Source organism: Lactobacillus sp. UMNPBX15 (assembly GCF_002553785.1).
GTDB classification, from domain to species: domain Bacteria; phylum Bacillota; class Bacilli; order Lactobacillales; family Lactobacillaceae; genus Lactobacillus; species Lactobacillus crispatus.
Window position 1 is genome coordinate 1 of record NZ_PCYV01000012.1, and the last position, 44974, is coordinate 44974.

The 44974-nt window shown below is 38.3% G+C and carries 40 protein-coding genes, 5 tRNA genes and 2 pseudogenes; 35 read left to right on the forward strand and 12 right to left on the reverse strand.

Annotated features, from left to right (window positions below; translation table 11 throughout):
• Positions 1 to 112 precede the first annotated feature (112 nt).
• From CP366_RS04400 to CP366_RS04420, 5 genes are all read right to left on the reverse strand, one after another.
• Positions 113 to 1684 (reverse strand): phage/plasmid primase, P4 family, encoded by a 1572-nt coding sequence (locus tag CP366_RS04400; protein ID WP_233197972.1) that lies wholly within the window; start codon positions 1682 to 1684, stop codon positions 113 to 115.
• Between the two features lie 85 nt (positions 1685 to 1769).
• Complete coding sequence (locus tag CP366_RS04405) at positions 1770 to 2078, reverse strand: DNA-binding protein (RefSeq protein WP_180707123.1); 309 nt, start codon at positions 2076 to 2078, stop codon at positions 1770 to 1772.
• A complete protein-coding gene (locus tag CP366_RS04410; protein ID WP_089147590.1) occupies positions 2068 to 2343 on the reverse strand; it encodes a hypothetical protein in 276 nt (91 codons plus the stop codon). The genes CP366_RS04405 and CP366_RS04410 overlap by 11 nt, the downstream gene beginning before the upstream one ends.
• Before the next feature lie 3 nt (positions 2344 to 2346).
• Complete coding sequence (locus tag CP366_RS04415; protein WP_089147591.1) at positions 2347 to 2565, reverse strand: hypothetical protein; 219 nt, start codon at positions 2563 to 2565, stop codon at positions 2347 to 2349.
• Complete coding sequence (locus tag CP366_RS04420) at positions 2558 to 2761, reverse strand: helix-turn-helix domain-containing protein (RefSeq protein WP_089147592.1); 204 nt, start codon at positions 2759 to 2761, stop codon at positions 2558 to 2560. The genes CP366_RS04415 and CP366_RS04420 overlap by 8 nt, the downstream gene beginning before the upstream one ends.
• A gap of 136 nt (positions 2762 to 2897) precedes the next feature.
• Between CP366_RS04420 and CP366_RS04425 the strand changes: the two genes are divergently transcribed.
• From CP366_RS04425 to CP366_RS04445, 5 genes are all read left to right on the forward strand, one after another.
• Entirely contained in the window at positions 2898 to 3449 is a 552-nt protein-coding gene (locus CP366_RS04425; RefSeq protein WP_089147593.1) for a helix-turn-helix transcriptional regulator, read from the forward strand.
• Positions 3450 to 3595: 146 nt separating this feature from the next.
• Positions 3596 to 4747 carry a tyrosine-type recombinase/integrase gene (locus tag CP366_RS04430; RefSeq protein WP_089147594.1) on the forward strand — a complete coding sequence of 384 codons (1152 nt, stop codon included), beginning with the start codon at positions 3596 to 3598 and terminating at the stop codon, positions 4745 to 4747.
• Positions 4748 to 5143: 396 nt separating this feature from the next.
• Positions 5144 to 6727 (forward strand): peptide ABC transporter substrate-binding protein, encoded by a 1584-nt coding sequence (locus CP366_RS04435; protein WP_089147604.1) that lies wholly within the window; start codon positions 5144 to 5146, stop codon positions 6725 to 6727.
• A 110-nt stretch (positions 6728 to 6837) separates the two neighbouring features.
• Positions 6838 to 7953 (forward strand): hypothetical protein, encoded by a 1116-nt coding sequence (locus CP366_RS04440; protein ID WP_089147595.1) that lies wholly within the window; start codon positions 6838 to 6840, stop codon positions 7951 to 7953.
• Between the two features lie 87 nt (positions 7954 to 8040).
• Positions 8041 to 8742 carry a GntR family transcriptional regulator gene (locus CP366_RS04445; protein ID WP_005720917.1) on the forward strand — a complete coding sequence of 234 codons (702 nt, stop codon included), beginning with the start codon at positions 8041 to 8043 and terminating at the stop codon, positions 8740 to 8742.
• Positions 8743 to 8789: 47 nt separating this feature from the next.
• On the opposite strand, the gene tagD is transcribed toward CP366_RS04445, so the two are convergent.
• On the reverse strand, positions 8790 to 9176 hold the full coding sequence (tagD, locus tag CP366_RS04450; RefSeq protein ID WP_005720918.1) for a glycerol-3-phosphate cytidylyltransferase: 387 nt from the start codon (positions 9174 to 9176) through the stop codon (positions 8790 to 8792).
• 126 nt (positions 9177 to 9302) lie between these two features.
• Between tagD and CP366_RS04455 the strand changes: the two genes are divergently transcribed.
• The 18 genes from CP366_RS04455 (at position 9303) to CP366_RS04540 (ending at position 30846) form a co-directional block, all read left to right on the forward strand.
• On the forward strand, positions 9303 to 10034 hold the full coding sequence (locus CP366_RS04455; RefSeq protein ID WP_013085950.1) for a WecB/TagA/CpsF family glycosyltransferase: 732 nt from the start codon (positions 9303 to 9305) through the stop codon (positions 10032 to 10034).
• A 10-nt stretch (positions 10035 to 10044) separates the two neighbouring features.
• Positions 10045 to 11136 (forward strand): glycosyltransferase family 4 protein, encoded by a 1092-nt coding sequence (locus CP366_RS04460; protein ID WP_013085951.1) that lies wholly within the window; start codon positions 10045 to 10047, stop codon positions 11134 to 11136.
• An 86-nt stretch (positions 11137 to 11222) separates the two neighbouring features.
• Positions 11223 to 12701, forward strand: a complete 1479-nt coding sequence (locus tag CP366_RS04465; protein WP_089147596.1) for a nicotinate phosphoribosyltransferase — start codon at positions 11223 to 11225, stop codon at positions 12699 to 12701.
• Positions 12698 to 13528 (forward strand): ammonia-dependent NAD(+) synthetase, encoded by an 831-nt coding sequence (nadE, locus tag CP366_RS04470; protein ID WP_005727201.1) that lies wholly within the window; start codon positions 12698 to 12700, stop codon positions 13526 to 13528. The genes CP366_RS04465 and nadE overlap by 4 nt, the downstream gene beginning before the upstream one ends.
• 186 nt (positions 13529 to 13714) lie before the next feature.
• A complete protein-coding gene (locus CP366_RS04475) occupies positions 13715 to 16384 on the forward strand; it encodes a calcium-translocating P-type ATPase, SERCA-type (RefSeq protein ID WP_089147597.1) in 2670 nt (889 codons plus the stop codon).
• 89 nt (positions 16385 to 16473) lie between these two features.
• Positions 16474 to 17628, forward strand: a complete 1155-nt coding sequence (locus tag CP366_RS04480; RefSeq protein ID WP_089147598.1) for a CDP-glycerol glycerophosphotransferase family protein — start codon at positions 16474 to 16476, stop codon at positions 17626 to 17628.
• Between the two features lies 1 nt (position 17629).
• Positions 17630 to 19060 (forward strand): oligosaccharide flippase family protein, encoded by a 1431-nt coding sequence (locus CP366_RS04485; protein WP_065989438.1) that lies wholly within the window; start codon positions 17630 to 17632, stop codon positions 19058 to 19060.
• A 2-nt stretch (positions 19061 to 19062) separates the two neighbouring features.
• Positions 19063 to 19761, forward strand: a complete 699-nt coding sequence (locus CP366_RS04490; RefSeq protein ID WP_057726159.1) for a glycosyltransferase family 32 protein — start codon at positions 19063 to 19065, stop codon at positions 19759 to 19761.
• Between the two features lie 59 nt (positions 19762 to 19820).
• Positions 19821 to 20279, forward strand: coding sequence for a SprT family protein (locus CP366_RS04495; protein WP_089147599.1), 459 nt, complete (start codon positions 19821 to 19823; stop codon positions 20277 to 20279).
• A 76-nt stretch (positions 20280 to 20355) separates the two neighbouring features.
• A tRNA-Leu gene (locus CP366_RS04500) sits at positions 20356 to 20440 on the forward strand.
• An 85-nt stretch (positions 20441 to 20525) separates the two neighbouring features.
• Positions 20526 to 21173 carry a glycoside hydrolase family 73 protein gene (locus CP366_RS04505; protein WP_005720931.1) on the forward strand — a complete coding sequence of 216 codons (648 nt, stop codon included), beginning with the start codon at positions 20526 to 20528 and terminating at the stop codon, positions 21171 to 21173.
• An 85-nt stretch (positions 21174 to 21258) separates the two neighbouring features.
• Positions 21259 to 23505: a DNA helicase PcrA gene (gene pcrA / locus CP366_RS04510; protein ID WP_089147600.1), complete on the forward strand. Its 2247-nt coding sequence runs from the start codon at positions 21259 to 21261 to the stop codon at positions 23503 to 23505.
• A gap of 34 nt (positions 23506 to 23539) precedes the next feature.
• Complete coding sequence (gene ligA, locus CP366_RS04515) at positions 23540 to 25546, forward strand: NAD-dependent DNA ligase LigA (RefSeq protein WP_057726166.1); 2007 nt, start codon at positions 23540 to 23542, stop codon at positions 25544 to 25546.
• 12 nt (positions 25547 to 25558) lie between these two features.
• On the forward strand, positions 25559 to 26707 hold the full coding sequence (locus tag CP366_RS04520) for a CamS family sex pheromone protein (RefSeq protein ID WP_081305082.1): 1149 nt from the start codon (positions 25559 to 25561) through the stop codon (positions 26705 to 26707).
• 11 nt (positions 26708 to 26718) lie between these two features.
• Positions 26719 to 27027, forward strand: a complete 309-nt coding sequence (gatC, locus tag CP366_RS04525; protein ID WP_005720935.1) for an Asp-tRNA(Asn)/Glu-tRNA(Gln) amidotransferase subunit GatC — start codon at positions 26719 to 26721, stop codon at positions 27025 to 27027.
• Entirely contained in the window at positions 27027 to 28466 is a 1440-nt protein-coding gene (gene gatA, locus CP366_RS04530; RefSeq protein ID WP_005720936.1) for an Asp-tRNA(Asn)/Glu-tRNA(Gln) amidotransferase subunit GatA, read from the forward strand. The genes gatC and gatA overlap by 1 nt, the downstream gene beginning before the upstream one ends.
• Positions 28467 to 28470: 4 nt before the next feature.
• The gene (gene gatB / locus CP366_RS04535) at positions 28471 to 29901 is read left to right on the forward strand and encodes an Asp-tRNA(Asn)/Glu-tRNA(Gln) amidotransferase subunit GatB (RefSeq protein ID WP_005720937.1); all 1431 of its coding nucleotides are present in this window, start codon (positions 28471 to 28473) and stop codon (positions 29899 to 29901) included.
• Between the two features lie 24 nt (positions 29902 to 29925).
• Complete coding sequence (locus tag CP366_RS04540; RefSeq protein WP_005724311.1) at positions 29926 to 30846, forward strand: diacylglycerol kinase family lipid kinase; 921 nt, start codon at positions 29926 to 29928, stop codon at positions 30844 to 30846.
• A 69-nt stretch (positions 30847 to 30915) separates the two neighbouring features.
• Here the strand turns inward: CP366_RS04540 and CP366_RS04545 are convergent, their stop codons facing one another.
• The gene (locus CP366_RS04545; protein ID WP_005725237.1) at positions 30916 to 31626 is read right to left on the reverse strand and encodes a Bax inhibitor-1/YccA family protein; all 711 of its coding nucleotides are present in this window, start codon (positions 31624 to 31626) and stop codon (positions 30916 to 30918) included.
• 162 nt (positions 31627 to 31788) lie between these two features.
• Between CP366_RS04545 and CP366_RS04550 the strand changes: the two genes are divergently transcribed.
• Positions 31789 to 32136, forward strand: a complete 348-nt coding sequence (locus tag CP366_RS04550) for a hypothetical protein (protein ID WP_005725239.1) — start codon at positions 31789 to 31791, stop codon at positions 32134 to 32136.
• Here CP366_RS04550 and CP366_RS04555 read toward each other — a convergent pair.
• Both CP366_RS04555 and nhaC read right to left on the reverse strand, forming a co-directional pair.
• Positions 32111 to 32770, reverse strand: a complete 660-nt coding sequence (locus tag CP366_RS04555) for a hypothetical protein (protein ID WP_089143565.1) — start codon at positions 32768 to 32770, stop codon at positions 32111 to 32113. The genes CP366_RS04550 and CP366_RS04555 overlap by 26 nt on opposite strands.
• Before the next feature lie 84 nt (positions 32771 to 32854).
• Positions 32855 to 34228 carry a Na+/H+ antiporter NhaC gene (gene nhaC, locus CP366_RS04560; RefSeq protein WP_005725243.1) on the reverse strand — a complete coding sequence of 458 codons (1374 nt, stop codon included), beginning with the start codon at positions 34226 to 34228 and terminating at the stop codon, positions 32855 to 32857.
• Between the two features lie 400 nt (positions 34229 to 34628).
• Here nhaC and CP366_RS04565 point away from each other — a divergent pair, with 400 nt between their 5' ends.
• The 8 genes from CP366_RS04565 (at position 34629) to CP366_RS04600 (ending at position 39553) form a co-directional block, all read left to right on the forward strand.
• Positions 34629 to 35663 carry a serine hydrolase gene (locus tag CP366_RS04565; protein WP_005725245.1) on the forward strand — a complete coding sequence of 345 codons (1035 nt, stop codon included), beginning with the start codon at positions 34629 to 34631 and terminating at the stop codon, positions 35661 to 35663.
• Between the two features lie 83 nt (positions 35664 to 35746).
• Positions 35747 to 37096 carry a 23S rRNA (uracil(1939)-C(5))-methyltransferase RlmD gene (gene rlmD / locus CP366_RS04570; RefSeq protein ID WP_005720948.1) on the forward strand — a complete coding sequence of 450 codons (1350 nt, stop codon included), beginning with the start codon at positions 35747 to 35749 and terminating at the stop codon, positions 37094 to 37096.
• 2 nt (positions 37097 to 37098) lie between these two features.
• Positions 37099 to 37599 carry a GNAT family N-acetyltransferase gene (locus CP366_RS04575; protein WP_005720949.1) on the forward strand — a complete coding sequence of 167 codons (501 nt, stop codon included), beginning with the start codon at positions 37099 to 37101 and terminating at the stop codon, positions 37597 to 37599.
• 90 nt (positions 37600 to 37689) lie between these two features.
• Positions 37690 to 37776 (forward strand) — tRNA-Ser (locus CP366_RS04580).
• Between the two features lie 7 nt (positions 37777 to 37783).
• Positions 37784 to 37857 (forward strand) — tRNA-Asp (locus CP366_RS04585).
• Between the two features lie 6 nt (positions 37858 to 37863).
• Positions 37864 to 37939 (forward strand) — tRNA-His (locus CP366_RS04590).
• A 4-nt stretch (positions 37940 to 37943) separates the two neighbouring features.
• A tRNA-Val gene (locus tag CP366_RS04595) sits at positions 37944 to 38016 on the forward strand.
• A 70-nt stretch (positions 38017 to 38086) separates the two neighbouring features.
• Positions 38087 to 39553 carry an MFS transporter gene (locus tag CP366_RS04600; protein ID WP_065989445.1) on the forward strand — a complete coding sequence of 489 codons (1467 nt, stop codon included), beginning with the start codon at positions 38087 to 38089 and terminating at the stop codon, positions 39551 to 39553.
• Between the two features lie 42 nt (positions 39554 to 39595).
• Here the strand turns inward: CP366_RS04600 and CP366_RS04605 are convergent, their stop codons facing one another.
• Complete coding sequence (locus CP366_RS04605; protein WP_005725250.1) at positions 39596 to 40108, reverse strand: TetR/AcrR family transcriptional regulator; 513 nt, start codon at positions 40106 to 40108, stop codon at positions 39596 to 39598.
• A gap of 105 nt (positions 40109 to 40213) precedes the next feature.
• Here CP366_RS04605 and CP366_RS04610 point away from each other — a divergent pair.
• Positions 40214 to 40423: pseudogene (locus CP366_RS04610) on the forward strand (oleate hydratase); the annotation flags it as partial.
• A 71-nt stretch (positions 40424 to 40494) separates the two neighbouring features.
• Here CP366_RS04610 and CP366_RS04615 read toward each other — a convergent pair.
• Positions 40495 to 41886 (reverse strand): transposase, encoded by a 1392-nt coding sequence (locus CP366_RS04615; protein ID WP_304441222.1) that lies wholly within the window; start codon positions 41884 to 41886, stop codon positions 40495 to 40497.
• A gap of 234 nt (positions 41887 to 42120) precedes the next feature.
• Between CP366_RS04615 and vat(E) the strand changes: the two genes are divergently transcribed.
• Complete coding sequence (vat(E), locus tag CP366_RS04625; RefSeq protein WP_089143697.1) at positions 42121 to 42765, forward strand: streptogramin A O-acetyltransferase Vat(E); 645 nt, start codon at positions 42121 to 42123, stop codon at positions 42763 to 42765.
• Positions 42766 to 42915: 150 nt separating this feature from the next.
• On the opposite strand, the gene CP366_RS04630 is transcribed toward vat(E), so the two are convergent.
• Positions 42916 to 44307, reverse strand: a complete 1392-nt coding sequence (locus tag CP366_RS04630) for a transposase (RefSeq protein ID WP_304441222.1) — start codon at positions 44305 to 44307, stop codon at positions 42916 to 42918.
• A 143-nt stretch (positions 44308 to 44450) separates the two neighbouring features.
• On the opposite strand from CP366_RS04630, the pseudogene CP366_RS04640 reads away from it, so the two are divergent.
• A pseudogene (locus CP366_RS04640) lies at positions 44451 to 44933 on the forward strand (oleate hydratase); the annotation flags it as partial.
• Positions 44934 to 44974: the final 41 nt, after the last annotated feature.

Consider the following 44974-nt stretch of genomic DNA (forward strand, 5'->3'; position numbering starts at 1 on the left):
ATACGAGAAAGGAACTCCTTTTTCTAATGTTTAAAGAAATAAATTTAAGGAATCATTCATCCTTACACAAACTATTTTACAGTCTCGGGCGACAAGTACCCGACAAGCGACATTATTTATAGAAAATAGGTTGTTTTTTCTTATTTTCTTTGTAATATTTAAGCCAATATTCAGGCAATAATTTAGCATCATCTTTTTTAAAATAGTTAAGTGGCGCTTTATTTTTTCGATCATAGTTAAAGCTTTGTTCTTCGAGAATTGGTTTAATTCTTCTAGTAAAGGAATTTTGTGTTATGTTTGTAGAATTATGATTAGCTTCAGCATAATTATTAAATAATTGATATAAGAATTTAACAGGAATTCTAGTGCTGGTAAAGCCATTAACCACATCTGCAGCAAATGAACGTACAATATCGCTTTCTAATTGAATATCGGTAACCATTTCTTTACTTTCTTTAGTGTCAATGATGGTACTGGTATCAATGGTTAAAGCCTTTTTTAATAGCCATTGTAATAATTCTTCATTGTAAATATATTCATCTTTAATTTTTCTGCCTGCTGGTGTGTCGGGGTATTGATGATTAAATTTAATCAATCTAAATCTTCTGTATAAACCACCTGTCGTATCTCGGAAACGAGGGAAGGCGTTCATACTTTGAACAACGGTCGTATTAAATTTTGCGCTAAATGGGGGCATTCCTTTTGGATTAATTAATACAAGCTCATTAGTAACTACACTTTTTAATGTGCTACCATCATCAATATATTTGAGTGGTGGGTTATCATCTCCAATAATTAAAGAAGCTCCGTAAGCTTGGGCTAGTAGAAAATCATTATCAAATTCAGCCAATTTTAAGGCTGTATAATTATCTTTACCAACTAAATTCATTAGTAATTGTTCAAAGGTACTTTTACCCGTTCTACCTTGTCCATTATCAATTAAACAGAATAAAACGTTACTATTAGCTTTATTTTGTACAATTGTAGCGATTAGTTGCCATAATAATTGCTCTTTGTGTTTGTCGTTATCTGCTAGTTCTTTAAACCAATTACTTAATGACCAATTATTAAAAGTAGGTTCTGCAATATTTTTTTCATTGTAATTAGTTGCTACTTTAGTAGTGAACACTAAATCTGGACTAAATTTAATTAATTTATTTGTTTCTTTGTTAAATACTCCGTTCCCTACAGGTATTAAATTTTTATCTTTGTTTAAAGTAAGTGGTTGGGCTTCTAAAGCTAACCACTTTTTTATTTCTTTTCTGTTTCTTTCTTGTGTAGTATTATCTATAGCTAAAATTAATTTATCGATAATTCGGTTACTGTTGGAATATAAACCAGTATCAGGATTATAAAAAACTAAAGGGGCTTTCTCTAAATCACTAGCTGTATCACCAATAACCGCAAACTTAACGACTTGTTTTAAATCATCTGCAATTATTCTAGGTGGAACTCGTTTAATAATTTCTTTTCCTTTTTTCTTTTCCGTATTATCTTTTCGCCAGTTTTCGCCCATATTTTTTAGTAAATTAGTGGCTTGCTTTAAAGGTAGTTCATAGATTGTACTAACTGATTCTAATTGCTCTTGTTGTTCTAGTTCTTTGCCTTGTTTGGCTAATTCTTTGCCAATGTTAAACATATTTTTCCCTTGAATTGATGATTTTTTATTTGTATGATTATTCATATAGATTAATTACCTCATTTCTATTTTTTAGGTTAAGTATTAAATACTTAAGATTAACCTACTTGCACGCTATAAATATTTCTTGTTAGTCCTTAACTACGCCCATGGTTACGGGCTTTTTATTTTGCCTTTGTGAGGGCATCTCATGGGACTTTAGCCAGTTAGTTATACTTTGCTTGCCATAGAGTTTGCGCCCGTCTATGACAGCGACAGGCATCCCTAAAGAAGCCCAATATGTAATAGTTGATTCAGCAACGCCAAAATATTTGGCAATTTCTTTACGGTTTAAATATGGTTTGCTGGTGGTAGTGGCTTGCTTAATTGCATCTTTAACCACGCCCATAACAAAAGTTTTAATCTCGGTTTCTTGTGATTCATCTAATTTAAATTCCATTTTTGATGTCCTCCATTGCACAGGTGGTTAGAATGTCCCACGTTTCAATAAATTTACGATAGTTAGCAAAACCTAATTTCCCTTTAGTCCAAACGTTAAATCCTTTGTCGTGTGGCAATTTAACGACTAGAGCAAACGCATCATTTAACACATGCTTTCTATCATCTAAATAAAAATTGCTTTCTGGTTTTAATTCGGTATCAGGTTCACAGCCTAGAACACCATAATCTAGTGACTTATCTTTATTAATCATTAATGCTTTCATTGGTTAACATTCCTCTGGTTCATAGTCATCAAAATCATATCTACCGCTCTTAAGGTCTTGAATGGTCTGGGTTAAATCTGACCGCCAAACCTCTATAAATCGTTCTTCAATTTGATTAGAGCCGTACTCTACAATAGTTCCATCAACAAACGCACAGTAAAGCGTATTATCGTGATACCAGCGTTCAACTACGCCAGTACCATAGGGGCTATAGTTATTCATTGTTTGCCACCTCCTTTGTGGGATGCACCGTAACCGTATGAGATTTCATAAATTCATCGATTGCGGTTTTACTAATTCGTTTTGAGTTGCCAGCGATAACCACAGGTAAACCTAATTTAATGTAGTAATTAAGTGTTTTATGTGATTTAACACCTAGATACTTCATAGCTTCTTTAAATGAAAAATATTCTGTCATTTTTATCAATCCTTTCTGAATACATTTGTATTTAAGAAACTAAAGAAATTATAAAATAATACCTTTGTATTGTAAATACTTTTGTATTATTTTGTAGCAATTAATGGTATTATATTTATGAAAAGAGGTGTTATAAGTGAACAGATTAAATAAAATGAGAATTCAGAATAAATTAACCTTTAAAGAGTTAAGCGAAAAACTAAAAGAAAAGGGTATAAAAATTTCTCCTGATTCTTTAGCAAAATATGAACGTGGAGACAGAGAACCCAAAATAGATAAGTGGCAAGCTCTAGCAAACTTCTTTGATGTATCTGTACCATATTTACAAGGTATTGATGATAAGCCTAATACAGGATATTCAAAAGAATACATCTATAAATGTTTAGATGATGCTTATAAAGAAAAATGGAAAGATCCAACAGGGCAAATAATGGGCAGTACTTTTGATAGAACTGTAGATACGTATTTGAAATTAAACAAAATAAAAAAGCCCTCTAAAATCAGCTTAGATTTTTGGAGGGATAATTTTAGTTTTATCTTTGATAATTTTAATATCAATCGACTGTTAACCACTAAAGATAAGTATAGTGATAACGATATTAAACTTATACTTGAAACGGTTATATTTCTAAACTTTCCACAAATGAAACAAATAATTGAAGACTGGAATAATTCTCACGCTGACTAATGCTGACATTGCAATTCTAAAGCCATGTTCATTCTGATTGACTGATAACTAACAATCTTGCATCCCTGCAGCCACACATCACACATGTTAAATACTTAAGATTAGCCCACTTGCACGCTTTTTAAACTAATCGAGGTAAGAACAACATGAATAATGATATTAAGGAATATACAACACCTAGTGGTAAGAAACGTTATATGTTTTCAATCTATGTTTGTAAGGATGATTCAACAGGGCAATCAATCCAAATTAGAAAACGGGGCTACAAGAGCTTACAAGATGCACAAAAAGCATATTTGAATTATCAGCAAGACATTTTGAATGGTGAATATAATCCGAATGTTAACGCTCATATTAAGTTAAATAAGCTTATTGATGATTGGTTACCAGTCTATGAACCAACGGTGAAAGAAAGCACCTACGCAACCACATTGCGGATTATTGATAATCACATTAAAAAAGAGCTTGGTAGTTACTACCTTGATAAATTGAATGTAAGGCTATGCGATAAAGCCGTTAAGAAATGGTTCAAGAACTCACCTAAAGTATTTAAGCGCTATGCAATGTACACATCTAAGATCCTTGATTATGCGATTAGCCTAGAACTGATTAAAACTAATCCAATGAAAAAAGTAATTTTACCCAAACCTAAAAAGGATAAGAAAGAATTTGACGCTTTTTACAGTAAGCAAGAATTAGAAGATTTTTTATTTTGGGCTAAAGATTACTCATTTAAAGCATATGCGGTGTTTAGGTTGCTTGCATATAGTGGCATGCGTATTGGTGAATTAATGGCTTTACGGTGGAGCGATGTAGATTTATCAAAAGACACAATCACCATCGAGCGGACTTATTCAAAGGGGCTAAACAATAGACGTTTCATTACTACACCTAAGACTGTTAACGGTTTTCGTACAATTCATGTAGAGCATCAAACATTAAAGGTGTTAACAGAATGGAGAAAACAACAAACAGGGAACTTGATTAGATTAGGTGAAAATGTCTTTAATGCTAACCAATTGGTTTTTAGCAATCTAAATAATGAACCGCTTGAAAGTTATACAGTGGAAAAATGGAATAAGGCTATATGTAATAAGCACCATTTGAGACATATTAAGCTACACGGCTTTAGACATACCCACGCTTCATTGTGTTTTGAGGCTGGTTTAGCTATTGGAGATGTTAAAAACCGTTTGGGACATGCTTCAATAAGAACAACCATGGACGTTTACACCCATGTTACTAAGACAAAAGAGAAAGAAAGTGCCGATAAATTTAGTAGATTCATGGAGATGTAGGAACAATATTGCTTTATTAGGAGCAATATTTTAATTTCAGGAACAATATTTTAATTTCAGGAACAATATTTTAATTTCAGGAACAATATTTTTCTAGTGTGTTGGCATGCTAGGAGCAATATTCGGAGCAACATTTTAAATAAGGTTAGCTAAACACTTGATATAATGCGCTTTTCGAGGGATGCAATACGATTACACCCAACCCGAAAAAAGAAACGTCCTATGTGACGTTTCTTTTTTTGCCATTTTTGTATACGTATTGATTATAGCTATTATACGGAAAAAGTATTTGAAATTTCTTCCGTATTAGATATACTTGTAAAATGTAAGTATTAAACAAAAAGTAAGTAAAGGGTGAGAAGATTGAGACGTAAAAAATGGATTTTTTCAGGAGTGATGACAGCAGCTGCCGCATTGGTGCTGGTAGCTTGCTCTAACAATGGCAGTAATGCTGCACCGACTAAGACAATGAATACCTCTGTCACAAATGAAATTTCAACTTTAGATTCGAGCAAGTATGGAGATACGACTAGTTCAGAAGTTTTGCAGAATTCCATGGAAGGTCTTTACCGTTTTAATAAGAAAAATCAGCCAGAATTAGCTGGTGCGACAAAAGTTGAACGTTCTAAAGACCAGAAGGTCTATACTTTTACCTTACGCAATAATGCTAAGTGGTCTAACGGTGATCCAGTTACTGCCCTGGATTATGTAACGGCTTGGCGCAGAACCGTTGACCCAAAAAATTCATCTTTAGATGCCGATTCTTATGCCATTATCAAAAACGGTGAGGCAATTTCTCAAGGTAAAGCACCGGTAAATTCATTGGGAATCAAAGCACTCGGCAAGTATAAGGTGCAAGTTACATTAGCTAATCCAATTCCATATTTGTCACAAATCTTAGAGGGTGCACAATTCTATCCTCAGAATTCTAAATTGGTTAAAAAGTTAGGCTCTAAGTATGGGACTAGCAGTAAGAATCTAGTTTACAATGGTCCATTTACTGTATCTGGTTGGACAGGTTCAAATTTGAAGTGGACTTACAAGAAAAATCCAACTTACTGGAACAAGAAAATTGTTGATTTGAATAAAGTTAACGTACAAGTGGTTCAAACTCCTTCAACTGGGGTTAACTTGTTCAGAAGTGGTGAACTTGATTACACGACATTGACTTCTGATTTTGTTAAGCAGTATCAAAATAATTCTAGCTATCATACCAAAGTTACGCCAACTAATGGTTATCTTTCTTTCAACTTGAAGCGTAAGAGTACAGGCAATGTTCATATTCGTCGGGCCATTAGCCGGGCAATTAATAAGCAACAGTTAGTCAAGACCGTTTTGCATCAAGGCAAGGTGTCAAATGGAATTGTTGCCGCAAACTTTATTACCGATCAGGCAACTGGCAACGATTACCGCAAGGATGCTGGCGACTTGGTTACCTATAATGCCAAGGAAGCTAAAAAGGAATGGCAACTTGGTTTGAAGCAATTGGGTAAGAAGAAGCTAACCTTAGAATTGCTTACTTCAGATATTGACGATGCTAAGCGCGTGGGTGAATTTATTCAAAGCAATTTGATGAAAAATTTACCTGGTCTAACTCTACGGGTACGGTCAATTCCTTTGAAGTCACGGCTATCTAACACAACTAATCACAATTACGACTTTGTTTACGGAACTTGGCAGCCAAGTTATGAAGATCCAATTGATTTCTTGACAGTTGGTGGTTTGTTTAATTTAGCGCCAGATTATCACAATGCTAACTTCTGGAAGCAAATTGACTTGGCTCGTTCAACTTATGCCACTGATCCGCAGAAGAGATTGAATGCCTTAGTTAACGCTGAAAAACAATTAATTCAAAAGGATGCCTTTGCGGCACCACTATTCCAACAAGGTACGTCATACTTATTGAATAAGAGAGTGAAAGGTTTTCAACTTTCTCCTTATGGTAATGTGGCTTATTACTGGAATGTTAAAATGAAATAGTATAAGAAGCTAGGAATCGAACCTAGCTTTTTTGATGAGCAAAAATACAACATAAATTGAAGAAAATTAGTACAATAGTAATCGGTTTTTACGAGATGAAAGGATAATGGATGGCTAGGATAATTAGAGTAGGGGGATCTAGCAGTTCAGTCAGTTGGCACGAGGCTTTAAAGGATTTGCGTGCCGATGATGTGTTGATGCTGGGCCCCGGATATTATTATTTGCCGCAGGGCATCACACTAACAGATATCACAATTAAGGGAACAGGCTCTTTGCCAGAAGACACGACTATTTATGGCTATATTAGTGTTTCAGAAGATAATCGTTATGTAACTTTAGAAAATTTATGCATTGATACAACTACCGAACATAATAGCCTATCTGTACCAGTAGGCGTTGATGGCTATTTAACTTTGCGTAATTGCTTTATTAAGGGCACGGGAACTGATACAGCAGCTATCGCGGTTAATGGTAAGATCACGTTGGAACTTTATTCAACCAAAATTGTTAACGGTTCAGTTTCCATGTATGACCATGCCAATTTCCGTTTGGAAATGAATGATTCAGAAATTGATTATTTCTCGGACAAATATTGTGCTTTGGCAATTGAAGGCGAAGGAACAGCAATTGTAAATAATTCAAAGATTCACGGCAGTATTAATACTTTTGCCAAAACGAATGCGGAGTTGGATCTTAATAATTCGGAAGTAGATTATGTATTACTGCATGGGCAAACTTGGATGAATATGCTTAATTCAAAAGTTAAGTCTGCTAGCGATTCCTGCCTTTATTTAAGTGATGACTGCTGGAGCAATATTATGAATTCTACTTTTTTGGGTGGGGTTTATATTGATAAAAAGACACGGACAATCATTCAAAATTCAACCATCAATCGAATGATAGTAGTTGATGAAGCAAAAGTTACAATGAACAATGCCGTAATTTTAGCTCATGCAGATTTTCAAGATCAGGCGAAATGTGATGCTACACGTGTTACCTTCACTGGGAATATGAACTATGAGTACTTTTTAGCTTTGAGCGGTGAAGCTAATATGAAGGGCCACAATATTGTGCTGAATCCTAATCAGGCTAACTTAGCTGTTAAAGATGAAGCAAAATTTAGTGCCAGTGTAGTTGCTAATGATAATGAACAAGTTGAAGTGGAATATAACAAGCGTCCAAATGTTTATATTCTTGGAGTGAAGTGGACCGCTAAGAAAAAATAGTCTGTAAAATTGAAGCAGTGTTATTAATGCAAGCTAGACCAATTTAGATTATAATAATAGCAGTACTAAACTTTGGGGGTGGCGACTATGGAAGAACCGATGTATATCAAGATTCACAATCAGATTAAGCGTGATATTGAGAATCACGTTTATCAAGTAGGGGATCGTATTCCAGCAGAACGTCAATTGGCAGTTAAGTTTGGCGTTTCGAGAATGACTTTACGCCAAGCGATTAAAACATTAGAAGATGAAGGAATTTTAGAACGGCGCTTGGGTAGCGGAACCTATGTAGCTAGTCAAAAGGTTCAAGAAAAAATGTCAGGAATTATGTCCTTTACTGAGATTACTAAGGCTAATGGTCAAGTTCCTTCAAGTAAGTTAATTTCTTATCAGATTGGCAATCCATCTTTATCTGAAAAAGAGCGTCTTGCGCTAAAAGATAATGAGAACGTTTTGCGGATGGAGCGGATTCGCTACGCTGATAAGACACCAATTTGTTATGAAGTCGTAACGGTGCCATACTACTTAGTAAAGAATTTTTCTAAAGAAGATGTTTCAACGCACTTATATAAAACCTTAGAAAAGCGCGGTGGTTTTGCCATTGGACGAGTGACGGAACATATTTCTGCATCAATTGCCAACGAGCAAGATGCGCGTCTTCTTAAAGCTAAAAAAGGTGAACCGTTAATTACTAGACGACAGGTAACTGAACTAGCAGATGGGCAACCATTCGAATACACCCGCGCACGTTACGTTGCAGAACGATTTGAATTCACTTTTTCTAAGTAAACAAAAACTCCAATCTCATTCAAATTGAATGGAATTGGAGTATTTTTTTATTTAAGATCTTCTTTAATTTTAGTAGTGGAAATTCCTGGCGTTCTTGGCAGGTAAACCACATCACAATAAGGCTTAAGGAAGTCGAATTTTCCTTTCCAATCATCGCCCATGACAAAAGTGTCGATATGGTATTTTTGTACATCGGTGATTTTTTGATCCCAATCCTTTTCGGGGATGACTTGGTCGACATAACGGATAGCTTCCAAAATGTATTTACGTTCAGGGTAGGTATTGTAGGCTTCCTTGTGTTTTTTGAATTCGTTAAATTCATCGGTAGATAAACCTACTATTAAATAGTCGCCCAATTCTTTAGCTCTTTTAAGCAGTCGCACGTGACCGTAGTGAAGTAGGTCAAAGGTGCCATAGGTAATAACTCTTTTCATTTTTTCTCCTTTATTAAAACAATCTTATCATGTTTGAATAAAATATAAAACTTGAACATGTTTCTCGTACTTGCGTGTCGGAATGGTAGAATAGAAACTAGATAAGAAAACGCATGAGGTGTGAAAATGAGCAAAGTTAATATTTTAGGTGTTGATTTTGATAATAAAACTTTTAACCAATTCCAAAATGAATTTATTAATCGACTAAATAATCACCTGTCGACCTTTATTGTGACCGCTAATCCGGAGATTGTGATGGCGGCAAACGAGAATCCTGAATTTATGAAAATTCTAAAAAATGATCCCGATTATATTACTGCTGACGGGATTGGCATTGTAAAAGCAGCTAAAATGCTTAAGCAGCCGTTACCTGAGCGGGTGACTGGATATGATTTGTTTACTTGGCTGATGGATGTTGCTAACGATCGTGGTAGCCGAGTTTACTTAATTGGAGCTAAGCCACAAGTAATTCATGCAGTACAAAGCAAAATTGCTAAGGAATACTCAAATATTAATCTAGTTGGTGCAGAAGACGGCTACTTTACTGAAGATTTGGAACTAGTGGCACGGCGCATTCAGAAGGCACAACCCGATATGGTTTTTGCAGCATTAGGTTTCCCTAAGCAAGAAAAACTACTATCAATCTTACGTAAGAACGAAACACCAGCTTTGATGATGGGTGTGGGTGGCAGTTTTGATGTCTTTTCAGGTATCGTTAAAAGAGCACCAGAAGCTTTTCAAAAGACGCATTTAGAGTGGTTTTATCGCTTGATTACTAATCCTAGCAGATTTAAGCGGATGTTAGTTTTGCCACAGTTTGTTGTGCGAGTTAAACAGTCAAAAAAGAAGGGAAAATAATTTTACTAAGATGAAGGTTTTGCATGTAAATGCTGGTTTAGAAAATGGCGGCGGTTTATCACATATTGTTAATTTGTTAACTGAAGCAAAAAATGAAGGCAAAGATTTTGAATTATTAACGCTGGCAGAAGGACCAGTAGCACAAGCAGCAAGAGCGGCTGGGATTACTACACATGTGCTAGGAGCTAATAGTCGTTATGACTTAGGCAGTTTAGGTAGACTGACTAAGTTTATCAATGAGGGGCACTATGATATTGTGCATACTCATGGTGCGCGTGCCAACTTATTTTTATCTTTGATTCACAAGCGAATTCGTGCAACTTGGTGTATTACTGTACATTCAGATCCTTATCTAGACTTTGAAGGTAGGGGAATCATTGGCAATATTTTTACTAAACTTAATTTACGTGCGTTGAGAAAAGCTGATTGTATTTTCGTAGTAACTCAGCGTTTTGCCAAGCTACTAATTAATCGCGCACATGTGAATAAAAACAAGGTACATGTCATCTATAATGGCATCTTTTTCCACAGTGATAGTGAAATTCCAGCTAAATATGAACATACCTATTTTAATATTATTAACGTTGCTCGTACGGAAAAGGTTAAAGGACAAGAATTGCTCTTAAAAGCTGTGAAAAAATTAGATGATCAGCATATTCGTCTGCATATCGCGGGTGATGGTAGTCAGCTTGAAGCATTGAAGGCCTTGACGCGGCAATTGGACATGGCACCACAAGTAACTTTTCACGGTTTTATGACTCAACACCAATTGAGCGGATTATATAAGCGAATTGATCTAGCCGTCCTAACTTCATATTCAGAGAGTTTTCCACTTGTGCTTTTAGAGGCAACAGACAATTTAATCCCTATTTTGTCCACAGATGTAGGTGATATTCATAAAATGATTCCAGGCCCCGAATATGGTTTCATTGCTAAAACGGGAGACATTGATTCAATTGCTAAAGAGATTAATCTGGCCGTTAATAAAACCCATGAAGAGTTACGCCAGATGGCTAATACAGAAAAGCGGTATGCGGAGGAGCATTTTTCTATTAAAAATCAATTGGACTCAATTGAAAAAGTGTATTTAACTTTGAGGTAAAAATAGTTTTGAGAATAGCCAATGGACTGTAATGGCTGTATAATGAAAAACGAAATTGTTAATTTTTAATGACAGAAAGAGAAGCAATGTTTTATCCAGAATTAGCCAAAGACGATTCGTTGGCTTTACACACTGATTTATACGAAATTAATATGATGTATACCTATTTCAAGAAAGGGATTGCTGATCGCAATGCCGTTTTTGAAAGTTTTTACCGCAGGGAACCATTCGGCAACGGTTATGCTGTTTATGCTGGTTTGGAACACATCATTAACTATTTAAAGAATTTAAAGTTTACCGAAAGTGACCTGCAATATTTGAAAGAAAATGAAGGTTACGATGATGACTTTATTGATTATTTACGCAATCTAAAATTAAAGCTCACTATTCGTTCAATGAAGGAAGGCGAGCTGGTTTTTGCTAACGAGCCAATTTTGCAAGTTGAAGGTCCACTTGCCCAGTGTCAGTTAGTTGAAACTGCTATTTTAAATATTATTAACTTCCAAACTTTATTGGCAACTAAAGCTGCTAGAATCAAGTTAGCTGTTAAATATGATGGTCTAATGGAGTTTGGCTCTCGTCGTGCGCAAGAAACCGATGCGGCCATTTGGGGTGCTCGAGCTGCTTATATTGGCGGCTTTGATTCAACTAGTAATGTTCGTGCTGGTAAATTGTTTGGTATTCCTATTTCAGGGACTCATGCTCATGCTTTAGTTGAAGCATTTGGCAGTGAATATGACGCATTTAAGGCATATGCGGAAACACATAAGAATTGTGTTTTCTTGGTTGACACTTACGATACTGTCCGTAGTGGTGTGCCTAATGCTATCAAGGTGGCTAATGAAATGGGCGACAAGATTAACTTCTTGGGCGTACGAATTGACTCTGGGGATATGGCTTACATTTCTAAGCAAGTTCGTAAGGAGTTAGACGATGCTGGCTATCCAGATGCCAAGATTTTTGCTTCAAATGACCTTGATGAAAACACCATTACTAACTTAAAAATGCAAGGCGCTAAAATTGATGTCTGGGGCATTGGGACCAAGTATATCACTGCTTATGATCAACCAGCCCTTGGTGCTGTTTACAAGTTGGTTGCCATGGAAGATGAATTAGGCGCCATGCGGGATACATTGAAGATTTCTTCAAATGCCATCAAAGTTTCCACCCCAGGTAAAAAACAAGTATGGCGGATTAGCGCAAACACTGCTAAGAAAAATGAAGGTGACTGGGTATCTCGGTATAATGAAGATCCACGCAAATTTGACGCGCTCTTCATGTTCCACCCACAATATAACTATATTAATAAGGTGGTAACTGATTACACTGCTATTCCACTTTTACATGATATTTTTAAAGATGGAAAATTAGTTTATGATCAACCTAGTCTTGATGAAATTAAAAAATTCTGTGCTGACAACCTTGATGGTTTATGGGATGAATATAAGCGTAGCCTGAATCCGCAGGAATATCCAGTGGATTTATCACAAAACTTATACGAATCCAAGATGGATTTGATTCAAGACATTCGGCGTAAAATTAGAGAAAGAAGCATTGGTCGATGAGAGAATTACAAAAAGAAATTATCGCTTATGAACATGTTTTACCAGAAATTGACCCTAAAAAAGAAATTAGACGTTCAATTGATTTTTTGAAAGATTATTTAAAGGCTAATCCATTTCTTAAGTCATACGTCTTAGGTATTTCTGGTGGTCAAGATTCCACTTTGACTGGTAAATTGTGTCAAATGGCAATTGAAGAAATGCGTGAGGAAACTGGCGATGATTCTTATCAATTTATCGCTGTTCGTTTGCCTTATGGCGTTCAAGCAGATGCCCAAGATGCCGCAGATGCAGTCGCTTTTCAAAAGCCAGATCAGGATTTAATTGTTAATATTAAGGAACCAGTTGATGCTATGGTGAAGGTTGTAGAAGCAACTGGTCAAAAGATTACTGACTTTAACAAAGGCAATATTAAGGCGCGGCAAAGAATGGTAGTTCAATATGCCATCGCTGGTGCTAATAAGGGTGCTGTTGTTGGTACCGACCATGCTGCAGAAAACTTTAGTGGCTTTTACACTAAGTTTGGTGATGGTGCCGCTGATTTGACGCCATTGTTCCGTTTGGACAAGCGTCAAGGCAAGGCTTTGCTTAAGGAATTAGGTTGTCCTAAGCATTTATATGAAAAGGCTCCAACCGCAGACCTTGAAGAAGAAAAGCCAGATTTGCCAGATGAAGTTGCCCTCGGTGTAACTTACCAAGAGATTGATGATTACCTTGAAGGTAAGGAAGTATCAGATAAGGCAGCTGATCAAATTGAAAAATTATGGAATAAGAGTAAACACAAGCGTCATTTGCCGGTTACTGTCTTTGATGACTTTTATAAAAAGTAAAAGCAATTCGCTAAAACTTGTAGATAGCTAAAATTTTGCTTATAATTAGCTTGTCATAAGGGAGTAACAGCAATTGCTTGCGATGAATCCAACAGCCGAAGTAAGATACTTCTGGATTTATCTTAATTCGTGAGACTTATGTGCTACAAGCATGTAAGTCTCTTTTTTATTTTTGAGGAGAGGAAAATGGCGAAAAAATATTATGTCGAGTCGATTCCCGATATTGAAAAAGATCTTAACACGTCCGTTAAGGATGGGTTAAGTGCTAGTGATGCCAAAGCTAGATTAGAGCAATATGGTCCCAATGCCTTAGCTTCCAAGAAAAAGCAAAGCATGTTCATGCGTTTTATTGATCAATTCAAAGACTTTATGATTATTGTTTTGATCATTGCCGCGATTTTGTCTGGGGTATTAGCTCATGAGTGGACTGATGCCGCAATTATTATGATTGTGGTCATTTTGAACGCAATTTTAGGCGTCTTTCAAGAAGCACGTTCCGAAGCTGCGATTGATGCTTTGAAGGAAATGGCTACGACGGATGCGCATGTGCGCCGTGATGATACAATCGTTACTATTCCAAGCACAGAATTGGTTCCTGGAGATGTAGTTTTACTAGAAGCTGGGGATGTGGTTCCTGCTGACTTACGCTTGAATCAAGCCCACAGCTTGAAGATTGAGGAATCAGCGTTAACCGGTGAATCAGTTCCAGTTGAAAAGCATGCAGAAACTTTAGAAGGTGAAGACATTGCTTTAGCTGACCGCGTAAATATGGCTTATTCCAATACTAATGTGACCTATGGTCGTGCTGAAGGAATCGTAACTAGTACGGGAATGCACACCGAAGTTGGTAAAATCGCTACAATGTTGAACAATGCTGATGAAACTGATACACCGTTAAAGCGAAACTTGAATCAACTGGGAAAGACCCTAACCATCATGATTTTGGCAATCTGCGTGATTGTCTTTATCGTAGGAGTGCTCAAGGCTGATCCAGCAGAGCGTAACTCTACTTTAATGATTAACATGTTCTTGGTTGCCGTTTCCTTGGCTGTAGCTGCAATTCCGGAAGGCTTGCCAGCAATTGTAACGATTATTTTGGCACTAGGTACGCAAACGATGGCCAAACATAAGGCGATTGTCCGTAAATTGCCTGCTGTTGAGACATTGGGTGCTACAGACATTATTTGTTCTGATAAGACTGGTACGTTGACCCAGAACCGGATGACAGTTGAAAAGGTCTTCTATGATAAAAAGTTACATGATAATAGTGAAAGTATTAGCGAAAATAACCCAGCTTTATTGGCAATGACTTTGGCTAATGATACTAAGATTGAAAATGGCGGAGACTTATTGGGTGACCCAACAGAGACCGCCCTGATTCAATTTGCTTTTGATCAAAACATTGATGTAACTGACTTGCTTGAAAAATACAAACGAATTCAAGAAGTGCCTTTTGATTCAGAACGGAAATTGATGAGTACTGTTAATAAAGATGGCGAGCAATACTTTGTAGCGGTCAAAGGCGCACCAGATATGTTGTTACAGCGAGTAACTAGGATTGAAAATGGTGGTCAAGTAGAGCCGATCACAGATAAGCAGAAGCAAAATATTTTAGCGCAAAACAAGCAGATGGCACAACAAGCTTTACGTGTCTTAGGGCTTGCTTATAAGAAAGTCGACCAATTGTACACCGATCCAACAACTGATAATGTTGAACAAGATTTAATTTTTGCTGGGTTAGTCGGAATGATTGATCCAGAACGTGGTGAAGCTAAAGCGGCCGTGGCTGAAGCAAAGAGTGCTGGTATTAGAACAGTAATGATTACTGGTGATCACCAAACAACTGCTCAAGCAATTGCGGAACGCCTAGGTATTATTGAAAAAGGTCAGGATAGCCGCGTTTTAACTGGGGCTGAACTTGATAAACTAGATGATGAATATTTCAAACAGCATGTTGGTGACTACAGCGTTTATGCTCGTGTTTCACCAGAGCACAAGGTTAGAATTGTCAAGGCTTGGCAGGCTAATGACAAGATTGTTGCAATGACTGGTGATGGGGTAAACGATGCTCCAAGTTTGAAGCAAGCTGATATCGGAATTGGCATGGGAATTACTGGGACCGAAGTTTCTAAAGGAGCCAGCGATATGGTTTTGGCTGATGATAACTTTGCCACGATCGTTGAAGCAGTAAAGCAAGGACGCAAGGTCTTCAGTAATATCCAAAAGGCCATTTTATATTTAATGAGTTGTAACGTGGGTGAAGTATTAACAGTTTTCATGATGACAATGCTAGGTTGGGATATCTTAGCTCCTGTGCAGCTCTTGTGGATCAACTTGGTAACGGATACTTTGCCAGCTATTGCTTTAGGTGTTGAACCAGTGGAAGCTGGAATTATGAAGCGCAAGCCGCGTGGTAAGAAGTCTAACTTCTTTAGCGGTGGTGTTGCCAGTTCAATTATTTACCAAGGAATTTTGGAAGGAATTTTAGTTTTAGGTGCATACCAAATTGGTTTGCATGTCGGTCCACATGTGGGTGATCCATCGTTGCAACATGGGGATGCATTGACAATGGCCTTCTTGACTTTGGGCTTGATTCAGCTGTTCCATGCAATTAATTCCAAGTATGTACATCAGTCGATTTTTAGACCGCATACTTTTTCTAACAAGTGGTTCAATGGTGCAATTATCATTGCTGCTGTAATTATGGCAGCGGTAGAATTGCCATTTATGACTAAGTTCTTTGATGTGACTGAACTTGATGGACCACAGTGGTTAGTCATTTTAATTGCCGGAATTTTGATGGTTTTGATTGTTGAAATTGTTAAATTCTGCCAGAGAAAAATGGGTAAAGAATAAAGTTTAGCAAAAATAAAGAAAAAAGCTTGAGTTTGCTCAAGCTTTTTTTATATGCTTTAGGTATTAGACTATTTTAAGGAAGTATTTTAATGAAAAGCTTTTTATTCCGTCTTTATTTGGCTTGGATGAGTTTTTTGGCTAGATTTACCACGATGGAAAACAATAATGTGGTTATCCTGAATGGTTCAGGTAGGTCTGGATCTAACGGCTATGCTTTTTACAAGTGGCTGCAATTGAATCATCCTGAATATAACGTTACATTAGTTGAGCCGTGGCCATCGTCACACTTGAAGTGGAAAACCTGGCAGAAAATCGGAGCAGCGCGATATGTAATTACAACGCACCAACCATTTAAGGTGCGCAAGCATCAAATTAATGTCCAGTTGTGGCATGGCGTTCCACTCAAGCGCATGGGAATTATGGCTAATAATACTAAGCGACGCGACAATCGCCGTAACGAAAAATTGTGGCACAAGAATGCGGATATTGTTGCTTCTAGCTCTGATCTATATGAATCACTAATGAGTGCTTGTATGGCAATTGAGACAAAAAAATACCGCAAGCTGGGCTTTCCGCGTTTGGATTTATTGGCTAAGCCGGTAATTTCGAAGAAACAATTGTTGGCTGACTTATTTAAAACTGAGGACGATCAGGCACAGATCGGGATCTATATGCCAACTTTTCGTTATGAATTGGAAGATAAATCCATTATGGAGAAAATCAAAGAGAGAAACTTTTTTGCCTTTCGGGATTTTGATGTTGAAAAATTAAATACAGAATTAAAGAAGCGGCATCAATATCTGATTGTAAAATTGCATCCCTATGAAATGCGCTTATTTGCCAATTTCAAGAGCAGTTATTCTAACATTGCTTTCATGAACAATGATTACTTGTTTGACCACAATTATGATTTGTACGAATTGCTCGGTGATACTGATTTCTTGATGACAGACTTTTCGTCAATCTACTTTGATTACTTGCACTTGAACAAACCGATTGTGTTTGTGACTAACTTTTTAGAGCAATATGAAAAAACGCGCGGATTACTAATGGGACCATATGCTGAGATTACTCCCGGAATCTGTGTTAATTCAGAGGATGAACTAATTCGCAATCTGGATCAACTTGATAACCAGCAGATTGCTAATCGCCGTCTTTACTGGCTACATTTGACTAACCAGGTGCATAGTGATTCATATTGTGAGAACGTCTTTAAGTATATGACGCAGGAATATCGAGGTTAAAATGCGTAAAACATTTTTAAACATCTTATATAATGCGGTTTATCAGATTTTTATTGTATTGGTGCCACTGATTACTGTACCGTATTTATCGCGTGTCTTAGGTCCTAAGACTTATGGGATTTATAGCAGTGTGAACAATACGGTGCAATTCTTGATGATTTTTTGTATTCTGTCTGTGTCGTATGTAGGGATGCGAACAATTTCACGGACGCGCACTTATGGTACACCGCAGGAGCTAACCAATGCTTTCTGGGGGTTATGGTATTTCCAAGGAATCGCCGGTATTATCACCATTTTAGTCACGGTTTTTGTAGCGACTGTATTTCACGTTCAATATTGGTTTTATATCTTGTTGATGGTGCCATACTTGATCTCAGCACAGGTTGATATTTCATGGTTCTTTCAAGGACTAGCTGACTTTGGTCGTGTTGTTTTGAAAAACACGGCGGTAAAGTTAGTTAGTGTGGTTCTAATTTTATTATGGGTAAAATCACCTGCTGACTTGTGGAAATATTTACTGATCATGTCAGTGTCGACAATGCTAGGTTCCTTTGTCTTTTGGTTTGATATTCGGCGCTATGTAGGAAAACCCGTTGCTCATTTTTACAAATTTAAACAGACGGCAATTGCAATTGGTACTTTGATGATTCCACAGATTGCGACTCAAATTTATACTTCGCTGGATAAACCAATTTTGGGTTGGTTTTCTAATTCGACTCAGGTTTCTTTTTATGACAATTCACAACGAATTTCAAATATGATTCTGGGTGTAATTACCAGTATTTCGCTAGTCATTATGCCTAAGATGGCGAGCGAAGGAAAAAAGGCACAAAAGATAGTGATGAAAAAATCACTGGAAGCTACTGTAATGCTGGGTACCTTGTTCGCCGTAATTATTATGGCAAATACCAAGCAGTTTGTACCGTTTTTCTTTGGTAATAAATATGTTCCGATGACTCCATTAATGTTTTGGTTTACCTTAACAATTATCATGATTCCGACTGGCGGGGTATTTGCTAACCAATTTGCTTTGGCTAACCAGCGAGACAAGGATTATGCTGTGCCAGTAGTTATTGGGGCAATTTTAGAAATTGTCTTGAGTTATCTCTTAGATAGGCCATATGGTGCAGTTGGGGCTATGATTGCAATATTAATTACTGAAGCAGTAGTTTTAATTTTGCGGCTCTGGGTTGTACGTGATGGCTATGAATTTAGTTATGTTTTCCATGACGTGCCCAAGTATTTGTTAATTGCGGTGCTAACCTTGGCTATTGGAATGTTTATGCCTAATATAATTCCGTCTGCCTTTTTCAATATGGCTTTTAAGTCAATTGTCATGTTAATTATTTATCTGACATTGATGTTCTTGTTCAAGCTTGATTTTAATGATGATATTGTGAAGCTAATTAAGAACTTTTTGAAGCGAGGTTAAAAATGATTCCTAAAAAAATTCATTATGTTTGGGTAGGACACAATCCTAAATCCCCGATAATTGAAGAATGTATTGCAACCTGGAAGAAAAAATTGCCTGATTATCAAATTATTGAGTGGAATGAAGATAATTTTGATATGCATGAGAACCGTTATATTGAACAAGCTTATGCTGCAAAAAAATGGGCCTTCGTGTCAGACTATGTTCGAGCACGGGCTATTTATGAACAAGGTGGGATATATTTAGATACTGATGTTAGAGTCGTGGATAAGTTAGATAGTCTTTTGAATGATTCTGCCTTTATTGGTTTTGAAAACCATGATTATCTGTCAGCTGCAATTTTTGGTGCAGAAAAAGGCCACCCATTTATGCAGGATATTTTGGATTATTATCAAGATCGTGATTTTGAATATGACACTAAGAATCAGATGGCGGGAGTAAATAGTATTTCCGTTACTGAAATGCTGGTAAATAAGTATGGCTTAAAGCTAGGTAATCAGGAGCAAGTGTTAAAAGATGGCATTCATGTCTATTCAGATGGAGTTCTGTGTAATCCTTCTAAGGACTCCAAATCGATTCACTTATTCACTGGAACCTGGATGGATGGTAAAAAGTCATTCAAACATGACTTAGTAACTTTCTTGAAACGACACATTAGTACGCCTAAGCAGGCGGGGATGTATGCCAAGATATTTAGGTAGCAAAAAATCAGCGAGATTAAATTCTTGCTGATTTTTATTTTTGGAATAAAATTTTATCCATGAATGAGAATGAATTACAAAATTTAGTTGAAGAAATTTCGTTAAAATATTTTGATCGCCCTTTTAAGCACCGTGTAAAAATTAATCGGCGAATGACCACAACAGGTGGGCGTTATCATTTGGATGATCACCATCTTGAAATCAACGCGCATTTTTTAGTACCACAATATCATGATTATCTAGTAGGAATCATTAAGCATGAATTAACCCACTATCATTTGCATTTATTGAGCTTGGGTTACCGACACCGTGATCGCAATTTTAAAATCTTGCTGAAAAAAGTTGGAGGCAGTCGTTATGCACCTGATATTGGCTTACGTAAAAAGAAAAAATATCGTTACCTATATCTTTGTGAAAACTGTGGGTTGAGATACCCAAGAATGCGCAGGATTAATACACAAAAGTATCGTTGTGGTAAATGTAGGGGACACCTGCGTTTAGCGCAAACTTTTGCGTAAAATGATCAGAAATTTAAAATAATTTATATTTTTTCTTGCATCTCAACTGTATTTAGGCTATTATAGTTGATGTGCCGCGGGCGTGGCGGAATGGCAGACGCGCAAGACTAAGGATCTTGTGATCGCTTTAGATCGTGGAAGTTCGAGTCTTCTCGCCCGCACTGATTGAGAAGTCGCAGTGAGCGACTTCTTTTTTTTACTCAAAAATCGGTTATACTTTAATTAGTAATTAAAGGGAATAAAACTATGGCAAGAAAACGTAAATCAAGAGTACCAAAAAGTGTCAAAACCGTTGTGCGTGTATTCGTAATTCTATTTATTCTGATGGTTGCTTTTGTCGGCTTTAGATATTATAGGCGTTACGCGATTCAATCAGAGCAGATTCGACAAGCACAGCTGCAAAAAGAACAGGAAGCAGCAAAATTATTAAAACAGAAAAAAGACTTTATCAAAAAAATTGGTCCGATTGCGCGCGAAGTGGACAAGTCGTATGACTTATTGCCAAGCATCACGATTGCTCAAGCCTGCCTAGAAAGTAATTATGGACAAAGTGATTTGTCGCAAAAATACAACAATCTTTTTGGTGTTAAAGGATCCAACCCGAACACTTCGGCAGTGATGACAACTAAGGAATATGTAAAGAATAAGTGGGTTACCGTGAAGGCGCGTTTCCAAATATATGACTCATATGAGGCTTCTATTCGGGCTCACGCTAGATTATTCCAGAATGGGACAACGTGGAACCACGATCAGTATAAGCATGTTCTAGCATCCAAAGATTATAAGACACAAGCTAAAGCTTTGGTTACCGACGGCTATGCGACTGATCCGGACTATGCCGATAAGCTGATTAATTTGATTGAACAGTTTGATCTTGAAAAATATGATAAGTAAATCTAAAGCAGCGAATTAGTCGCTGCTTTTTTGGTATAATATTCAAGTTGCATTAATGAAATAATTTTTAGTGAAGGGGAAAATAATGAGCGAAAAATCTATCTTAGCTGGTCTAAATCCGCAACAAAAAGAAGCGGTAGAAACCACTGAAGGACCTTTATTAGTCGTTGCTGGTGCGGGTTCAGGTAAGACTTCTGTTTTAACGAGACGAATTGCCTACTTAGTTGAAGAAAATCATGTTGCACCTTGGAATATTTTAGCCATTACCTTCACCAATAAGGCGGCTAGTGAAATGCGTGAGCGTGAGCAAAAGTTGCTGGGGCCAGCAGCTAACGACATTTGGATGTCGACTTTCCACGCTTTATGTGTGCGGATCTTGCGTCGGGATGCAGATAAGATTGGTTATGGTCATAATTTTTCAATTGCTGATTCGGCCGAGCAATTAACTTTGGTTAAGCATATTGAAAAAGACCTGAATATCAATCCGAAGATGTATGACCCACGCGGAATTTTGGCAGCAATTTCTAATGGTAAGAACGATTTATTGGATCCAGAAGCTTTTGCAAGCAGTACTTCTTCACCATTTGAAAAGATGGCAGCCAAAGTTTATGAGGAATACCAACGTAGATTGCGCCGCGATCAGATTATGGACTTTGATGATTTGATCATGCAGACCTTGGTTTTATTCAAAAAAGATAATGAGGTCTTGCATTATTATCAAAATAAATTCCGCTATTTACTAGTTGACGAGTATCAGGATACTAACCAGGCTCAATATGAACTCTGTCATGCTTTGGCTGCACAATACAAGAATATTTGTGTAGTTGGGGATGCCGATCAGTCAATCTATGGCTGGCGCGGTGCTAATATGGAAAACATCATGAATTTTGAGCAGGATTACAAGAAATATGATGTTAAGACTGTGAAGCTAGAACAAAATTACCGGTCTACTGGTCACATTTTATCCGCAGCTAACTCGGTCATCAAAAATAACCAGAACCGGAAGGCTAAGAACTTGTGGACTGATCAAGGTGATGGGCAAAAGGTAACCTACTATCAAGCTCAAAGCGGTGATGATGAAGCTCACTACATCATTTCAAAGATCCAAGAAGAAGTTAAAGATAAAAAACGGGCTTATAAAGATTTCGCAATTCTTTATCGGACTAATGCTCAGTCTAGAACAGTCGAAGAAGCTTTCGTTAAAAGCAATATTCCTTATCAAATCGTTGGTGGACATAAATTCTATGACCGCAAAGAAATTAAAGATGTGATGGCTTACTTGAAGTTAGTTGCTAATCCAGCTGATACGATGAGTATGAACCGAATTATTAATACTCCAAAGCGGGGAATCGGTGCCGCTACTGTGGATAAGTTGATAACATTTGCGGATGAAAATCACTACAACATTTTAGATGCGATGGGACATGTGGCTGAAAGTTCAATTAATACTAGAGCAGCCAAGAAATTAAGCGATTTTGGTACTAAATTACGTGATGCAATTACTTATGCTCAAAATGGTACAGTAACTGGTTTAACTGAAAAAATCTTAACTGATTTTGATTATACCGATGCCTTGCGAGCTGAAAATACAATTGAATCAGAAACGCGTTTAGAAAACTTGGATGAATTCTTGTCAGTTACTAAGCGTTTTGATGATCATTATGAGCCCGAAGAAGATGAGTCTAATCCATTAAGCGACTTCTTGGCTGAAGTATCTCTACTTAGCGATCAAGATGATCTTGATGAAGATGACAATCAAGTAGCTTTAATGACTTTACATGCAGCTAAGGGACTAGAATTCCCAGTGGTTTTCTTAATTGGCATGGAAGATGGGCTTTTCCCGTTGCAACGTGCAATGATGGATGACAATGAATTAGAAGAAGAGCGGCGCCTAGCTTACGTGGGAATTACTCGGGCTAAGCAAGAACTGTTTTTAACTAATGCTTACTCACGGATGATGTATGGCAGAATGCAAAATAATCCGCCTTCAAGATTCTTGGACGAAATTGATGAACAGGATCTGCACAAAGAAGAAAATGAAAAATTACAAAGCAGCTTTATCCAATCTAGCTTTGAGAAGCAGACGGCACCATTTGCTCGCAAAGCCGAACGAGCTCGCGCTGAAGTTTATACTGCTAAGAAAGCTTCAGGCGCTATCGGTGCTGAAAAGAAGGGCTGGAATGTAGGCGACCAAGTCGAGCATAAAGCTTGGGGACGTGGTGTTGTAACTAAAGTTAATGGCACTGGTGAAGATATGGAGCTGGATATTGCTTTCCCTGGTAAAGGAATCAAACGGCTTTTGGCTGCTTTTGCGCCAATTAAGAAGGTATAATTAAAGAAAGATTGATTTGGATCAGGAGGGAAAAATGGCAGAAATTACTCTTGATGAAGCTAAAAAAGAAGCGGCTTCACTTAGAAAACAGCTTAATGAATGGGCTGAGGCCTATTACTCTAAGGACGCGCCTGAGGTTGAAGACAATGTTTACGACCAAAGCTACAACCGCTTGCTTGAATTAGAAAAAGAATTTCCAGAGATTGTGACACCCGACTCCATTACCCAAAGAGTTGGGGGACAGATTGATAGTGATTTTACCAAGGTAGAGCACCCGATTCCAATGCTGTCAATGGGGGACGTCTTTTCCAAAGCTGAACTGAAGGATTTTGATCAACGGATGCAAAAATTAGTTGGTCATCCAGTTGAATATAACGTGGAATTAAAGATCGATGGCTTATCACTATCGCTTGAATATGAAAATGGTAAGTTGGTTCGTGCCTCAACGCGGGGTAACGGTTATGTTGGTGAAGATGTAACAGCTAATGCTAAGTATATTAGTGATATTCCACAGACTTTGCCTGAACCGTTAACAACTGAAGTGCGCGGTGAATGTTACATGAGCAAGGAAGCCTTTGCCAAGTTGAATGCAGAAAGAGAAGAGCAAGGTCTAGCAGTTTTTGCTAATCCACGTAATGCTGCAGCGGGTTCTTTGCGTCAACTTGATCCTAAAGTTACCAAGAAGCGTCAACTTAGTACCTTTATTTATACTTGGGTTAATCCGCCTGAAGAAATTACTAGTCAGCACCAAGCAATTCAAAAAATGCATGATTTAGGCTTTCATACCAATGAAACCGGTCGTAAGTTAAAAACATTAGATGAAGTTTTTGCCTTTATCGATGAATACACAGCTAAACGAAACAGCCTAACATATGGTATTGATGGCATTGTGTTAAAAATTGATGATCTAGGAATTGAACAAGAGCTCGGCAACACTGTTAAGGTGCCTCGCTGGGAAATTGCTTATAAATTTCCACCTGAAGAACAAGAAACTGTAGTGCGGGATATCGTTTGGACTGTCGGCCGTACCGGAGTAGTTACTCCAACTGCGGTCATGGATCCGGTGCAACTAGCTGGTACAACTGTAGCTAGGGCTTCATTGCACAACCCAGATTATTTGAATGAAAAAGGCATCAGGATTGGTGATACCGTTAAACTGCATAAAGCAGGCGATATTATTCCAGAAATCTCTGAAGTCGTCATGGCTAAAAGACCGGCAGATTCTGTAGCTTATCAGATTCCAACGACTTGTCCATCCTGTGGGCAAAAATTAGTTCACCTAGAAGATGAAGTAGCTTTGCGCTGCATCAATCCATCTTGTCCAGCTCAAGTTGAGGAGGGCATTACGCACTTTGCTTCTCGACCAGCTATGAACATTGCCGGTTTGGGGCCAAAGATCGTTAAACAATTGATTGCTAAAGATTTAGTGCATAATGTGGCTGATCTTTATCACTTAACTGCAGATGATTTAGCACAACTCGATCATTTTAAGGAAAAATCGATCAATAATTTGTTAACTGCCTTAGACAATTCAAAGCAAAACTCAGTTGAATTATTGATTACTGGATTGGGAATTGACCATGTTGGGGCCAAAGCAGCACGCTTAATTGCTCAAAAGTTTAAAAATCTGGCAAAGATTATGTCTCTAGACGTGCAAGAAATAGCTTCTATCGATACAATAGGCATGACGATCGCGGAATCAATGACAACATATTTTGCTCAACCAGAAGCACAGAAGGTAATTGATGAGCTGCGTGAGAGCGGCCTGAATATGGATTACCTAGGTGCAGATGAGCCTGCAGAAATTGAAGATAATCCATTTAAGGATAAGACTGTAGTGCTAACAGGTAAATTAGAGCATTATACTAGAAGTGAGTTTACGAAAAAATTACAAGCTTTAGGTGCCAAAGTTACGGGTTCAGTTTCGCATAAGACCGATTACGTGATTTATGGCAAAGATGCTGGTTCTAAGTATACTAAAGCGCAGACTTTAGGCGTACCACTTTTGACTGAAGAAGAAGCAATTGCACAAATTGAATAAAGGACAATTATTGTGAAAAAATATTTGCAAGTAATGGCTTTAGCTGGAATCGCGCTTACTCTAAGTGGTTGTGGTAAGTTGAAGGATTCTAGTTTAGCAAATAATGCGACAAACACTTCAACCACTAAGAAAAAAAGCTATCAAACTACTAACACGGGAACGAATGGCTATACCGTTTTAATGAAAAATGGTCGCTATAATATTAGTCCGATTGCAGGATTAACAGCTACTGATAATGATAATTCTGTTGATACGCGTGAATTAGAGCGAGGGCTGATTCAAATTTCTAAGAATCAATTTTCGCCTAATCAATACGTCTTCCAAGAAGGACAATATTTGGATACCTCAACTGTAACTGATTGGTTAATGCGTAAATCCAAATCAAATCCTGATGGTTTAAACCCAGTAAATAATGGTAAGACCGGAACCGATACGCGTAATCCAATTTATTTGGAAGAAATTATCGAACAAGATTATTTGACTGGATCTGGTTCCAAGTATAATTTAGGTGGTATGAGCTTGGGCTTAGCCATGAATTCGGTTGATTATTATCAGAAAAAGCGTAACGGTGCAGAATTTCAAACTACTATTTCACGTGCTGAGCAAAAAGCTCAAGGTGAAAAAATAGCTAATGAAATTGTTGCTCGCTTGCGTAAGAAGAAAGCTTTAAAGAATATTCCGATTACGATTGGTTTATTCTCCAAGACTGGAAAAGATTCATTAGTTGGTGGAACTTACTTCGCTTACGGGACAGCGGCCGCTAATAGTAGTAAAATATCTAAATGGAAATCCATGTCGGAAAAAATGCAAGTTTTACCGACAACTGGTAGTGAAAAAGCAATTAACAGTGATGATGCATCGCACTTCAATGATTTCAAGACGGCTATTCAAAACTACTTCCCTAATATTAGTGGGGTAACGGCAACTTTGCGTTATACAAACGGTAAGCTTTCACAAGAAAACATTTCCGTAACAACGCAATTTTATGGCTATGAACAAATTCAAAGTTTTACCCGTTTGGTTTTGTCGTCAGCTAAAAAGTACTTGTCTGGCAATATCCCAATTGAAATCAAAATTGGTTCAGTAGATGATGTACAAGCTTTAGTTGCAAAAGAAACCGGCGATAGTGATTATCAAGTCCATGTTTATGGCGGCGAATAGGAGGTATTTGCGTGGAAATCACAAAAGATACCATTAAACACGTTGCGACTCTTTCGCGACTTGCGTTTAATGAAGAAGAATTAGATAAATTTACTGATCAAATGGGATCAATTATCAATATGGCTGATCAACTTAGTGAAGTTGATACTGAGGGTGTTGATGAAACAGTTCAAGTTGTTGATCGTGATACTGTCTTCAGAGAAGATAAACCTGAACACTGGCAAGGACAAGACAGAGAAACATTGATGGCTAACGTTCCTGAAAAGGCAAACGGCTACATTAAGGTTCCTGTAATTATTAATAAGGATGAGGACGAGTAATGAATTACTTAAACGAAAATATTGATTCATTAAACAAAAAGCTTGCCAGCGGTGACTTGTCAGCAGATAAGTTAGCTAAAGACACTGTGGCAAACATTAAGGATACAGATAAGAAGTTAAATGCTTGGATCACTGTTTTAGATGATGCTAAGCCTGCAGATAACCTTGACTACTCCAAGAGTAAGTTAGCAGGTATTCCAATCGCAATTAAGGATAACATCATCACTAACGGGATTAAGACAACTGCTGCTAGTCACATTTTGTACAACTACATGCCAATGTATGATGCAACAGTTATTTCTAAGCTTAAGAAGGCTGGCGTAACCTTTGTAGGTAAGACCAACATGGATGAATTTGCCATGGGTTCATCAACTGAACACTCATATTATGGTGCTACTCACAACCCATGGAATTTAGATAAAGTTCCTGGTGGTTCATCTGGTGGTTCAGCAGCTGCAGTTGCTAGTGGTCAAGTTGTAGCAGCACTTGGTTCAGATACTGGTGGTTCAATTCGTCAACCAGCCGCATTTAACGGTATTTTTGGTATTAAGCCAACTTACGGTCGTGTATCACGTTGGGGTCTTATCGCATTTGGTTCTTCACTTGATCAAATTGGTGTAATGACTAAGCGCGTTAAGGATTCAGCTGAAGTATTAAACGTAATTGCTGGTGCAGATGAGCATGACTCAACTGTTTCAACCCGTGAAGTACCTGACTTTACCAAGTTTATCGGTCAAGATGTTAAGGGTCTCCGTGTAGCTGTTCCTAAGGAATACATGGAAGCAGTTGACGGTAAGATGCGTGAAGTTATTCAAAAGCAAATCGATGCTTTGAAGGATGCTGGTGCAGTGATCAATGAGGTTTCATTGCCACATACTAAATACGTTGTTCCTGACTACTACATCATTGCTTCAAGTGAAGCTTCTTCAAACTTGCAAAGATACGATGGTATTCGTTACGGCTACCGTGCTAAGGACACTAAGAACTTACTTGATGTTTACGTTAAATCACGTTCTGAAGGCTTTGGTGCTGAAGTTAAGCGTAGAATTATGCTTGGTTCATTTGCCCTTTCAGCTGGTTCATATGACCGTTTCTTTAGACAAGCTGCTAAGGTTAGAACCTTGATCTGTGATGACTTTGACAAGATCTTTGCAGAAAATGATGTAATTGTTGGACCAACTACTACTGAGCCAGCATTTGGTATTGGCGAAGAAGTTTCAGACCCAATTAAGATGTACAACAATGATATTTTAACTATTTCTGCCAACTTAGCAGGTATTCCTGCAGCTAGTGTTCCAGCTGGTTTAGTTGATGGGATGCCTGTCGGTTTACAAGTTATGGCTAAGCGTTTTGATGAAGGTAATGTCTTCAAGACTGCTGACTTTATCGAACGCACTAACAAGTTTTATGAAAAAACACCAACTGGAATGGAGGACTAATTGAATGAATTTTAAATCGACTATCGGACTTGAAGTCCACTTCGAATTAAAGACAAAGAGTAAGATTTTCTCTCCTTCACCAGTAACATATGGTGCTGAACAAAACACGGAGACTAATGTAATTGACTGGGCTATGCCTGGTACCTTGCCAATGGTTAACAAGAACGTTTACCGTTTGGGAATCATGGTTGCCATCGCAACCCACGCTCACATTTTGCCAACTACTCATTTTGATCGTAAGAACTATTTCTACCCTGATAACCCAAAGGCTTACCAGATTACTCAGTTCTTCCAACCACTTGCTCGTGATGGTTACATCGAAGTTGAAGTTCGTGGTAAGAAGAAGAGAATCGGTATTCACGAAATGCACATTGAAGAAGATGCCGGTAAGAACACTCACGGAACTAACGGTTATTCATACGTTGACTTAAACCGTCAGGGTGTGCCACTTCTTGAAGTTGTTTCTGAACCAGATATGGAAGATCCAGAAGAAGCTTACGCTTACCTTGAAAAGTTACGTAAGATTGTTCAGTTTACTGGTGCTTCAGACGTTAAGATGGAAGAAGGTTCAATGCGTGTTGATACTAACATTTCCATCCGTCCAGCAGGTCAAAAGGAACTTGGTACTAAGGTCGAAATGAAGAACTTGAACTCATTCGATCACGTACGTCGTTCACTTGCATATGAAGAAAAGCGTCAAGAACAAGTTCTATTAGCTGGTGGTCATATTCAACTTTCAACTCGTCGTTTTGACGAAGCAACTGGTAAGACTGTTTTGGAACGTGTTAAGGAAGGCGCATCGGATTACCGTTACTTCCCAGAACCAGATATTGCACCAGATCATATTTCACAAGAATGGATCGATGAAATTGCTAAGGAATTACCAAAGGGGCCATTTGCTCGTTACGATGACTATGTAAATAAATATGGTTTGAAGCCATATGACGCTAACGTTTTGCTTCAAACTAAGGAAAGTTCTGACTTCTTTGATGAAGCTGTTGCAGCTGGCGCAGATCCAACTCTTGCAGCTAACTGGATGAACACTCAAGTTAATGGTTACTTGAATGATCACCGTATTGAATTGAAGGATATTAAGTTAACTCCTGAACACTTGGCAGAAATGATCAAGTTGATCAAAGATGGTACTATTTCATCTAAGATTGCTAAGAAGGTCTTTGCCGAAACTATTGAAAATGGTACTGATCCTAAGAAGTATGTTGAAGATAATGGTATGGTTCAATTGTCAGATACTTCTGTTTTAGCTCCAATGGTTAAGAAGGTTGTTGATGATAACCCTCAATCTGTTGAAGACTTTAAGAATGGTAAGGATCGTGCAATCGGCTTCTTAGTTGGTCAAATCATGAAGCAAACTCGTGGTAAGGCTAACCCTAAGATGGTTAACAAGTTACTTAACCAAGAATTGCAAAGTCGTTAATTTTTAGAACGTTAGGTAGTAATTATGACTAGAAAAGCAAGATTAATTTATAATCCTGTATCAGGTCACGAACAGATGCCAAAGAATGTGGCCGATATTTTAGATGTATTAGAACAAGCAGGCTACGAAGCTAGTGCTTTTAGAACTACACCTGAAGAAAATAGTGCTCGCAATGAAGCTACTCGTGCTGCTAAGGAAGGCTTTGATTTAATCGTAGCAGCTGGTGGGGACGGTACAATCAATGAAGTAGTTAACGGGATTGCCTTTTTAGAAAACAGGCCTAAAATGGCAATTATTCCTGCTGGGACTACTAATGATTATGCTCGTGCATTAGCCATTCCACGTGATAATATTCCAGATGCTGCTAAAGTAATCTTAAAGAATAAAACTCGTAAAATGGATATCGGTAAAGCTGTTTTTGGTGACCAAATTCAATATTTCGTTAATATTGCTGCCAGCGGTTCTTTAACTGAGTTAACATATGGCGTACCATCTGAGGTTAAGTCAGCTTTGGGTTATGCCGCATACTTAATCAAGGGGGCAGAAATGTTGCCACACTTGACTGAAAATGAGATGCGGCTGACTTATGATGACGGTGTTTATGAAGGTAAGTTATCAATGTTCCTATTGGGAATGACCAATTCAATTGGTGGTTTTGAACAAGTTATGCCTGATGCACAGCTTAGTGATGGATTATTCCAATTGATCGTGGTTAAGCCTTCTGACCCTGTTAGCATGATGAAGTTGATGGCATTGGCTTTGAATGGTAAACATGTTGATGATCCCAATATCATTTATACCAAAACGCGTAGCCTGAAGGCCGAGTTGATTGGTAAAAGTGAAGGGCAAGACTTACCAGTTAATCTTGATGGTGAGATCGGTGGTTATTGTCCAGTTGAATTTAACAATTTGCAACAGCATATTGAATTTTATGTTGGTGGATAAAATTTAAGCAAAACAAATAGCGTTGACTAGTGTAAAAGCTAATCAACGCTATGTTTGTATGGAAATTAATTAATCGCGATCTCCGCCCATGCCAAAGATTTGTAGCAAGAACATGAAGATGTTGATGAAGTCGAGATACATGCTTAAAGCCCCCATAACGGCTAAACCAGTATCTGAAACTTGACCGCCGTAGGTCATGAAAATCTTCTTAGCATTGTGTGCGTCGTAGGCAGTTAAGCCAGTGAAGATTAACACACCGATGCAGGAGAAGATAAAGGTTGCAGCGCCACTTCTAATGAAGAAGGCGTTAACGAGCCATGCAACTAAGAACCCGATCAAAGCTGCGCCAAGGTATGAACCCCAGTTGCTCAAGTCGCGCTTAGTTACAGAACCGAAGACGGCCATTGCTGCGAACACGCCAGCTGCTGATAAAAAGGCACCAGCGATTGAAGCGGAAGTAAATGCTCCTGCGATAAAGGCAAATTCGAAGCCGTAGACTGCGGAAAGAATCAACAGAAGAACGATGCCTAATGTTGGGTTCTTTGCTGCCTTAAAGCTGATTGTCATACATAAAACAATTGGAACAAATACGATGATCCAGTAAACGGCTTGTGACATGTTAGCAATTGCAGATGCAAACACAGTCGTAGTCAAGAATGCAGTTGCTGCAGAAACTAAAACAGCCAAAATCATGAGACTGTACATCTTAGTCAAGAAGCTGTTAACTGCAGAAATATCCTGGACTTGACGCCGTCCTGGAGTATTTGAAAAGTTATCCATGAAATATACACTCCTTTTATTTACTTGTCTTATCTATTTTACCGTATTTAGTGGTCAAATGAATAATAGTAAAGTTTTTCTTATGAAAAAACTAAAGTAGGCAGAAAGATGTCTAAAGAAAATCGCCTCCTGTATAGTGAAGATATAAAGGAAGTGATTTTGATGGAAAAAAGATATATTGACAATGACATCCGTGGTCAAAGAAGTGAATATCCAGATAAAATAGGTGAATTCAGACGGGAGACGATCTTGTCCTTTACTCCAGAAGCGGCAGAAAAATATCATCAGCTGACGAGTTCGCAAAAAACATTTATTGATCGGGAGCTTGATGATTTAAAATTTAATCAAGATACCACTATCAATAAAAAAGTAAATGCGGAATTAGACCAAGCAATCGTCTTTGAACGAAATGATCATGAAATAATAATTACAGATATAGTTGCTCAACCTACGCGTGACAGTCAGGAATATCGACGTGCGCAAATTAGGATGGACCGACAGAACCATTAATTTTAAGCCAAAGGTGGTGAACTACATAAACAGATAAATATGAAGCACACCATGTACAAATCCAAAGTAGTAAGACAGCTAAATAAATATTTTGTAAAGCTAGCTGTTTAAAATTAAAATATTGCCAAAAGATACGATCCCAAAAAACATTGGCTAAAAATGCTCGATAAGCATAAAAAGCTAGAAAGTGAATTGATTTTAGCCAGTAGTTCATATTAAAGACTTTTTGTGCAATACAGATTAGGTAAATCAAGAGGATAACCGCTAAAGCATAAATTGCCATTGAAGGTAGGTAATAACTGTCGTTGGTTAGGTCTGTTAATTTGAAAGTGGCTAAAAATAAATCTCTGGTCCTAAAATAGGTTAAAAGGTAAAATCCCACAATTAGCCACCAATATGTAAACAGAAAAGTTTGAATTTCATGATGAAAATTCCAGCTTAAGCCACCGTAGAGCCCAAAGATCAAAAAGCTGATAAAGATACGATCTAATAAATACCAATGGGTAGCCTCGGGACCATTTAAAATGAAGGCTGGTGAAGTGAATTTGACGAGGTTATAAAGTGATACCAAAAAGAGCTGCTGTGAATGATCGAATGGTAATGTCAAGAAAAGAGTAATAATTGGTTGCAACATGACACAACCGTTAGCTAGTAGATTGCGTAAAAAAGTTCCTAAAGACGATGGTCTTAGGAACTTTTTTACTGATATGATTATTTTCTACTTTTCTTTAGCCCACTTCAAGCCGATTCCGGTGATTCCGCTCAAAATAGAGAAGATTGGTGAAAGAAGACTGAAGAAGACGAATGGTAAGAAATGTAAAACTGGCACACCTAAAGTTGAAGCGGCGAATGAACCGGCAACACCCCAGGGAATTAAGTAGTTAATTACGCTACCGCCGTCTTCAAGTACGCGGCTAAGGGCTAATGGTGAAAGCTTAATTTTATCAAAAGCCGGCTTAAATGCACGACCAGGTAAGATAACTGATAGGTATTGTTCACCAACAAAAAGGTTGATACAGATACCAGATAAAATGGTGACCGTAATTAAACGACCAGGCTTGGTTAAATGTTTAACGAGTGGTTCCATTGCACTTTGAACAATGTTGAACTTCATGAGCATCCCACCCAAAGATAAGGTAGAAATGATCAAAGCTACTGTAGCCATCATGTTGGAAATACCACCACGGGTTAATAAGGCATTAACAGAAGCATCACTAGTTTTAGCCACAAAGCCGTTCATAACTAAATTGTTAAGCGATTGAATAGATTCGTGGGGACTTTGAATAAAAATCATGATTACAGTAATCGCAATGTTTAAAAAGAGCGTAGGGATTGCGGAAATTTTGCGCCAAGCACAAAAGATCATCAAGATAATTGGGACAATTGCCCACCAGCTGATACTGAAGTTAGTTTGTAAAATATGTGAAGTACGTTCAATCTTAGTTGGATCCATGTTGCCACTGTTGCCTAAGATCCAGAATAAAATTAATGAAACTACAAAAGCAGGAATGGTTGACCACATCATATTTTTAATGTGGGCGAATAATTCACTTTCGGCAACTGCTGAAGAAAGGTTGGTTGAATCGGATAAAGGAGACATCTTATCGCCAAAAACAGCTCCAGAGATAATTGCCCCAGCAACTAAGGCAGGATTAAGGTTCATACTAGTTCCGATCCCAAAAAGCGCAATCCCAACAGTTGAGATTGTGGTAAAACCACTACCGATTGCCATCCCAATAATTGAACAAACAATAAAAACAGATGGAACGAAGAAACTACCACTGATTAAGTGGAAACCCAGGACCATGATGGAAGGGATGATTCCCGCTTTAATCCAGATCCCGATCAAAGCGCCGATTAAAATAAAGATAAAAATCGGAATAATGGCTACACTAATTCCTTCTTTGATGCCATCTTGAACATCTTGCCAGGAAAAGCCACGCAGTCTAGCCCAAAAGGTAAGTAAAAGGACAATGAATAAAACTGGCACTTCTGGAGAAAGGGCAAGCTTGATAACTGCCAATCCCAGAATAGTGAGGAGTGCAATTAAGATAATAATTGATTCAGTAAAGGAAACTTTCTTTTTCTTCATTTTTATATTCCTCCAAATAAAAAATCCCGTTGACTTATTAGTCAACGGGACGACAATAGCCGTGGTACCACCCACTCTTTCAAGCATAAGAACTTGAATCTCTATCAGATGGTAACGGTTCTGAATTTTTCCGAACAACATTATAACGACGTATTTCGTCAAACTTTGCCTGTCTGGTTTGCAGCTACCACCAGTTCTCTGAACGCTGAGCAAAGTTGCTACTTTTCGTTTCTTGTTGAGCAATATGATAGCAAGATTAAAAAAGTATGTCAATAGATTTAAGTAAAATATTTTTAGATGCAAAAATTAACCAAATAGTTGAGTCTTCCTAGATACTAGATTTACAATTGAGGAAATATAGTTATTACATTGCTTGGGATAGTAATTAAGAGGAATCTTTATGCATAAAAAACGAGCTTTATCCATCTTTTTGGCACTTTGTGCCTTTGCAATATTTTTATTCATTGTGCAGCCAGGGGATAAGCTGGATAATGGCATTAAGAATCAGAAAGAACAGCTGCATGATTATATGAAGTTTCATCATATCAACGGTGTAATGTTAATTAATGATAAAAAGGGGCAACCGATTGTTGTCCAAAATAAGGAGACCACTGATTCAAGCCAAATAGTTAACGCTAATCAATTGTTTCCGATTGCTTCGCTACAAAAAATTATGACAGGAACTGCAATTTATCAGCTGCAACAAGAAAAGTTATTAGGTTGGAATACCTCTTTATCTAACTATTATCCTCAAGTTTCAGGTAGTAAAGATATTACAATTCGTGAGCTGATGAATCATACTAGTGGCTTGGTTAACAATGCTCGACCATCTTCTCCGCTTAAAAATCAGAAAGAGCAAATAGCTTATATGCTTAATCACATGGAGAATGATCATCTTCATACTTGGGATTACCAAGATGTTGATTATGAATTGCTAGCAGCTATTATTAGCAAGCAGACTAATTTAAGTTATAATGCTTATATTCAGACCGATTTTGCTAAGCCACTTAAGCTCCAGAAAGTTAAGGATTTTTCTGAGGTTAACCAAAACGAGATCCCTCAGCCAATGAGTAAAAATGTTGACTGGCACCAAGTGACAGTGACGACGTCGTCGGACTTTGGAGCAGGGAACTTATTCATGTCACCAATTGATTATTGGAAGTTTGTATATAACGATGTGCTGAAAAATCCTAAAATGGTAAACGAGTATTACCACCAAGCCCAGCATCAGACGGTAGCTTATTTTGGTGGAGTGTATTTTAATGGTGACATCATTCGCGCTAATGGCAGTATCCCTGGTTATAATTGCTGCTTTGTTGCGAATTACAAGACCAAGCGTATGATTATGCTATTTTCTAATAATATTAATTATTTGAGGTTGAAAGTAGCGGCTAACCACATTTTGCATGCGTATATGGGTGATAGTTGGTTCTAAAAAGCAGTCGATTATTTTTTGAAGCACAAAGATTGGTCAAGTATTATAATAATAGAGAGCTATTTTTTTAAGGTTGAGTGAGTATGAAAAAGAATCAAATTATAGATTTAGAAATTACCGATCTTTCGTATGAAGCAATGGGTGTGGCCCATTACGAGGGAATGACCGTATTTGTTACTAATGCACTTCCAGGTGAAGTGGTTAGTGCAAAGATTTTAAAGGTTAAGAAGAACTTTGCTTTTGCTAAAATTGAAGAAATAAAAAAAGAAAGTCCTGATCGAGTTAAGATCAAGTTGAATCAATGGGTTCAAACGGGACTCGCTTCTTTAGCTCATATCAAGTATGATAAGCAACTTGAATTCAAGCGTAATCAAGTTGTTAACTTACTTAAGAAGGCACATTTAGATGAGATTGAAGTAGGACAAACTTTGCCTAGTCCTGAGCAAACAGGGTATCGCAACAAGGCCCAAGTTCCTGTGCGAGAATATAATGGACAGCTTGAGATTGGCTTTTTTAGACGACATTCACATGATTTAGTGCCTTTGACAAATTTCTTTACCACTGATCCGGAAATTGATCGTGTATTGGTTGCAGTACGTGATGTGTTGCGCAAGTACAAGATTGCGCCTTATGACGAGGTAAACAATACGGGAATTATACGCTATCTTGATGTGCGTCGTAGTAAGGCTAATGGCGAGATAATGGTTATTTTGGTCAGCCGGGTTAAGGATTTCCCACAAATGATGGGTGTTGCAGCTGAGATTAGCCAGATTCCTAAGGTTTCAGGTTTAGTCTTGAACTATAATCCTAAGAAGACCAATGTGATTTTGGGTAAAAAGGATTACCTAGTTTTCGGTAATGACCAGATTACTGATCAAATTGGTGATTTAAAGTTTAGAATTTCACCTCAAAGTTTCTTCCAGATTAATTCGCTGCAAACACCGCGCTTGTATGATTTAGCGATTAAGCAAGCAGATTTAGGTTCGGATGATGTAGTAATTGATGCATATTCGGGAATTGGAACGATTGGTTTGAGTGTAGCTAAGCATGTGAAGGCCGTGCGTGGAATCGAAGTTGTCCGGGATGCGATCAAGGATGCCAAGGACAATGCCGAGCTAAATGGTATTGAAAACGCAAAGTATTACTTAGGCAAGGCTGAAGAAATAATGCCGCGTTGGGCTAAAAAGGGTATGAAGACCGATGTGGTTTTTGTTGATCCACCGAGAAAAGGGTTGACACCTGAATTTATTAATGCGACAGTTAAGACTGGACCTAAGAAGGTCGTTTATATTTCGTGCAATCCTGCAACAATGATTCGCGACTTGCTTTTGTTCCAAGAACAAGGTTATGAATTTAAGCGAATCGATCCTGTTGATATGTTCCCACAAACGCCACATGTAGAGGCTGTGACTGTTTTGACAAAGAAGAAGTAAATATGATTATTAAACCATTAATTAGTGAAGACGAAGCAAAACAAACAAGTAAGCTTTTCCAAACAACTTGGCAAGAGACGTATAAAGGCGTGCTACCAGATGTATTTTTGGATAATATTCCGGCTACTGCTTGGGTAAAACGACTCAATGAGAGTGGTCGTCATAATTTAGTTTTTAAAGACGATAATAACGAGGTTCAAGCAGCCGTTAGCTATGGTCGTCCACGTGACACTAGAATGCTTGGCTGCGGTGAGTTGATGGCATTATATGTTAAACCTGATTTTCAAGGCTACAATGTAGGTAAGACCTTGCTAAATGCCGCAGAAAATGAACTGAAGAAGATGGGCTATGGCAAGATTTACTTGTGGTGTCTGGCTGAAGATAAAGATGCACAAGAATTCTTTAAGCACTTTGGCTGGCGTAATATTGCTACCCAACGTTTTATTGAAATTGCTGGCAAAGAATATAAGTATTTGCTGTTCCAGAAAAATTTACATAGTTAATGAAGCCGAAAGGCTTTATTTTTTTGCTTTTTTTTAAAAAAGGTCTTGCGTTATCTTCTCACTTTGGTATACTAGTATCTGTTCGGCTATGGAGGATTACCCAAGTGGCTTAAGGGGACGGTTTTGAAAACCGTTAGGCGGTTATGCCGCGCGTGGGTTCAAATCCCACATCCTCCTCTAGTTTGGTCCATTGGAGCAGTGGTTTATCTCGCCTCCCTGTCACGGAGGAGATCATGGGTTCAAATCCCATATGGACCGTTGATGGCGGAATTGGTGAAGGGGTTAACACACTGGTTTGTGGATCCAGCATGCGTGGGTTCGATTCCCACATTCCGCCCCATAATGGAGGATTAGCTCAGCTGGGAGAGCATCTGCCTTACAAGCAGGAGGTCACAGGTTCGAGCCCTGTATCCTCCATATTTTTTTACTCAAAAGCGTTAGAAATTTTTGTCTAACGCTTTTTACATACCATAGAAAGAAGTTAAGCATGAATAAAAAACAGATTACAATGGTGACGGCAGCCTTGATGCTTGGCAACGTGATGTCGGGGCTAGACGGAACTATTATTAATACCGCTATTCCAGCCATCGTCGCGGCCTTGCACGGAATTCAATTCATGGGTTGGATTGTGGCAATTTTCTTATTAGGAATGTCGATTTCGATTCCGATTTGGACCAAGATCGGAGAGAAAATCACTAACAAACGAGCCTTTGAGCTTTCATTGCTACTCTTTGTTTTGGGATCGGCTCTACAGGGGATAGCGCCAAATATTATTTTCTTTCTGTGCTCTCGCTTTATCATGGGAATCGGTGCAGGTGGTATGGGTTCTTTACCTTATATCATTGCTGGTTATGTATTTAAAAATATTAAAACGAGAACCAAAGTATTAGGTTATTTAACTGCCAGCTGGAATGGGGCTGCGATCTTAGGGCCACTTGTTGGTGGTTGGTTAATTGATGCTTTCTCTTGGCACTGGGTCTTCTATATCAATATTCCAATTGGCTTAATCGCATTTTTGATTTGTTTAATTTACTACAAACCGGTTACTCCAAAAAAGACACCGGTTTTCGATATCCCTGGTGCTACTTTATTAGTAATCGGACTGCTTTTATTCTTGATGGGCGTGCAACTAGTTGGTTTAACCGCTAGCTGGATCATAATTGGATTGATTATAATTAGTTTAGTCTTCATCGTCTTTTTCTTTATTCGCGAAGGTCATGCAGACAATCCAATTATTCCAATTTCTTTATTTAAAAATAAAGATTTAGATGGCGACTTTTTATTATTTGCCTTTACTTGGGGTGCCTTTTTAGCAGTAAACACCTATATGCCAATGTGGGCTCAGGCATTACTAGGCTTGTCAGCTTTAATTGGTGGGATGACGTTAATTCCAAATTCGATTGTTGAAATTATCGCATCTCAAAGTGTAGCAGCGATTCAGGAGCATATGACAACCTTTAAATTAGTTTTGATTGGAATAGTTGCCATGATTATCTCATCAGCTGGTTTGTTTATTTCTGGCATACATACGCCTGTGCAGATGCTGACCTTTATTGGTGCATTTTCTGGCATTGGGGTTGGCTTTATCTTTGTTGCTTTGCAATTAAAGGTACAACTTGATGCGGGACTAAAGAATATGGCAACGGCCACTTCAACTTCATATTTGATCAGAATTTTAGCTCAAACAGTAATGGCTGCTGTTTATGGCGTAATTATGAATCTGAACTTGGCCAGCGGAGTTCAAACGCACAAGGGAATCACGATGACCATGATGAATAAATTGAGTGATGCGCAAAGTGCCAAGAGTTTGCCGCAAAACTTAGTGCCAACAATGAGAACTATTTTCCACGGCGGTATTAAGGAAATTATGTTGGTTTCATTGATTTTGTTAATTATCGCCTTTGTAATGAATTTCTACTTTAACTTTGGTAAAAAATGCAAGAAATTGCAATAATTTTGAAAATGAAAGCTCGATTTGTGAGCTCTTCTTTTTTAGTTACAGCATAATGTGTTTTTCGGCATAAGTGATTAAATCAGTCAAGCTGGTCTGATAATTTTGCTTAACCCACCAGACTAACAGCATATAGATTCCACCAGATTGATAGGCTATTGCATAGTCGGGTAGGTGGACATCAGAATGGTAAACTGACATCAGCTTTTTCAAATATTTAGTTTGAAAATTAAGTAATTCTCCTTCAAATCCTGCATCAAGCAGTAATTTCATTAGTTGAGGATTATCTTTGAAGAATTCAAGGTAGGCAGTAAGCTGCTGCTTAAAAGTTCTCAAATTATGTTGATCAATATCAGCGATAAAATTATGGTATTGATTAAATAAAAATTGCGCAATGACTTCATCTTTTTGGTCATAATTGCGATAAAAGGAAGTACGAGATACCTTAGCCTTACGGGTGATTTCTGCAATAGAGATCTCCGTATAAGGCTTTTTTTGTAGTAATTTGAATAATGCATGTTCAATTTGTTGCTGCGTATGCAGACTCTTCATATTCATCAAGATCATCCCCAAATGTAAAATGTTTGACAACTGATACCGCTTACATTATATTATAAGCGTAAATAGTTACAAGTGTAACGATTATTGAAAGAAGTGTCAATTATGCATTATAGTAATGGCAATTATGAAGCCTTTGTTAAGGCTGATAAACCTAAAGATGTTGATCAAAAATCTGCTTATATTGTTGGTAGTGGCTTGGCTGCATTAGCTACTGCTGTCTTTTTAATTCGTGATGGCCAAATGAAGGGCGAGAAAATTCACATTTTTGAAGAATTAGGTCTGCCTGGTGGCTCAATGGATGGGATCTATAATAACTTAAACTTCCCACATCAAAAAAACTATGAAGCCTTGAAAACTCAATAGTTTAGCCAGTAAATATTCAATTAAGCTGCTAGTGATGGCGATATAGCCTCTTGCATGTACTTCGGAAGGCGAGAAATGAAAGCGTTGGTGAATCTTTCCATCTGCTCTTCTGTCGGTTGGAAGATCTCTTTCACGCTCTCGAACATGGCTTCTACCAGGATCTGAATGGAGTGATTGAAAGTGATGTCCGCAAGCTCGTCTATCATGCAGTAAAATAGCTCGCCCATAGTCCTATCATCTTCATCATCTCGCTTTTCAACTGACATGAACATGTAGCGCAAAAAGACAAAAGCTGTATGGGCAGTCAATGCATCATATGAAAGACCATGGTATTCAGTGCCAAGCTTCAAGAAACTCTTGCAGGTCTTGAAGAAGACCTCGATGTCCCATCTTTTGCCGTAAATTCTGATGATCTCATTTTCATCGATCGTCATGTCCGTGCAAATAAGAGCGATCCAGTCTTTGCGGTTGGAGCGATTTCTTACGCAGACTATTCTGGCGTCAATCTGGGTACCATCTTTGGCAGGATCTCCAACCTTTACAGGGACGGACAGGAGATATCTTGAACGACCTCGACGCTTCTTGCATGCGTTGAAGATCTGCTTGACGTTCATCCGCTTTCCTTCGAACTCGTATGTGATCTTGGAGCTTTTCTTCACCATGGCGATTACGTTCAAACCACGTTGACTGATTTGGACAATCTGATGAGGATTGGAGAACCAAGTGTCAAACATGACGTACTTGGCAGTGAGCCCTGCTTTCAAGGCTTGATCGAGCAGCTGGATAACTACATCGGTCCCCTTTGATTGGGCCATAATCCGCCTCTTGGCCGCGATTGTGCGCTTGTCGATCTTCTTGGTTGTCCCGATGACATTCTGATCGTTCTTTGAGGACAAGAGTGATGAAGCGATTGGGACAAAGGAGGATCCATCAGTCCAACCCATGGTCATCATCCGAAAGCCCTTCTTGTAGGTCATCGAAACGTGGTCGAATACTTTGGCAGCCAGCTCAGTCTTCTTGTATCCAGTTCTGGAGTAGAGCGAATCGTCAAAGACGAAGCAATCGGCACGTTGGTCAGAAGTCAGATCTTTCAGGTGCCCATTGACGATCCTCTCAGCTAGCAGAATAGTGAGGCGAAGCCAGTTGATATGTGGGTTCTGCATGAATCGATAGTAGGTGTTTTTGGAGAAGCCAGCAGTACACTTGCCAGACTTCTGTTGCATGTACATGCTTCTATCTCGAAACACATTACTGAAGATGTATGAAAGGATCGACCAAAGTGGGATTCCTTTGGACTTGCGGAGCCCACATCTACGGAGAAGCTCCATAACTTTGTAGTCCTTGAAGAACTTTTCAACAGAACGGGCGATTTTAGGTTCGTTTTTGGTATCGAATGATGGTAAACTAGACATAGCACAAGCCTTTCGTTTGATATTGATGATGTTGTAGTTGAATTATATCAAGCGAACAAAGGCCTTGTGCTTTTTTATTGGCTAAACTATTGAATTTTCAAGGTACAAGCCCACTTTTGCAAGTGGGAAGTTTAAGTTATATGTACGAAGGCATTTCATTTACACAAGATTCTTGACGCTACCAATCTTCTAGACTATAATTAAAATCAAACAACTCAATTCGGAGGTACTAACATGACCATACCTGACGCAAATGCAATTTATCCCAATCCAGCCATCAAAGAGGTTGTCTTTATCAAGAACGTGATCAAAAGTCCCAATATTGAAATTGGGGACTACACCTATTATGATGACCCAGTAAATCCCACCGATTTTGAGAAACACGTTACCCATCACTATGAATTTCTAGGCGACAAATTAATCATCGGTAAATTCTGTTCTATCGCCAGTGGTATTGAATTTATTATGAACGGTGCCAATCACGTAATGAAAGGTATTTCAACTTATCCATTTAATATTTTGGGTGGCGATTGGCAGAAATATACTCCTGAACTGACTGATTTGCCGTTGAAAGGTGATACTGTAGTCGGAAATGACGTGTGGTTTGGGCAAAATGTGACCGTCCTACCAGGCGTAAAAATAGGTGACGGTGCCATTATCGGAGCAAATAGTGTCGTAACAAAAGACGTCGCTCCATATACAATTGTCGGTGGCAATCCAATTCAACTCATCAAACCAAGATTTGAACCAGAAGTTATTCAAGCATTAGAAAACCTGGCATGGTGGAATAAAGATGTTGAATGGATAACTGTTAATGTTCCTAAACTAATGCAAACAACGCCCACAGTTGAATTGATAAACAGTTTAATGGAAAAATAAAAGCAAAAAAGGCCGTGCAAGCAATCCAAGAATGATTGTTTACACGGCCTTTACTATTTAGTGAATCCAATTTATTAATAACTTAAACTTCCCACATCAAAAAAACTATGAAGCCTTGAAAACTCAATAGTTTAGCCAGTAAATATTCAATTAAGCTGCTAGTGATGGCGATATAGCCTCTTGCATGTACTTCGGAAGGCGAGAAATGAAAGCGTTGGTGAATCTTTCCATCTGCTCTTCTGTCGGTTGGAAGATCTCTTTCACGCTCTCGAACATGGCTTCTACCAGGATCTGAATGGAGTGATTGAAAGTGATGTCCGCAAGCTCGTCTATCATGCAGTAAAATAGCTCGCCCATAGTCCTATCATCTTCATCATCTCGCTTTTCAACTGACATGAACATGTAGCGCAAAAAGACAAAAGCTGTATGGGCAGTCAATGCATCATATGAAAGACCATGGTATTCAGTGCCAAGCTTCAAGAAACTCTTGCAGGTCTTGAAGAAGACCTCGATGTCCCATCTTTTGCCGTAAATTCTGATGATCTCATTTTCATCGATCGTCATGTCCGTGCAAATAAGAGCGATCCAGTCTTTGCGGTTGGAGCGATTTCTTACGCAGACTATTCTGGCGTCAATCTGGGTACCATCTTTGGCAGGATCTCCAACCTTTACAGGGACGGACAGGAGATATCTTGAACGACCTCGACGCTTCTTGCATGCGTTGAAGATCTGCTTGACGTTCATCCGCTTTCCTTCGAACTCGTATGTGATCTTGGAGCTTTTCTTCACCATGGCGATTACGTTCAAACCACGTTGACTGATTTGGACAATCTGATGAGGATTGGAGAACCAAGTGTCAAACATGACGTACTTGGCAGTGAGCCCTGCTTTCAAGGCTTGATCGAGCAGCTGGATAACTACATCGGTCCCCTTTGATTGGGCCATAATCCGCCTCTTGGCCGCGATTGTGCGCTTGTCGATCTTCTTGGTTGTCCCGATGACATTCTGATCGTTCTTTGAGGACAAGAGTGATGAAGCGATTGGGACAAAGGAGGATCCATCAGTCCAACCCATGGTCATCATCCGAAAGCCCTTCTTGTAGGTCATCGAAACGTGGTCGAATACTTTGGCAGCCAGCTCAGTCTTCTTGTATCCAGTTCTGGAGTAGAGCGAATCGTCAAAGACGAAGCAATCGGCACGTTGGTCAGAAGTCAGATCTTTCAGGTGCCCATTGACGATCCTCTCAGCTAGCAGAATAGTGAGGCGAAGCCAGTTGATATGTGGGTTCTGCATGAATCGATAGTAGGTGTTTTTGGAGAAGCCAGCAGTACACTTGCCAGACTTCTGTTGCATGTACATGCTTCTATCTCGAAACACATTACTGAAGATGTATGAAAGGATCGACCAAAGTGGGATTCCTTTGGACTTGCGGAGCCCACATCTACGGAGAAGCTCCATAACTTTGTAGTCCTTGAAGAACTTTTCAACAGAACGGGCGATTTTAGGTTCGTTTTTGGTATCGAATGATGGTAAACTAGACATAGCACAAGCCTTTCGTTTGATATTGATGATGTTGTAGTTGAATTATATCAAGCGAACAAAGGCCTTGTGCTTTTTTATTGGCTAAACTATTGAATTTTCAAGGTACAAGCCCACTTTTGTAAGTGGGAAGTTTAAGTAATAAAGAAAAGGAAAGTTACATCATTCGTGGCGGTCGTGAAATGGAGCCGCACTTTGAATGTTTGTGGGATTTATTTAGATCAATCCCTTCGCCTGACCATGAAGGTGAATCTATTTTGGATTCCTTCTATCGTTTAAATAGAAAAGATCCAAGTTATGCTAAAACTAGAGTAATTGTAAATCGTGGTCAAGCTTTGCCGACTGATGGGCAACTTCTTTTGACACCAAAGGCAGTGAAGGAAATTGTTGATCTTTGTTTAGCTCCCGAAAAAGACTTGCAAAATAAGAAGATTAATGAAGTCTTCACTAAGGAATTCTTTGAATCTAACTTCTGGTTATATTGGTCAACAATGTTTGCTTTTGAACCATGGGCAAGTGCGATGGAGATGCGCCGCTACTTGATGCGGTTCGTTCAACACGTAGCTACATTAAAGAACTTGTCATCATTGCGTTTTACCAAGTATAACCAATATGAATCATTTATTTTGTCTGGATTGAATAGAGCTTGAGCAAAATCTTTGGTAAAATC

Excerpts from the sequence above, each read along its gene's own strand:
- CP366_RS04430 (WP_089147594.1), top strand. The coding sequence starts at position 3,596 with ATGAATAATGATATTAAGGAATATACAACACCTAGTGGTAAGAAACGT.
- nadE (WP_005727201.1), top strand. The coding sequence starts at position 12,698 with ATGAGAGAATTACAAAAAGAAATTATCGCTTATGAACATGTTTTACCA.
- gatB (WP_005720937.1), top strand. The coding sequence starts at position 28,471 with ATGAATTTTAAATCGACTATCGGACTTGAAGTCCACTTCGAATTAAAG.
- CP366_RS04630 (WP_304441222.1), bottom strand. The coding sequence starts at position 44,307 with ATGTCTAGTTTACCATCATTCGATACCAAAAACGAACCTAAAATCGCC.
- CP366_RS04440 (WP_089147595.1), top strand. The coding sequence starts at position 6,838 with ATGGCTAGGATAATTAGAGTAGGGGGATCTAGCAGTTCAGTCAGTTGG.
- CP366_RS04605 (WP_005725250.1), bottom strand. The coding sequence starts at position 40,108 with ATGAATATGAAGAGTCTGCATACGCAGCAACAAATTGAACATGCATTA.
- CP366_RS04480 (WP_089147598.1), top strand. The coding sequence starts at position 16,474 with ATGAAAAGCTTTTTATTCCGTCTTTATTTGGCTTGGATGAGTTTTTTG.
- CP366_RS04455 (WP_013085950.1), top strand. The coding sequence starts at position 9,303 with ATGAGCAAAGTTAATATTTTAGGTGTTGATTTTGATAATAAAACTTTT.
- CP366_RS04505 (WP_005720931.1), top strand. The coding sequence starts at position 20,526 with ATGGCAAGAAAACGTAAATCAAGAGTACCAAAAAGTGTCAAAACCGTT.
- CP366_RS04460 (WP_013085951.1), top strand. The coding sequence starts at position 10,045 with ATGAAGGTTTTGCATGTAAATGCTGGTTTAGAAAATGGCGGCGGTTTA.
- CP366_RS04465 (WP_089147596.1), top strand. The coding sequence starts at position 11,223 with ATGTTTTATCCAGAATTAGCCAAAGACGATTCGTTGGCTTTACACACT.
- CP366_RS04540 (WP_005724311.1), top strand. The coding sequence starts at position 29,926 with ATGACTAGAAAAGCAAGATTAATTTATAATCCTGTATCAGGTCACGAA.
- CP366_RS04405 (WP_180707123.1), bottom strand. The coding sequence starts at position 2,078 with ATGGAATTTAAATTAGATGAATCACAAGAAACCGAGATTAAAACTTTT.
- CP366_RS04475 (WP_089147597.1), top strand. The coding sequence starts at position 13,715 with ATGGCGAAAAAATATTATGTCGAGTCGATTCCCGATATTGAAAAAGAT.
- CP366_RS04550 (WP_005725239.1), top strand. The coding sequence starts at position 31,789 with ATGGAAAAAAGATATATTGACAATGACATCCGTGGTCAAAGAAGTGAA.
- nhaC (WP_005725243.1), bottom strand. The coding sequence starts at position 34,228 with ATGAAGAAAAAGAAAGTTTCCTTTACTGAATCAATTATTATCTTAATT.
- CP366_RS04400 (WP_233197972.1), bottom strand. The coding sequence starts at position 1,684 with ATGAATAATCATACAAATAAAAAATCATCAATTCAAGGGAAAAATATG.
- gatA (WP_005720936.1), top strand. The coding sequence starts at position 27,027 with ATGAATTACTTAAACGAAAATATTGATTCATTAAACAAAAAGCTTGCC.
- CP366_RS04410 (WP_089147590.1), bottom strand. The coding sequence starts at position 2,343 with ATGAAAGCATTAATGATTAATAAAGATAAGTCACTAGATTATGGTGTT.
- CP366_RS04445 (WP_005720917.1), top strand. The coding sequence starts at position 8,041 with ATGGAAGAACCGATGTATATCAAGATTCACAATCAGATTAAGCGTGAT.
- CP366_RS04555 (WP_089143565.1), bottom strand. The coding sequence starts at position 32,770 with ATGTTGCAACCAATTATTACTCTTTTCTTGACATTACCATTCGATCAT.
- tagD (WP_005720918.1), bottom strand. The coding sequence starts at position 9,176 with ATGAAAAGAGTTATTACCTATGGCACCTTTGACCTACTTCACTACGGT.
- ligA (WP_057726166.1), top strand. The coding sequence starts at position 23,540 with ATGGCAGAAATTACTCTTGATGAAGCTAAAAAAGAAGCGGCTTCACTT.
- CP366_RS04545 (WP_005725237.1), bottom strand. The coding sequence starts at position 31,626 with ATGGATAACTTTTCAAATACTCCAGGACGGCGTCAAGTCCAGGATATT.
- CP366_RS04600 (WP_065989445.1), top strand. The coding sequence starts at position 38,087 with ATGAATAAAAAACAGATTACAATGGTGACGGCAGCCTTGATGCTTGGC.
- CP366_RS04415 (WP_089147591.1), bottom strand. The coding sequence starts at position 2,565 with ATGAATAACTATAGCCCCTATGGTACTGGCGTAGTTGAACGCTGGTAT.
- CP366_RS04565 (WP_005725245.1), top strand. The coding sequence starts at position 34,629 with ATGCATAAAAAACGAGCTTTATCCATCTTTTTGGCACTTTGTGCCTTT.
- CP366_RS04485 (WP_065989438.1), top strand. The coding sequence starts at position 17,630 with ATGCGTAAAACATTTTTAAACATCTTATATAATGCGGTTTATCAGATT.
- pcrA (WP_089147600.1), top strand. The coding sequence starts at position 21,259 with ATGAGCGAAAAATCTATCTTAGCTGGTCTAAATCCGCAACAAAAAGAA.
- CP366_RS04575 (WP_005720949.1), top strand. The coding sequence starts at position 37,099 with ATGATTATTAAACCATTAATTAGTGAAGACGAAGCAAAACAAACAAGT.
- CP366_RS04615 (WP_304441222.1), bottom strand. The coding sequence starts at position 41,886 with ATGTCTAGTTTACCATCATTCGATACCAAAAACGAACCTAAAATCGCC.
- CP366_RS04490 (WP_057726159.1), top strand. The coding sequence starts at position 19,063 with ATGATTCCTAAAAAAATTCATTATGTTTGGGTAGGACACAATCCTAAA.
- CP366_RS04435 (WP_089147604.1), top strand. The coding sequence starts at position 5,144 with ATGACAGCAGCTGCCGCATTGGTGCTGGTAGCTTGCTCTAACAATGGC.
- CP366_RS04420 (WP_089147592.1), bottom strand. The coding sequence starts at position 2,761 with ATGACAGAATATTTTTCATTTAAAGAAGCTATGAAGTATCTAGGTGTT.
- CP366_RS04495 (WP_089147599.1), top strand. The coding sequence starts at position 19,821 with ATGAATGAGAATGAATTACAAAATTTAGTTGAAGAAATTTCGTTAAAA.
- rlmD (WP_005720948.1), top strand. The coding sequence starts at position 35,747 with ATGAAAAAGAATCAAATTATAGATTTAGAAATTACCGATCTTTCGTAT.